At 41.5% G+C, this 57,671-nt stretch carries 46 protein-coding genes (2 of these 46 only partly in view); 21 read left to right on the forward strand and 25 right to left on the reverse strand.

Annotated features, from left to right (window positions below):
- The 9 genes from OO007_RS13520 to OO007_RS13560 all read left to right on the forward strand — a co-directional run.
- A protein-coding gene (locus tag OO007_RS13520) for an ABC transporter permease (protein ID WP_131907227.1) crosses the window boundary here: on the forward strand, window positions 1-455 show its 3' portion. Its footprint begins 529 nt before the window's first position; 455 of the gene's 984 nt are visible here — the last part of the coding sequence; its start codon lies beyond the left edge, outside the window; its stop codon occupies window positions 453-455.
- Window positions 452-1,291 carry an ABC transporter permease gene (locus OO007_RS13525; RefSeq protein WP_131907228.1) on the forward strand — a complete coding sequence of 280 codons (840 nt, stop codon included), beginning with the start codon at window positions 452-454 and terminating at the stop codon, window positions 1,289-1,291. The genes OO007_RS13520 and OO007_RS13525 overlap by 4 nt, the downstream gene beginning before the upstream one ends.
- A gap of 1 nt (window position 1,292) precedes the next feature.
- Window positions 1,293-2,945 carry an ABC transporter ATP-binding protein gene (locus tag OO007_RS13530; protein WP_131907229.1) on the forward strand — a complete coding sequence of 551 codons (1,653 nt, stop codon included), beginning with the start codon at window positions 1,293-1,295 and terminating at the stop codon, window positions 2,943-2,945.
- A complete protein-coding gene (locus tag OO007_RS13535) occupies window positions 2,945-3,883 on the forward strand; it encodes a 2-hydroxyacid dehydrogenase (protein ID WP_325809206.1) in 939 nt (312 codons plus the stop codon). Before OO007_RS13530 ends, OO007_RS13535 begins: the two co-directional genes overlap by 1 nt.
- A gap of 13 nt (window positions 3,884-3,896) precedes the next feature.
- Entirely contained in the window at window positions 3,897-5,153 is a 1,257-nt protein-coding gene (locus OO007_RS13540) for a M20 family metallo-hydrolase (RefSeq protein ID WP_325809207.1), read from the forward strand.
- A gap of 30 nt (window positions 5,154-5,183) precedes the next feature.
- Window positions 5,184-6,209, forward strand: coding sequence for a histone deacetylase family protein (locus OO007_RS13545; RefSeq protein ID WP_325809208.1), 1,026 nt, complete (start codon window positions 5,184-5,186; stop codon window positions 6,207-6,209).
- Between the two features lie 278 nt (window positions 6,210-6,487).
- Window positions 6,488-7,036, forward strand: a complete 549-nt coding sequence (locus tag OO007_RS13550) for a peroxiredoxin-like family protein (RefSeq protein WP_325809209.1) — start codon at window positions 6,488-6,490, stop codon at window positions 7,034-7,036.
- 168 nt (window positions 7,037-7,204) lie between these two features.
- Complete coding sequence (locus OO007_RS13555; RefSeq protein ID WP_325809210.1) at window positions 7,205-7,486, forward strand: DUF4389 domain-containing protein; 282 nt, start codon at window positions 7,205-7,207, stop codon at window positions 7,484-7,486.
- A 179-nt stretch (window positions 7,487-7,665) separates the two neighbouring features.
- Entirely contained in the window at window positions 7,666-8,535 is an 870-nt protein-coding gene (locus tag OO007_RS13560; RefSeq protein ID WP_325809211.1) for a DUF4010 domain-containing protein, read from the forward strand.
- Window positions 8,536-8,662: 127 nt separating this feature from the next.
- On the opposite strand, the gene OO007_RS13565 is transcribed toward OO007_RS13560, so the two are convergent.
- From OO007_RS13565 to OO007_RS13585, 5 genes are all read right to left on the reverse strand, one after another.
- The gene (locus OO007_RS13565) at window positions 8,663-10,027 is read right to left on the reverse strand and encodes a hypothetical protein (RefSeq protein WP_325809212.1); all 1,365 of its coding nucleotides are present in this window, start codon (window positions 10,025-10,027) and stop codon (window positions 8,663-8,665) included.
- A 749-nt stretch (window positions 10,028-10,776) separates the two neighbouring features.
- Window positions 10,777-11,010, reverse strand: a complete 234-nt coding sequence (locus OO007_RS13570) for a CsbD family protein (protein WP_299875548.1) — start codon at window positions 11,008-11,010, stop codon at window positions 10,777-10,779.
- A gap of 236 nt (window positions 11,011-11,246) precedes the next feature.
- Window positions 11,247-13,799 (reverse strand): ABC transporter permease, encoded by a 2,553-nt coding sequence (locus OO007_RS13575; protein ID WP_325809213.1) that lies wholly within the window; start codon window positions 13,797-13,799, stop codon window positions 11,247-11,249.
- A complete protein-coding gene (locus OO007_RS13580; RefSeq protein ID WP_325809214.1) occupies window positions 13,783-14,529 on the reverse strand; it encodes an ABC transporter ATP-binding protein in 747 nt (248 codons plus the stop codon). The genes OO007_RS13575 and OO007_RS13580 overlap by 17 nt, the downstream gene beginning before the upstream one ends.
- 241 nt (window positions 14,530-14,770) lie before the next feature.
- Window positions 14,771-17,239: a cation:proton antiporter gene (locus OO007_RS13585; protein WP_325809215.1), complete on the reverse strand. Its 2,469-nt coding sequence runs from the start codon at window positions 17,237-17,239 to the stop codon at window positions 14,771-14,773.
- 615 nt (window positions 17,240-17,854) lie between these two features.
- On the opposite strand from OO007_RS13585, the gene OO007_RS13590 reads away from it, so the two are divergent.
- A complete protein-coding gene (locus tag OO007_RS13590; protein WP_325809216.1) occupies window positions 17,855-18,685 on the forward strand; it encodes an IclR family transcriptional regulator in 831 nt (276 codons plus the stop codon).
- Window positions 18,657-19,883 carry a CaiB/BaiF CoA transferase family protein gene (locus tag OO007_RS13595; RefSeq protein WP_325809217.1) on the forward strand — a complete coding sequence of 409 codons (1,227 nt, stop codon included), beginning with the start codon at window positions 18,657-18,659 and terminating at the stop codon, window positions 19,881-19,883. Before OO007_RS13590 ends, OO007_RS13595 begins: the two co-directional genes overlap by 29 nt.
- Window positions 19,884-20,076: 193 nt before the next feature.
- Here the strand turns inward: OO007_RS13595 and OO007_RS13600 are convergent, their stop codons facing one another.
- Both OO007_RS13600 and OO007_RS13605 read right to left on the reverse strand, forming a co-directional pair.
- On the reverse strand, window positions 20,077-22,323 hold the full coding sequence (locus tag OO007_RS13600) for a VIT and vWA domain-containing protein (protein ID WP_325809218.1): 2,247 nt from the start codon (window positions 22,321-22,323) through the stop codon (window positions 20,077-20,079).
- Window positions 22,324-22,649: 326 nt separating this feature from the next.
- A complete protein-coding gene (locus OO007_RS13605; protein WP_325809219.1) occupies window positions 22,650-23,879 on the reverse strand; it encodes a glycoside hydrolase family 16 protein in 1,230 nt (409 codons plus the stop codon).
- A 647-nt stretch (window positions 23,880-24,526) separates the two neighbouring features.
- On the opposite strand from OO007_RS13605, the gene OO007_RS13610 reads away from it, so the two are divergent.
- The 3 genes from OO007_RS13610 to OO007_RS13620 all read left to right on the forward strand — a co-directional run bounded on the left by OO007_RS13610 (window position 24,527) and on the right by OO007_RS13620 (window position 28,891).
- The gene (locus tag OO007_RS13610) at window positions 24,527-26,452 is read left to right on the forward strand and encodes a DUF1800 domain-containing protein (RefSeq protein WP_325809220.1); all 1,926 of its coding nucleotides are present in this window, start codon (window positions 24,527-24,529) and stop codon (window positions 26,450-26,452) included.
- Between the two features lie 11 nt (window positions 26,453-26,463).
- Window positions 26,464-27,861, forward strand: a complete 1,398-nt coding sequence (locus tag OO007_RS13615; RefSeq protein ID WP_325809221.1) for a DUF1501 domain-containing protein — start codon at window positions 26,464-26,466, stop codon at window positions 27,859-27,861.
- Window positions 27,862-27,985: 124 nt separating this feature from the next.
- Window positions 27,986-28,891, forward strand: coding sequence for a DMT family transporter (locus OO007_RS13620; protein WP_325809222.1), 906 nt, complete (start codon window positions 27,986-27,988; stop codon window positions 28,889-28,891).
- Between the two features lie 7 nt (window positions 28,892-28,898).
- On the opposite strand, the gene OO007_RS13625 is transcribed toward OO007_RS13620, so the two are convergent.
- Complete coding sequence (locus OO007_RS13625; RefSeq protein WP_325809223.1) at window positions 28,899-30,314, reverse strand: DUF3999 family protein; 1,416 nt, start codon at window positions 30,312-30,314, stop codon at window positions 28,899-28,901.
- Window positions 30,311-33,367 carry a DUF2339 domain-containing protein gene (locus OO007_RS13630; RefSeq protein ID WP_325809224.1) on the reverse strand — a complete coding sequence of 1,019 codons (3,057 nt, stop codon included), beginning with the start codon at window positions 33,365-33,367 and terminating at the stop codon, window positions 30,311-30,313. Before OO007_RS13630 ends, OO007_RS13625 begins: the two co-directional genes overlap by 4 nt.
- 290 nt (window positions 33,368-33,657) lie before the next feature.
- Between OO007_RS13630 and OO007_RS13635 the strand changes: the two genes are divergently transcribed.
- Window positions 33,658-34,155 (forward strand): AAA family ATPase, encoded by a 498-nt coding sequence (locus OO007_RS13635; RefSeq protein ID WP_325809225.1) that lies wholly within the window; start codon window positions 33,658-33,660, stop codon window positions 34,153-34,155.
- A gap of 149 nt (window positions 34,156-34,304) precedes the next feature.
- Here OO007_RS13635 and OO007_RS13640 read toward each other — a convergent pair whose 3' ends face one another.
- The 3 genes from OO007_RS13640 to OO007_RS13650 are packed head-to-tail and all read right to left on the reverse strand — an operon-like array spanning window position 34,305 to window position 40,293.
- Window positions 34,305-37,802 carry a transglutaminase family protein gene (locus OO007_RS13640; RefSeq protein WP_325809226.1) on the reverse strand — a complete coding sequence of 1,166 codons (3,498 nt, stop codon included), beginning with the start codon at window positions 37,800-37,802 and terminating at the stop codon, window positions 34,305-34,307.
- Window positions 37,803-37,819: 17 nt separating this feature from the next.
- Entirely contained in the window at window positions 37,820-38,845 is a 1,026-nt protein-coding gene (locus tag OO007_RS13645) for an alpha-E domain-containing protein (protein ID WP_325809227.1), read from the reverse strand.
- Between the two features lie 2 nt (window positions 38,846-38,847).
- Window positions 38,848-40,293, reverse strand: a complete 1,446-nt coding sequence (locus tag OO007_RS13650; protein WP_131907253.1) for a circularly permuted type 2 ATP-grasp protein — start codon at window positions 40,291-40,293, stop codon at window positions 38,848-38,850.
- A 390-nt stretch (window positions 40,294-40,683) separates the two neighbouring features.
- Here OO007_RS13650 and OO007_RS13655 point away from each other — a divergent pair, with 390 nt between their 5' ends.
- A complete protein-coding gene (locus OO007_RS13655) occupies window positions 40,684-41,475 on the forward strand; it encodes a peptidase (protein ID WP_131907254.1) in 792 nt (263 codons plus the stop codon).
- A 69-nt stretch (window positions 41,476-41,544) separates the two neighbouring features.
- On the opposite strand, the gene OO007_RS13660 is transcribed toward OO007_RS13655, so the two are convergent.
- Entirely contained in the window at window positions 41,545-43,725 is a 2,181-nt protein-coding gene (locus OO007_RS13660) for a YgiQ family radical SAM protein (protein WP_442784344.1), read from the reverse strand.
- 184 nt (window positions 43,726-43,909) lie between these two features.
- Between OO007_RS13660 and OO007_RS13665 the strand changes: the two genes are divergently transcribed.
- The 4 genes from OO007_RS13665 to OO007_RS13680 all read left to right on the forward strand — a co-directional run bounded on the left by OO007_RS13665 (window position 43,910) and on the right by OO007_RS13680 (window position 48,411).
- Window positions 43,910-44,767: a hypothetical protein gene (locus OO007_RS13665; protein WP_325809229.1), complete on the forward strand. Its 858-nt coding sequence runs from the start codon at window positions 43,910-43,912 to the stop codon at window positions 44,765-44,767.
- Between the two features lie 98 nt (window positions 44,768-44,865).
- Window positions 44,866-45,735, forward strand: coding sequence for a DMT family transporter (locus OO007_RS13670; protein WP_325809230.1), 870 nt, complete (start codon window positions 44,866-44,868; stop codon window positions 45,733-45,735).
- A gap of 10 nt (window positions 45,736-45,745) precedes the next feature.
- On the forward strand, window positions 45,746-46,516 hold the full coding sequence (locus OO007_RS13675; RefSeq protein ID WP_325809231.1) for a sulfite exporter TauE/SafE family protein: 771 nt from the start codon (window positions 45,746-45,748) through the stop codon (window positions 46,514-46,516).
- A gap of 848 nt (window positions 46,517-47,364) precedes the next feature.
- A complete protein-coding gene (locus OO007_RS13680) occupies window positions 47,365-48,411 on the forward strand; it encodes an NAD(P)H-dependent flavin oxidoreductase (RefSeq protein ID WP_325809232.1) in 1,047 nt (348 codons plus the stop codon).
- A 205-nt stretch (window positions 48,412-48,616) separates the two neighbouring features.
- Here the strand turns inward: OO007_RS13680 and OO007_RS13685 are convergent, their stop codons facing one another.
- Window positions 48,617-48,961: a hypothetical protein gene (locus tag OO007_RS13685; RefSeq protein WP_325809233.1), complete on the reverse strand. Its 345-nt coding sequence runs from the start codon at window positions 48,959-48,961 to the stop codon at window positions 48,617-48,619.
- Between the two features lie 129 nt (window positions 48,962-49,090).
- Here OO007_RS13685 and OO007_RS13690 point away from each other — a divergent pair, with 129 nt between their 5' ends.
- Window positions 49,091-49,906, forward strand: a complete 816-nt coding sequence (locus tag OO007_RS13690; RefSeq protein ID WP_325809234.1) for a helix-turn-helix domain-containing protein — start codon at window positions 49,091-49,093, stop codon at window positions 49,904-49,906.
- A 27-nt stretch (window positions 49,907-49,933) separates the two neighbouring features.
- Here OO007_RS13690 and OO007_RS13695 read toward each other — a convergent pair whose 3' ends face one another.
- From OO007_RS13695 to secY, 11 genes are all read right to left on the reverse strand, one after another.
- Window positions 49,934-50,929 carry an aldo/keto reductase gene (locus OO007_RS13695; protein WP_325809235.1) on the reverse strand — a complete coding sequence of 332 codons (996 nt, stop codon included), beginning with the start codon at window positions 50,927-50,929 and terminating at the stop codon, window positions 49,934-49,936.
- Window positions 50,930-51,109: 180 nt separating this feature from the next.
- Window positions 51,110-51,370 (reverse strand): 30S ribosomal protein S20, encoded by a 261-nt coding sequence (gene rpsT, locus OO007_RS13700; RefSeq protein ID WP_131907263.1) that lies wholly within the window; start codon window positions 51,368-51,370, stop codon window positions 51,110-51,112.
- A 128-nt stretch (window positions 51,371-51,498) separates the two neighbouring features.
- Complete coding sequence (gene bioB, locus OO007_RS13705) at window positions 51,499-52,491, reverse strand: biotin synthase BioB (protein ID WP_325809244.1); 993 nt, start codon at window positions 52,489-52,491, stop codon at window positions 51,499-51,501.
- Window positions 52,491-52,901 carry a hypothetical protein gene (locus OO007_RS13710; RefSeq protein WP_325809236.1) on the reverse strand — a complete coding sequence of 137 codons (411 nt, stop codon included), beginning with the start codon at window positions 52,899-52,901 and terminating at the stop codon, window positions 52,491-52,493. Before OO007_RS13710 ends, bioB begins: the two co-directional genes overlap by 1 nt.
- 420 nt (window positions 52,902-53,321) lie before the next feature.
- Window positions 53,322-53,693, reverse strand: coding sequence for a 50S ribosomal protein L17 (rplQ, locus tag OO007_RS13715; RefSeq protein WP_131907265.1), 372 nt, complete (start codon window positions 53,691-53,693; stop codon window positions 53,322-53,324).
- A 54-nt stretch (window positions 53,694-53,747) separates the two neighbouring features.
- The gene (locus OO007_RS13720) at window positions 53,748-54,749 is read right to left on the reverse strand and encodes a DNA-directed RNA polymerase subunit alpha (RefSeq protein ID WP_131907266.1); all 1,002 of its coding nucleotides are present in this window, start codon (window positions 54,747-54,749) and stop codon (window positions 53,748-53,750) included.
- A gap of 36 nt (window positions 54,750-54,785) precedes the next feature.
- The gene (rpsD, locus tag OO007_RS13725; RefSeq protein WP_325809237.1) at window positions 54,786-55,406 is read right to left on the reverse strand and encodes a 30S ribosomal protein S4; all 621 of its coding nucleotides are present in this window, start codon (window positions 55,404-55,406) and stop codon (window positions 54,786-54,788) included.
- A 13-nt stretch (window positions 55,407-55,419) separates the two neighbouring features.
- Entirely contained in the window at window positions 55,420-55,806 is a 387-nt protein-coding gene (rpsK, locus tag OO007_RS13730) for a 30S ribosomal protein S11 (RefSeq protein ID WP_131907268.1), read from the reverse strand.
- Between the two features lie 57 nt (window positions 55,807-55,863).
- Entirely contained in the window at window positions 55,864-56,220 is a 357-nt protein-coding gene (rpsM, locus tag OO007_RS13735; RefSeq protein WP_131907269.1) for a 30S ribosomal protein S13, read from the reverse strand.
- A gap of 75 nt (window positions 56,221-56,295) precedes the next feature.
- Window positions 56,296-56,409, reverse strand: a complete 114-nt coding sequence (gene rpmJ / locus OO007_RS13740; protein ID WP_131907270.1) for a 50S ribosomal protein L36 — start codon at window positions 56,407-56,409, stop codon at window positions 56,296-56,298.
- Between the two features lie 38 nt (window positions 56,410-56,447).
- Window positions 56,448-57,671, reverse strand: partial view of a preprotein translocase subunit SecY gene (secY, locus tag OO007_RS13745; RefSeq protein ID WP_131907790.1) — the 3' portion only. 108 nt of this gene lie beyond the right edge of the window; 1,224 of the gene's 1,332 nt are visible here — the last part of the coding sequence; the start codon falls outside the window, past its right edge — the gene reads right to left on this strand; it ends in the stop codon at window positions 56,448-56,450.

Raw genomic sequence — 57,671 nt, forward strand, 5'->3', positions numbered from 1 at the left:
GTGAGGATTTGACTGGGTGGCAAAAAATAACAGATATAGCAATGCACCTCATTTTACCCGCAACCACACTAGGACTGTTCTTTACGGCTGTTTATGCCCGTATGACAAGAACGTCCATGATTGAAACAAGCCGTTTAGATTTTGTAAAAACAGCAAAAGCGAAAGGCATGAAACCTTCGCGAGTTACGACGCATCATGTTTTGCGTAATGCTTTGTTACCGGTAGTTACTTTAGCTGGGTTGCAAGCAGGACAATTAATAGGTGGTGCTGTCCTGACTGAGACCGTATTTGCCTGGCCAGGTATTGGCAGATTGATGTTCGAAGCCCTATTCCAACGCGACTATAACTTACTATTAGGCGTGTTCTTTATTTCATCTGCATTAGTCGTTTTATTCAATTTAATCACTGATGTTATTTACCTTATCGTTGATCCACGAATCGAGTTGTCAAAATGAATATTTTCAAGTCGTTAAAAAGAAACAAAGTAGCCATGGTTGGTTTTGGCATACTTTTTTTACTCGTTATTATCGCTATTTTTGGACCTTATCTCTATGACGGAAGTCCCTGGAAAATGGTGCAAAGACCATTTTTACCCCCTTTTCAGGACAGTAAATTCCCACTTGGTACAGATACCTTGGGAAGAGATGTCTTAGCTGGATTAATACATGGCGCAAGAATTTCGTTATTGGTGGGCCTCATATCTACCGCAATCGCGTTATTAATTGGCATTCCTTTAGGTGCTTACGCCGGTTATTACGGTGGCTGGGTTGATGAAGTATTAATGCGTTTCACTGAAATATTTCAAACCGTACCTAGTTTCGCATTAGCAGTAGTATTAGTCGCAATTTTTGAACCAACGGTATATTCAATAACAGGCGCAATTGCCATCGTAAGTTGGCCCCCTGTTGCTCGATTAGTACGAGGCGAATTCTTGTCGCTTCGCAGTCAGGAATATGTTCTGGCGGCAAAACTGAATGGTCAAACTAACCGCAATATTATTCTTAAAGAAATCTTACCCAATAGCCTTTCACCAATAATCGTGCTTGCCTCTCTAATGGTAGCGAGTGCAATTTTACTGGAGTCTTCTTTATCCTTTTTAGGCTTAGGTGACCCAGAAATAATGTCATGGGGATACATGATTGGAGCGGCAAAAACTGTGCTGCGTCAGGCGTGGTGGTTGAGTTTCATTCCTGGTGTTGCGATAGCAGTCACCGTGCTTTCTCTTAATCTACTTGGCGAAGGCTTAAATGAAGCCCTCAACCCAAAACTATCAGGTAATCGGGAGAACTAGCATGAAACCTTTACTAAAAGTTGAGAACTTGAGTATCCGTTTACCTAAAGGTGGTGATCGCGAATTCGCCATTAGAAATGTAAATTACAACCTAATGCCGGGCGAACTACTCTGTGTTGTTGGTGAGTCCGGTTCGGGCAAGTCGATGACAGCAAACGCCATTATGGGCTTATTACCCAAAGTCATTGAAGTTGATCAAGGTGCTGTGATTTTTGATGACTGTGATCTTATCTCTTTAGAGGAAAATAGAGCACGAGATTTACGTGGTAATCGAATCAGCATGATATTTCAGGAACCGATGACCGCACTGAACCCTTTGATGAGAGTAGAAGATCAGATTTCGGAAGTCTTTCTAATACATACGGATATGCCCGCCAGTGAACGTCAGAAGCGCACACTCGCTTTGTTAGAAGATGTCGGTCTTCCTGATCCGAAGAAAATGCTTCGCGCCTATCCACACCAACTTTCAGGCGGTCAACGCCAACGGGTGATGATAGCGATGGCACTGGCCCTTGAGCCTTCTATTTTAATCGCGGACGAACCAACAACCGCGTTAGATGTAACAACACAGGCTCAAATTCTTAAGCTGGTCAAAGAATTACAGAAAAAGCACAACACTGCCGTAATGTTTATCACACATGACTTTGGCGTTGTTGCAGAAATTGCAGACAGAGTTGTTGTGATGGAAAAAGGTGAAATGGTTGAGTTAGGAAAAAGCGATGATGTGCTTAATAACCCTCAACATGATTACACCAAAAAGCTGATTGCTGCTGTTCCGCCATTAGCTGCCCCGTTACGTGAAGTAAAAGAACATCTAGAGCCTCCTATTTTAAGCGTCAAAAACCTCTGTAAAACCTACAGCACAGGTGGTAGCTGGTTCAGTAAAGCACGCATCGTTAAAGCTGCTGATGATGTTAGTTTTGAACTTCATCGTGGAGAAACACTAGGTTTAGTTGGAGAATCTGGATCAGGGAAATCTACTGTAAGCCGCTGTGTTGTTCGTTTACTGGAATCAGATAGTGGCCAGATAATATTGGGAGGCAGCGAAATCCAATCTCTCGGAGCGAAAGAACTCTCCCCTTTTCGCAAGCGTATTCAAATGGTTTTCCAAGACCCTTATGCGTCACTCAACCCGAGAAAGACCATAGGTAAAATCATTGCTGATGGACCCATTGCTCAAGGTATGTCGCCTAAAGCAGCGCTGGAAAAAGCCGCTGAATTATTAGAGTTAGTTGAGTTACCTAAAGCCGCAATCGATCGATACCCACATGAATTTTCTGGCGGTCAAAGACAGCGTATAGGCATCGCACGTGCGTTAGCACATGACCCGGAAATATTGGTAGCTGATGAAGCTATCTCTGCATTAGATGTCTCTGTTCAAGCTCAGATTCTTGATCTGATTGAGACATTAAAGAAACGTCTTAACCTGGCTGTTTTATTTGTTGTTCATGATCTTAGAGTGGCAGCCCAAGTGTGTGACCGAGTTATTGTTATGCAAACAGGAAAAATCGTTGAAATAGGTGAAACAAGCCAAGTGTTTGAAGCACCTGCGCATGAATATACCAAAGGTTTGATTGCATCAATTCCCGGGGCCAACTGGCGATCTGGCAATGTCGAGGCAACGCCAACAGAACTAGCGGAGGCTTTGGCGTAATGTTGTATGGAATTGCACACAGCAGTTTTTTAGATATGTCGCCTTATATGCCACATTTTGAAAACTACGCGGATGAAGTGACTGTAGTCACAGATGATATAGCGCATGATCCATTATTAGTGACATTTGCCTTACTCTGGTTTCCAGATGATGACTTTTTTGAGCGCTATCCGAACGTTCGGGTTGTAGCTTCAATAGCTGCTGGCGTTGACAGTATTTTTGCCTGCCCCAGTATTCATGACGATGTTTTGGTTTGTCGCAATAGAGACCCTGAACAGTCTTCTATTATGAGTACTTTCGCTATCTGGAACGTGATTAACCATCAACGTAACTTTCCTTTATATCGACAGCAGCAGTTAGAAAAATGCTGGAATCGTTTACCCATGAGAGCCCCTAGTGATGTCAGCGTGGGTGTACTAGGTTTAGGCTTTCTGGGTGAAAAAATTGTCAATGATCTTTATACCTTAGGTTTTGATGTGGCGGGCTGGCGTAAAAGCAATACCCCCTTGAACAATCCAGAGATTAAAGTCTTTAGTGGCGATTCAGCATTGTCGGATTTTTTACAACGCACAGAAGTCCTCATCTGCGTTCTACCCCTTACCAGCGATACTCAGGGAATTCTGTCTAAAGCCTTGTTTGATCAATTAAAGACAAACGCCTATTTGATTCATTTAGGTCGCGGCGGACATCTCATAGAACAAGATCTTTTGGATGCCCTTGATGACAACACCTTGCAAGGCGCTTCACTCGATGTCTTTGAAGTAGAACCATTACCCCAACAACACGCGTTTTGGGAACACCCCAATATCCTTATAACACCGCACGATGCAAGTGATGTACGCCCTGAAGCCGCTGTTCTCAATTTGATTGAAGAAGTAAGACGGTACTCAACAGGTGATACACCAAAAAATAAAGTAGAAGCCTCAATTGGCTATTAAGTAGAGATTTATTATGAATGTAGAAAAATGTAATCAAGAACGCTTGTGGAACTCTATTATGGAAATTGGCCAAATTGGTCATGTCGACGTAGAAGGAAGCAAAGTAGGAGGCTGTCATCGACTTGCTCTCACCGATAAAGACAAACAAGCTAGAGATTTGTTTATTGGTTGGGCAAAAGAAATTGGCTGTACGTTGCGCGTGGATGCGGTAGGTAATATATTTTTGCGTCGCGCAGGAACGGACAATGATTTACCACCAGTAATTACCGGTAGCCATCTTGATACCCAACCTACAGGCGGAAAGTTTGATGGCATCTTTGGCTGTTTAGCCGGTTTAGAAACATTACGTTGTTTAGAAGAACAGAACATCCAAACATTACGACCTATTGAAGTTGTCGTCTGGACAAACGAAGAAGGTGCGCGTTTCAAACCTGCGATGTTGGGCTCTGGTGTTTACGCTGGCGTATTCAAACTCAATGATGTACTGACAACAAAAGACGAGTCAGGGATTACTCTGGGTGACGAATTAAGCCGATTAGGTTATCAGGAATTAATCAACAATGAGGATCCCGGTTGTTACCAGTATTACGAAATTCACATTGAGCAAGGCCCTGTATTAGAAGCACTGGAGATTGATCTAGGGATTGTTGCCGGCGTACTAGGAATGCGTTGGTACGATGTTGAGGTCACCGGTCGCTCATGCCATGCTGGTCCAAGCCCCATGAATCTAAGAAATGATGCCCTTGTTGGTGTTGCTGAAATGATTACCGAATTAACCAAGCTAGCCTCTTCATTCAGTAAAGACAGTCGTTGTACTTTTGGTGAACTTAACATTCCTAACTCGTCCACGAATGTCTCTCCGGGCAAGGTCAATTTTTCACTAGACCTTCGTGAAGGACGATTAGAAGAGTTAGACGAGCTTCAAACCAAAGCTTTTGAAATCATGCATCGTATTGCGTTTCATCACGATCTGGAACTCAGTATTAAAGAGACCTGGTCACTACCACCCTGCCCTTTTGATGAAAGCTGTTTAACAAATATCCAGCAAGCGTGTGAAGCCACATACCCAGAAATCAAACCACATACGTTGATTAGTGGAGCAGGACACGATGCCGTTTACATTAGCCGAGTTGCTCCAACCGCAATGATTTTCGTCCCATCAGAGGATGGCTTAAGCCATAACGAGCGCGAATACACGAGCCCAGAGCAATTAGAAAAAGGCTGCAACGTATTACTCAACACCATTATTTTAGCTGCAAACGCAGAATAACTGTCATTGCATAGTAAGGAGAATATTTAAATGAAAGCTTTTTACCATGAGGATCAAAGTCAGCATGATCCTAAGTTTTATATGAAAAATGGTAACCCCACTCCGGCACGTGAAACCCCGGAGCGTGGAGATATTTTTCGCAATGTGATTCATGACTTAGAGATAACACTCGATCCATCCAGTGACTTTGGGATGTCTCATATTGCCGAAATTCACTCGCCTGACTACCTTAATTTTTTACAATCGGTATACCCTAAATGGGCAGCACTGCCTGATGCGAGTAAAGAGATTATTCCAAAAAGTAATCCGGGACGATATGCATCGACTTACCCCAAAGACATTATTGGTCAAGTCGGTTGGCACATAATGGATACATCTTGTCCCTTAGGCGAAGGTACCTGGAGTGGTGTTTATGCCTCGGCACAAACGGCAATCAGTGCTGCAGATGCCGTCGCAAAAGAAGAATGCAAATCTGCTTACGCTGTATGTCGCCCTCCCGGACATCACGCATTTAGTGATGGAGGAGCAGGCTTCTGCTTTCTCAATAATTCAGGCATCGCCGCCCAACGTTTATTAAAAGATTTTGATCGCGTTGCGATTCTGGATGTGGATTTACACCATGGTAATGGGACTCAGGCGATATTCTGGAACCGTCGAGATGTTATGACGATTTCCATTCATGCTGACCCTGCTTATTGCTACCCACATTTTTGGGGATACGCACACGAAAAAGGAGAAGGTGACGGTTATGGCTATAACCTAAACTTCCCAATCGACGAAGGAACTAGCGACACTGAATACATGAAAGTGCTAGAGCAAGCCCTTGATCAGCTTAAAGCCTTTGCGCCTGATGCCATCATTCTCGCACTGGGGTTAGATGCTTCTGAAGAAGACCCATTTGCAGTACTAAACCTAACAACTGAAGGTTTTGGAGAAATCGGTAAGCGAGTAGAAGCGCTGAATAAACCAACTGTCATCATTCAGGAAGGTGGTTATATCTCACCTATCTTAGGAGACAACCTGGCAGCTGTATTAAAACCGTTTGCCTCGTCTTAATGCAGCGTTTCTATTTCTGTTAACCGTTAAAAAGGTGCGCATTTTTAAATAATCACCTACTTACGTATCAATAAATTAAGCCAGTGACTAGCGAGTTTTAAGCGCAATAGTAGTCACTGGCTTTTTAGTTTTTAAAATAAAACATCACACAATAATTTATCTAATTTGTGTTAAACCCTTCTATTCTTGAATAATCATTCAATAATTATTGTAGTATCCATTTTTTCAGATTACTATCAGCACACAATCACCTAAACATAACTAATGAGGATATCAATATGACTGTAAATGCATTAATGCCACGCGAAGCTGTACCTGCTTTAAATGTTTCTTTAACCACTGGTGGAGACTTTGATCTTACGAAATCTGATGCTGAAAACTTTACTCTTGTTGTTTTCTACAGAGGCCTACATTGCCCGATTTGTGCGGTATATCTTGCAGAGCTTGAGCGTTTAGCGGCAGATTATGCAGAGCGTGGCGTAGACGTTATTGCAGTAAGCAGTGATGTTGAAGAGCGTGCAAACGATATGGCAGAAAAGATTAAAGCGAATGGCGTAAAAGTTGGTTACGGACTCAGTTTGAAAAATGCTCGTGAGTGGGGTCTATATATCAGTACATCACGTGGCTTAACGTCTATTGGAATTGAAGAGCCAGCGTTATTCAGCGAACCAGGTGTTTTCTTGGTAAAGCCAGACGGTACTTTGTTCTACGGTTCTACACAGACGATGCCTTTTGCACGTCCTCCGTTTAAAGAACTACTTGGTGCAATCGATTTTTCACTAGCGAATGATTACCCTGCACGTGGCGAATATACTGGCGAAGTATAAGAGTTAGAAAAAAGTCCCCCCCCCTACCTTGGAGCACTTTTTTCCTAAAAAAATGCAGACAGTAGTCTGCATTTTTTATTTCTACGTAATTCAGACTTGTTTAAATTCAAATAACAACAATATTAGAAGTAAATTAATAGTAAGCAATTTATCAAACAGGTTTAAATCATGAACACAGAAACAAAAACCAATCTGCAAAGTAAGAACACCTGGGTACGAGTGCTATATATGCTGTTATTTGTTCTCGCTTATAGCGCCGCAGAATTCGTACTGGGAATCACAGTCGTCATACAGGTAATCATCAAGCTGGTAACCGGCGAGTTAAACGAGCGCTTGAAAACGTTTGGAAATCAAATCTCGCTGTATATCTTCGACGTATTGAAGTTTTTAACCTTCAATTCCGAAGACAAACCATTCCCATTTGATGAATGGCCAACAGGCGAAAAATAGTCGATTTTACGCTTTATGGCATTCTAGAAAATGCAGGCCTAGATCTGCATTTTTTACCGTAGTTGACTAATTTTATAAGGTAAACTGTTCTCATTGAGTTTTAGGTCACCCCCCCACTTTGGAGGGTATTTTCTCATTTTGCTTAGACAAGCATAACTACAGAAACATTAACCTTTCCGATGGAACATAAAACGCCCCTTAGCTATCACTTTAAAGATAAACATATATGGTTTGATATGGCCTTGCTGGCATTGCTGTATGTCGTTGCAGCCTATTTTCCCATATTGAAAATCGTACCATTGGTAGCCAGCCTTGAATTATTCAGTTTTTTTAGTTTTCACTTGCTGGCGAAACGAAGTCGTTTCCAAGTTCAGGGTTTTCTGGGTGGGTTTATTTCCAGTACCGCAGTATTTGTACAGATGCTTTTCGAGAATAAGTTTGCTTCGATCAGTGAGCGTGACATGTTACTCACACTATTTTTTGCCTTATGTGCGATGTTACTGGAATGCCTGTTTATTATATTTTTTCTCTCTGAAAACGTAGCTTTCATTTATTATCTGCCGTTTCTTACGCAGTTAATTATTATTCTCGCAGCAATTACCTATTTAAATGTAAGTTCCAGTTCGCGCATTAGCAGTAAAGGTACGACTGATTCCACAGTTGAAATTGAGCTACTGAATGATCACCCGATAATCTGGAAAAATGTTGCCAAATTATCCAGCCTAATTTTCATATTTGTTTATGCCATGCACTTTATTGGCAGTGAGTTTGGTCTTTCGCGTGGCATCAGCACATTATTAATTTCACTGTTTGAAGCGCACGCCATACTTGCATCGGTAATGACGGAATGGAATTTACAATCACAAAGCTTTGACCTGATGAAGTTGTTCTTTCTAATTCTACTTGGCAACACAATCAGTAAATCATACCTTGCCATTAAAGGCTCAAACCTTTCTCAAAAGTGGTTTTTCGTATCTGTGATGTCAGGCAGTTTAATAGCGAGTATGGGTGTTACGTATATCTGGTCTCAGACATTCGCCTACCATTAAGATTCTTCTTTAACACTCCAATGCCATTAGAAATTTGCACTACCTCTAGTGGGTTTTCCGTTTCTAATAAAGGGAAGATCGGAGCTAATCTGGATTCTCAGTTTGGTTTATTTTTAAACAATAGTGTTTAATTTGCCTTTACCTTATAGGCAAGTATCAATGGAGGTCTATCGTAGGTACCTACTTGTCCTGCGTTTGAGAGAGTCATGTAAAGCGTACTTGTTGCATCATCATAGCTTGCACCGAGTATATTGTGCTTTCCCGCATCATCGTATGGATGACTCCATTTGCCATAACTGATCGGTTGAACTAACCAAGGGTCTTCAGCGGTCAGCATATCGTTTACATCGAACAGCCAAAAATAATTATAGTTATCACCGGCTTCGTAAGTACAGGGGCCTCCACACAAATTCCCGTTATCCTGAGTTATTTTATAGCCAATACCACTATGTATGCCGCCATGAGAACCAACTGCCATGAATAGTGATGTTCCAGGGATTATAAATCCATATTTAGCTTTCGAAACTGGGCCCCAAATAGGAGAGATATCTAATTTGTATTCGTTTGAGTCAGCCACAATTTGCTTACCATCTTCAAAGGGAAACACCATTTTGGGTTCGACGGCTACGGTGTTATCAACAGCAATATCAGCATCAACGGCATCTTGAGGATCAAACAAATTCAGGCTTGGGCCTTGAGAATACCTGGAAGTTATTGAGTGATTAGATGCCCAGCCAACCAGATATTCACTGCCTAAGGTTGAGACCAAATTAGCTGGGATTTTTGACATATAGCCAGCTGATCTAGCACCACCCTGGATTTGCAACATACCTTTAAAAGTGGAAGAAGATAAGTCATTCGGGTTTGAAAAAACCTGTAAATTATCTTTATTAGTACCAGAAGCGTCGTACCAGATTTCCGACGTTACCAGTAAGTTTTGCTTATAAAATAAAATTCCGTCTATTCTATCTGTTTGTTGCCCAATATCCCTCTTATCCAGAATACTCACGTATTCTTGCAAGACGTCAGCTTTAAGGATTTCTGATGCTTCTTCTGCTAAAGAAAACTCATCAGGAATAGCGAATTCAGCTATCGAATTATGATGGCTATGGCCCACCATATAAAGGCTGTTATTGTCTGGGTTATGTCCAAGAATACCTACAGCATAGTCAGATGAGGAGTCACCGCCTGCTAATGCCCTGAACGCACCCAAATACTCGATATCTAATGTTGCTTGCAATCCGAGAGGTAAATTGATTTCAGTAGGAGTCGACTGAGTAATATCTTCCGCGATATCCTGTTCAAATAAAATTTGACCGGCTACTGGTGGCGCTGTAGGTTCAACGGGATCTGTAACCGAGTCTTCAACTACCGGAGTTATAGGCTCAACTTCAGCTAAATCTTCAGTACTATCACCAGACCCACAAGCCATCAGGAAACCACTAAAACCTAATATAAAGACTAATTTTAATAGTTTGATAAACATACTCATAATCTCAAGTCCTGATTTTATACGTTAAAAATACGGCGGTTGGCTAATAAACAAACAACTCATAAGATGGGGTATTGCCTAGATACAGTGGTCTTTTGAAAAATTTAAACCGAGTTAAAGTAAACCTTACAAGTGATACTAGATGAGTTTAGTTGAAAAGGTAAATTCATCTATTTAACAATTTAATAGCTTTTAGGTCGTTTTGGCAATTTTCGCTTGGTAAATCCGACCTATGGTTTTGAAATCATCGTGTAGGTCGGATGACACTGGCTTATTAAGACTTAAGTTCTGATATTAAGATCATAATTCTAAAAATAAGTCATAGGTATCTTTGTGAATAAAACAACATGCTTACAAGCGGGCAAAGTTTCAACGTCATTTGTTGTTACGAGTGGCTTACCGCTTTCAGGAGGTTTGGATATTTATCCCGAGTTTGACTGGAGCACTACTTAAAAATCGAGTGTTAACTCACAATACAAAATGAGCTTCCCCTCACTTTCAGATAGTTTTTAATTTTTTTGTTCAATAATATAAAAAAATTGTTATCTCATGTTGCTCGGCTAATATTTTCTCTTAAAAAAATTGATCTATTGCAGCAACTTTAGTCAACTTAGGATCACCCGGTCTAACATCTGAATAAGGGTTAATACCCAACCATTGCGGCATACTTTTTGCTAATACATGAACCTATATTGTTCTGTATTAAATCGTCTTGCTGTTTCACTATCGTTTCCAGCCGACAATGAATATCATTCTGGTGGTATTGAGGAGTCTATAATTTTGCCATCATCTGTAATTTTCATATTACTAATGAGTGCTTCAGCGCCTTCTTCGTCCAAGTTATAGCGTTGCTGGACCTTGCCGAGTAGCTTTTCGTGATCTGCTTCAATCTCTAGCATGTCATCGTCGGTGAAGTTTGCAAAATATTCTTTGATTGAGCCTTTAATCTCGTGCCATTTACCAGCGAGTTCGTTCATATGCATGTTTGTTCTCCTGTAGTAAAGTTAATGTAAGAATTGCTTATAAATTAGGTTCTGATCTCTAAATACATCTGTATTTAAGCATTCGTTAGAGTCACTAAAACATAAAAATAATGCACTTTGCAAAGAAATGTCGCTGTTATTTGTCACGACTTTCTGATTTATTGGTTTTTCTTTAAGTCAAACTATAGACTGATTAAAATATATTGGATAACTCCATATCCCTCACTCCATAACCCTCACCCCAGATTCCTCAATAACAGAGCAGGCTTTACACTCATCCGCCGATGTAAATATTGTGCTCCCACCACCAGCGTAGAAACACTCACAACCAATGCCGTCAACAAGCCCACCCAAATCAAATCCGTTGAAGGTAGTTTCATCCGCCATTCCAGTAGCGGTATGGCAATCGCCGATCCCAGTAGCACCGCAAATAACGCAGTCACCAGTGCGATTAGCAGAAATTCCAAATATAGGCTTTTACGGATTTCAGATAGGCGCACACCCAGCGCATTTAATACTGAGGCTTCATAAACCTGTCGCACGCGACTAGCTGCAATCACGCTGAATAACACCAGTAAGCTGGCAATGAAGCTAATTACCGCAACCACCAACAAACCACTTGTGGCCTGGCCGAGTAAGTCACGCGCACTGGCCAAAATACGTGCGGTGCGAACTGTCACTACATTGGGGGCAACATCGGCAATGCTTTTTTGTACTAATAAGGCTTGGCCATCATCCATCCATGCCGCGCCGACATAACGCTCCGGTGTGTCGCCAAATACACCATCCGCTACGATGCCTTCAAACCAAAAGCGCGTCTGTAAGCCTTTCTGTCGGTGAATTGCAGCAATATTAAATTCCAGAGTTTTTCCAGCGACTGCATAGCTAATACGATCACCCACATTAATGCCAATGCGACGTGCTTCGCGGTCTTCTAATGACATGTTAGGAATTGGAACCGTCTGGTCTTGGTCATCACTCCACCAGCTACCTTCAACCAGCTCAATGCCATCGATATTGCCACCGCGATAACTCAACTTGTGATCATCGTTTAAGGCGTCGCGTAAGTCATCTTCCCGTTCAGAGCCTGCCACTGCATCCGCTAACAAACTGGTGACGGTTTCTCCATTGACCGAGACGATACGCCCTTGGACTAACGGAGTGAGTTCTGCTTTTGCTTGGGGCGAGGTTACTTGTATGGCTTCTTTGACGTCTTCGACTTGATCAGGACTAATGTCGTATAGCACTAAGGCAGGAGCTTCTTCAGGAATGGTTGCCTGAATAGTGCGTTGTAGCGACACCACCACCAAAGTGCAAATCACCAGCAGCGTGAGAGCTGACCCCAATGATAATAAAGAGCTACGAAGCGGTGCAGTGGGTCGATGCAGATTAGCCAACGCTAAACGAAATGCGATACCTGTGCGTAGGCCTGGCGTGTTTTCAAGTCGATGTGCGCCATGTCTGATGAGTCGCAGTGTGACTTCTAAAAGCCCCAACATCAGCGCAACCACCAGAATAAAACCAGCACCAAACAGCAATGAAGGCACACTGATAAGTACCAAGGCAATAATAGCAATCGCACAAATAGCCGTTGCCACTGCCCAATTGCGAGGGACACTTAAAGCACTATTGCCAACATCACGAAACAGACTCGCTGGCGATACTGATAAAGCTGTCCCAATCGCGGGTAAGGCAAAACAAAATGCAGTTAACAATCCAAAGAGTATGGCGCTAATGAATGGCGCGGGTAAAGCCGAAAAGGTTGTGCCGATCGGTAACTCAGCGGCAACCGCAGCGCTGCCCATTAGCGCTAGTGACACGCCCAACAATCCGCCTAACAAGCTCGCACCGCCACCCATGATGCCGACTTGCAACAGGTAAACGGTTGCGATACGTCTATTGCGCAACCCTAGAGATCGAAAGGTGGCAATCGTTTTTAGCTTGCTCTGCAAATAAGATTGGATACTACTGAATACCCCCAAACCGCCAATAAACAACGTGCTAAAACCAATGATCAACAGGCCAGAAGCTATCTGCCCGATTCGCTCAGATATACGCTGGCTGCGGTCTTCAAAAGTACGTACTTCCCAACCGCGATCAGGAAATTTCATATAGAATTGTGTTTTCCAAGTGGCTGTGGGTATGTCGGTCGCCACGCGGTAATCGTACTCGACACGTGAGCCGGGTCTGAGTAACTTTGCATCGCTGATGGCTTGAGGAGAAATCAATACGGGTGAGCCGCGCCAATCAGCGGTGAGATTGCGGTCGGGCTGCTTCATAATCAACGTACGTACATCCATTTGCAAACTGCCGATGTTGACGGTATCGCCTACCTTTAAGTCATAACGCACTGCCAGAGAGTGATCAATGGCTAGACCCCAGCGCTCATTCTGTTTGCTGATAAGCTCGCTCAAAGGCTTCTCAGGATCGAGTTGTAGACTGCCATATAGCGGATAGAAATCGTCAACGCTCTGCAGTTCGACAAGAACAAACTCATCTTTTTGCGTTCCGAGCATGGTGCGCAATTCGATCAACTGCGAGACTTTGCCACGTGCTGATATCCACGCTACTGCTTCATCGGGTAACGGCTGTGGCCGGTTAGAACTCACTTGCAGATCACCCCCCAGTAATTGGCGAGTGTCAGCTAACAAACCATCACCGACTAGACGATACATGCTGCCACTGGCTGAAACTAAGGTGACTCCCAGTACCAGACAGGCACAGAAAATCCATAGTGAGCGACCACTGGCGCGTAGGTCACGCCACGCCAGACTAAGAAGAAACCGCATGCGGCGCGTCCTCCACTAATTTACCTTGTTGCAAGCGGAATACACGCTGACACTGTGCAGCGATGGATTCATCATGCGTCACCAGGATCATCGTCGAGCCACTTTCGCGGTTTAAACCGAACAGTAATTCAATAATTCGCTCACCTGTTGTAGCATCCAGGTTACCCGTTGGCTCATCCGCTAATAACAAGCGTGGCGTGTGAACTAAAGCACGAGCAATGGCAACTCGCTGTTGTTCACCACCGGATAATTGTGTCGGGTAATGTCCCCCACGCTCTGCCAAGCCCACTCGTTCCAGCATGGTCGTCGCGACTTCGCGGGCATTCTTTCCTTCGACATTATCTTTCTCGGCGATTTCCAGCGGTAACATTACATTCCCTAACGCCGTTAAGCTCGGCACTAAGTGGAATGACTGAAACACAATACCCAAACTATCACGACGAAGATCAGCCAAAGCGTCTGCATCAAGTTTCGCTAAGTCTTTATCATCAATCAGAATAGCACCGCTAGTGGGTTGTTCCAGACCAGCGAGCAATAATAATAAAGAGGTTTTGCCTGAACCTGACGGACCTAAAATAGCGACGGTTTCACCCTGATTAAGCGTTAGATCAACGTCAACCAGCACATCCAGCTTAGCCTCTTGCAAGTCATAGGAAAAACTTAACTGCCTTAAATCTACAACCGTCTTTGAAGTAGCGTCATGTGGCGTTTTAGCAGGTTTTGAAGTCATCGTTTTTATTTCTCTGGCAGTGGTCTGTACAATGTTCAGTGCAGTGCACATCGTATGGTTCGATTGATTTATTTTAGAATGTTACATCAAAGGCCAGAGGCAACAATAAAAGCCTTTAGTTATAAGGGAAACAACATAACATCCTATTGTAGAGAGTATTTATGCCACCCCCCTACTTTAAGAGGTTTTTTTGTATCGGAAAAATTCATGAGAATATTGAAGGTGCAATTGTTCACTCTAATCAGTGAACATTACTTGTGTCATTTACGATCTGCTGCAACTTCGGACTGCGTTCCAGTAAGCGTCGAAACTTGGTTTCATCCAGAACCAATAATGTCGATGGAACAATAGTGCGTGCCTTAATGCGGCGATGCTTACCGGATAGTAATGTCATTACACCGAATATCTCACCGCGCCCTAGTCGGGATAGCCTACCAGCAGATTCTATTTCGACCGCACCAGATGCTATGAAATAGACCTTTTTCATCACACTGTCTTTATTGATAATCACAGTATCAGCGCCGACATAACGTGATTGCAGGTTACGCGCTAACCTTTTCAAGCTTGCTTCATCAAGATCAGTAAACAAGGGGTATTGTTTAATCAGTTCCGCACGCTGTACAGATAGATCAATCGACAGTCGATGCTCTGCGATTTCACGGCGTGAAGCGATGTCTTGAACCAGAGTAATATATAGCTCTTCACCTACCAGGCTTTGCTCCCGCAACGAATCGTATTCTCTTTCTTCAAGACGCAACGCCGTTCGCTGAATGATGTTTCGTCCAAGTTCCTCTGCGTATCCGGGAAATTGCAGGCGCAAACCTTCGAGGGCGGTTTCCACCATTGTCTTGCGACGACTCAATAACTCTTGAAGCAGCCCTGCCACACGACGACCATGTAAACGCTTGATGCGCGCATTAATAAAACCTTCCAGATCACCAAAGATAACACTTTGTGATAACAGCACTTCAAAACGCTCTTCGATGATGCGGGCTAGCGGTGCTGACCATCGCAGACGGTTGTGTAGAAACAATGCCACTCGATAAACGCGACGGTAATCGACACTTTTCTTGGCGGCTCGTTGATAACCCGTGCGACCTGATGTTCGAGCACCATCAATTAAACCATCTACATCAGAGATGGCGCGTTCAGCAAGACGCAACGGAAATGTTCGTTCTCTGATTCGCTCCAGTACGGCGTTACGCTCGGCTACTGCTAACGCGACCAAGCCAAGTGTGATTCGGTCACGATCACTAATAACCTCGTCTCCCTCAGCCAGATGAACAGCATCATCCACCCTTGAAGCAAACTTCTTAGCTTCACTACGTACTATTTCGTGCGGTAGTTCGAACACCTTGGTGCGCTCGCCCATATCTTCGCGAACCGTTTGTAATGCAACTGCCACTACCTGATTGGATAATGCCTGATCAACAGGCGATAGCCGATCGAGTTTCAGTAGGCTAATCACCCAGCGAAGCGTTGTACCTTGAACCAGCAAAGTGAACAGAGTAAAACCCGTTGCCAGAATACCAACAACGCGTTTAATTTCGACCGGAACTGCCTGACTTTCTGTGACTGCCAGGGCAAGCGCCAGAGTCACAGCACCTCTTAAACCACCCCATAAAATCGCGGCGCGGTAAGGCATTTCAACTTTGGGTGAAAGCCGCAGGCTGGACATTAGAGGCATGAGACCAAACAGAATAACGGCGCGTGCCACGATAGCCGCCACGACAACGACCATTACCAGGAAGATATCATCCAGACGCACAGTTTCGAGCATTCGCGGAATCAATAATGCCGCGAGTATAAATATCAAAGCGCCAGCCCAATGTGCCAACAGGTCCCATGTTTCTCGTAAATTCGTCCATGAAAAAGGAGACACCCGACTAGGCCCGACTAGCTTCAACGTAAGCCCGGCAGTAACCACTGCAATAACGCCCGATGCGCCTATGGTTTGTTCTGCGCCGATATAAGCCATATAGGGAAGAGCAACAGATACAGAGATAATCGCCCGCTCATATTGCGCGAATAACGTCATGATCCAAAGCGCGACATAGGTAGAGACCAAACCCGTTAATACACCACCTATGATCAGAACGGGAAACTTTGAAAAGGCACTCACCATAGTGGGGTTTGGAAGATTAACCGTCACAAAGGTAAGGAAAACACCTGTCAACGCGATTGCGGCAGCATCGTTTAATAAACTCTCACCTTCGATGATACGCGCCAATCTTTTTGGCGCAGCGATCGAACGAAAAATAGTGACCACCGCTGAAGGGTCGGTAGTGGAAACAATAGCACCAATCAATAAGCAAGCCATCAATGGTAACGTGCTAACCCATGATAATGCATAGCCAACTGTGAAGGTTGCCACAACTACTGCCACTACAGCTAATACCAGAATCGGCACCCAATCATCCAGCATTCGCCTCAAATTCATCCCTAATGTAGCCTGGAACAACAATGTCGGCAGGAATACATAAAGGAATACGTTTGAACGTATTGGGAAATTCAGTATTGCCTCTGCAACCGGATTGAGGGCATCAGTAAGCTCGGTATTTAGAAAGAACGTTGCACCACCACCAATGAGGATGCCAAGTATCGCCAATATCGCACTAAAAGGTAGATTTAAGCGTGCCGCCAGAGGCTCTGCCGCTGCAATGACCAGAAACAAGGCGCTGATAATGGTGGTGATTAAAACAATATCCATAAACGATCAAAGTCTATCCGGAAAATAACAGAAACAAGGCAAATCCTACAGGGTTGATTAGATCATAAGGCACTTATTGAAAGTAGACAAAGGAACATTCACATCAACGGTTCATTTGTTAATAAGTCTCTGATTAAGTTTTTAAAATAAAATTCAGAAAAAGCATAAAAAATTTAAAAAATATCATTTCCAATGCATAAAAGCGTCAGGATTTCTTCCCAATGATTGCAATCAGATTAAATGGCACCCCCCTACTTTGGGGCACTTTTTTTAGTAAATTATTTTTTATTTAAAAAGGTTTCCTATAGCCATCTTTCTGTGAAGAAGTACCTAATTACATGATACGGCTAATTAATAGAAATATTGTGGATGCCTAATATAAACATCATAGAAGTAGCCTAGATAAGCGGAAGCGTCATCTGGGTTTCGAAAATTTACTACCAATGGTTGAGGAGTTGATTATGTGCCAATATTCATTCGTAAGATGGCGCAAGCTTATCTAACCTACGTATGCGGATTACCATGTTTTTCTCTTTTCTAGAATATCTTATTTATTCTAAAATTTTTTAAATTATTTTATTTTCTATTCCATTATATGAAACGCTATGACACTATATGAAACTTATGAAGAAAATTCAGAAGGGGAAAACATTGCAAACAGTGTCACGAGCAATAACAATTTTACGTTGCTTTAAAGGTGGAACACTGAGTTTAGGCTTAGCTGATCTAACTAATATAATGGAGTTGAACAAAGTCACGGTTTTGCGAATTGCGAAAACCTTAGTTGAAGAAGGAATGCTCAACAAGGACACTGAGTCAGGCGAATACACTATTTCTTATGGCGTTCTTGAACTAGTAAGGGAGCTTCAAAATCCAAGCAATATCATCTCGTTTGCACGGCCCATTTTGCAAAAAATGCATGAGCTTTCGGGAGAAACTGTTCTTCTAAGTTTAAGAGATGGCAATGATGCTGTTGTAGAACATGAAATCCCATCACTTAAGCCAATAAAATACTCACTCGGTATTGGGTATCGGGCTGATTTGCGAATAGGAGCTGTCGGTCAAGCGATACTATCCTGTCTTTCTAATGAGGAGATTGAAAATTTACTAAACAAGCCGGAAGTCAAAGATGCTTTGGGAGATCTATTGACAGAAGCGGATATTCGAAAGAATTTAAAATTCGTCCAGTCACAAGATTTTCTCTGTACGACTGGGCAAAGAGTAGCTGGTGCTGCAGGAGTTGCGGCTCCTTTTGCTACGCCATGCAAATCTCTTGTTGGGTCAGTTAGCATTGTTCTTCCAGAAACACGTTTTACAACTGGGGAACAGAACCATTTTGCAACTATCGTCAAAGAGGGTGCAATGAAAATTAATGCAATATTGGCAGGAAATCCACGTGCTTTAGAAGGAGGTCAAAATGAAAAACGAGTCGTCAACGACAAATAAGAGGCTAGGCCCTCTTACACACCTAAAAGTAATAGATATAGCGACTATCATCGCTGGTCCTCTATCAGCGGGGTTATTGGCTGACTTTGGTGCTGATGTTCTGAAAGTTGAGCTTCCAAAAAAAGGGGATGGGTTACGCAATCTTAGACCTATAAAAGATGGTGTATCATTGTGGTCGAAAGTTATCAATCGAAATAAACGAGGCATTACACTCGATTTACGTCAACCAGGGGGCAAGGACTTATTCTTGAAGTTAGTTGAAGAAGCTGATGTTGTTATCGAAAACTTTCGCCCAGGAACTCTTGAAAAATGGGGTTTATCACCTGAAGTCCTTCATAAATACAATCCTTCATTAACAATTTTAAGGGTTAGTGCTTTTGGTCAAGAAGGTCCATACGCAGCTAAGCCAGGCTTTGCCCGTATAGCAGATGCCATGTCTGGTTTTTTATCGCTCTGTGGAGAAAAAGATGGTCCACCGTTACATCCTGGCTACCCCATTGCAGACTCAGTCACTGGCTTATTCGGTGTTGTTGGTGTTTTAATGGCACTCGTAGAGAAGGGACAAAATCATGGAGCACCTGGACAAGTGGTGTGCGTTTCGTTATTCGAGTCTATGTTCAGAATTATGGACTTTATGCCCATAGAGTATGATCAGTTAGGTTGTATTAGAGAACGTAGTGGGAATCAGAATCCGTATGCCGCACCTGGTAATTGCTTTCTATCTAAGGATGGACATTGGTGTACTCTCGCCGCTAGCACACAGTCAATATTTGAACGATTGATGATAGCTATTGATCACCCACATTTAATAAATGACCATCGCTTTATAAAGAATAAGGAACGCTTGGAAAACAGTAAGTTTCTCGATCAAATTATTTCCAAATGGTTTAGTGTTCGTGACGCAGATAGCGCATGTTTTGATCTGGAATCACACGGTGTAAGTTGTGCCAGAGTTCGAACTATGGAAGATATTTTTTCTGATCCGCATGTAGAACAGACAGACATGTTGATTTCCTTAAAGGATAAAGAATTGGGAACGGTTCGCATGCAAGGCATCACACCTCGGTTCTCCCGTACTCCTGGAGAAATCAGGCATCCTGGACCAGAGATGGGTCAAGATAATGATCGAGTATTTAGGGATGAAATGAACTTAGACAATGAAACTATTAACCAATTATCAGAGAAGGGCGCAATTTAATTTATTAATAAATTGTCAGCCTAAGTTTTTATGGTGTTTTCCGTGCTTTTATCATAATTCTATACATAGTTTCTAATTTCACTCGACATTATCACGGATAATTATCTTCACCATATTTGGCTCTAACGAACCTAAAGACGCATAAAAATGCAGACCAAAGTCTGCATTTTTTCTCTTTAAAGTTCCTTCCAAATTATTTATCCTCAATAAACCCTCCTTTCCTTCTTCTATAAACCGCAAACACTACAAACGGTAATAACATCAGCGGATTAAACGCTCCGCCTCCACCGCCGCCATGCGATGAACGATTAGATGTAAACGCTGGCTGCGAAGTGTCTGCTCGACGCGATTGCACTGGCGCTTGTGCACGTTGTGTTTTCGCTGTTTGCTCTTTTGCTACGCGTGCTTTGTTTTTACGCTCGATGCCGTGTGCTTCGAATTGCTCGTCACGCATAACGATCATTGAAGTGTAATCGGTGACTAAGCTATTCTCTACTGCGATGTCGATGACTGCGCTTTTGAAGTCGGCATCTGATCCCAGGTAATCGATCTGCTTCTTTAGGTCTTGAATTTTGGCGTAGGCCCAAAGACGTTCGATTTCTGGATTACTAGTCTCGTTTTCAGGGAAAGCAAAGCGTGTTTTGTACGATTTGTTTTCACCGGATACTTTGGCTTTTAGCTCGACATCTGCATCGCCAGAACCCCAGTAGTGACCAAATACGACTAACTGCTGACCACGGTATAGGCTGGTAATTTTCTCTGGTGTCATGTCGCCTGTTTTAATACCACTAATATCCAGTTCAACATCGTGCATTGCCTGATGCGTTACTTTGCTGGTGAATTCTCTGATCTTGCCTGAGATGTCATCGCTATTCGATACGCTTACGGCGAATCCGTTTGAGACTTCTGTCATCGCGTTTAGTAGTGGACGATTCGCACCGTTACCCATGACTGCGGTAAATAAACGTACATCGTGACCCGTCATTAACTTGAGGAATTCCTTCTTTTCAGTCACACCGACATTCGCTTCACCATCGGTTACCAGTATGATTGCGCCGGTGCGATCAGCATCGAGATTGTTCAGTGCTTTACTTAAACCTGCATAAATATTGGTGCCACCACGCGGGCCTGTTGCGGCGAGTGCGTTGCTCCAATGAATCACGTTTTCTGGTGTTGCATTTATCCATGTTGATTGCGTTAAGTCTTCGACCGCATTATCAAACAGGATTATCTGAAAACGGTCTTGTGCGTTTAAACCACCGATTGCACGCTGCACACCATCGACCATGGTTTGGTATTTGCCACTCATTGAGCCTGACATATCGAGTACAAATGCCCAGTCACGACCTTCTTCGATTTTCGCAAGGTCATCACCTGGTGTCAGTGTCATCATAAATGTGCCGCGCTTTGCGCCTTGCTCACGATGTGTAACCAGATCAATCGACCCCGGTAGGTTCGGTGCTAAACGCCAGTACATGACGATGTCTTTATCAAGCGTCGCGGCAGCTGTGCTTGTGTTTGATGTAGTCGTTTCTCCACTTTCGAGCGCGGCGATTTCATTATTGCTGATTGGCTTGTTCTTTATTGCCTTGATGAGATCTTCAGCTAATGTGCCTGTTGATTCCTGAGTAGGCGTAACCACTTCTTCAACGTGTGTCTGTTTTAATGTTTCTACAGAGTTGTTACTACCCAAGCTCACTGACCATTCTTGCGGATTAGATTGTGTCACGACTGCTTGCGAATGTTGTGGTAAACGCACACCATTTACAGGGTAGCCAGAACGTAAATTTACATTGAATGAAAAGTCTTCTTTAACCACTGGATCGTAAGACCAAAATGCATTGGCTTGATCATCGGTCTCGCCCTCTTCTAGCGGATACACATAACGACCCATGCTGTTATCAATATCAGCGGCCTGCATATACACCAAACGAATGCGTGCATCCTGTTGCGCACGTACTGGGCTTACTTTTACTTCAAAACGGTAATGCTTAACCTTGGTGGTTAAACCTGCATCACGACCTGCGGCTTTCTCTTCTTCATAAAGCTGTTGGGCTTTTTGTTTTTCCAACACTTCACCGATTACGGGCTTGCCGTCAATCCAGATGGTGAATTCTGATACCACACCTTTTTCAGGTACGGGGAAACTATAAGTAGCTTCCAGATCCTGTTGATGTGGGTTGCTAAAGGTTTGATCAACCTCGGTAACCGCGTAGCCATCTTCAATCGTCACATTTACATGATGCGATTTGATGGACAATGCGGGCTTGCTGGAATCGACAGGTGTCATTAAACCTGCCGCCATTACTGATGTGGTTGCACCTAAAAGGACGATGCCTAAGGTAGCAACAGCTAACGTATTTTTAAGTATTTTCTTAAACGTTTTTTTAAATTTTAGTTTAAGTTTTTGTGCAAAATTATTAGTAGTTTGGGCTTTCATTTTCTTTCTCCTGAAAGTCTAAGTATGTCTCTGACGAGATTCGTAAGGACAAGCGAAGATTAAATGAAAGCTACTTAGGAGCAACTATTAGAACAATAGTTAGTTTATTGGAGACTTTAAGTATTATTTATTGATACTTAACATAACTACTGTTTAGAGAATTGATAATGCCACCCCCCTACTTATGGGCTGTTTTTATTATAAAGGCTGGATTATGAAACAACCCTTCAACGAATTAATAAACAGTTTCTTCCACCTCAATGAGATTAATAGTTTGACCAGAAACAGAGGAATAAAATATTCCTCTGTTTGGAGCTATCTAAAAACTAATTACATAAATTTGAATCGATAGAGTTCTTTTCTGAAACTTTTACCCAATCTACCTTTGCAGTAGCAGAATGATCTCTAAGGTTATTCTGAAGACTTCCTACTGGCCAACCCCACTGAGTGCCTGTTTGCCCTTCCATGGTTAGCTTTAATGAATGTTTTTTAGCTGAAGAGATTAAGCTGGAATTTTTTGTAGAAACTTTTTTTCCATCAATAAAGTATGCAATGCACTCTTTATTCCACTCAACACTAAAAGTATGATATTTGTTTTGTGTAAGATTAATGCCGTGTGTATCTAACGCTTGTATCCATTCATCTTCTTTAGCACCATCATGAATAGCAGTAACATATTGATACAATCGATTATCTGCTCGCATATACTCGACGATATCTATTTCCATTCCTGTAATTGGATTATTATCCTCAGAAGGGTGAGTTCCATTAGCGTTTCTCCCTTCCGCATATAACCATCCCGCAAACCATGCACCCTTAGCTTTTACCTGAGAAACATTAGCATTGACTTCAACTTTCAGAGTCGAGCTACTACCAGGACCAAAGTCACTTTTTTTTGAAAGTAAATAACAAGCTTGTCTTTGATTTCCCACATTTTTAATCGAAAGATTTAACTTTCCACCAGACTGCGAACAAGAATTAATATTATTTGTGGTATCACGATTTGGAATTGACCAATTTGCTAATTTAAACTTTGATGATATCGAGTTACCACTAAAATCTTCTCTGAAAATTTGACTATAATTCCCAACAACAAGCTTTGTTTTTACTCCCGTTGAATGATTGATTACAAGGTAGTTACCATCATCAAGATTTGCACACTTTCCATTTTTATTTTTGGAGCTACTACAAAGATTCCATTGGCTTTTCTCGGGCCTTTGAACTTGATACCAATCACCATTGAGAGGCCATGATATTGTGCTTCCACTTACCGTTGGTAATTGGCTTGACTGACCTGAAGGTACTTTTATGTTGTAACTTTTTTGTATCGTGTGATCAATAACAACATAGTTGCCATTTTCGACTTCACACTGTCTATCTAGATTCTTCGAACTACTACAAAGATTCCACTGATTTTTACTGGGGTTTTGTACTTGGTACCAATGGCCGTCTGCAGGCCAAGATATTGTATTTCCATTAACACTGGGCTGGGCAAAAGCAGTTTGACTTAAAACTAAAGCCGTTCCTAAAATTGCAAGTGAATGAATATTTTTCATGTTTTTATCCTTCCGTAGAAATTATAGAAACATTTCTCTAAGCAATTGATTTAAAATCAATATTCTTATCTAAGATTACAATTAATCTAAAAATCTTAAATAACATCCTTGCTAAAAAGTATATTTTTCATGATCGTATCTTTTGATAAATACTTAAAAAAATGTACGTTTGTCTCAATCCTTTGAGACGCAAATTGTGAACATGAAAAATAATTTAAGTTCAGAATAACCTTAAAAAAGCAGTAAAATAATTTATGGATATAATAGATTTTACTTATAATAATTTGATATAAAATAACAACTTAGCTGAATTAAATTTTTCGTAAAAATAATTTAATTTTTTTGCTATTTACCTTACAGAGTGTCAATCATGACAAAAATTCAGTTTATAAACTTCTTTCAAACAAAATAAATTTTTAATTAATCGTAGATACGAAATTTCATAGGCATTTTTCTTTATTATTTATTGAGTTTTGATTGTACGAAAACCCTTTTGTACAACACTCTTTGCGTAATAATTTCAAATTTATTGACTATAATAAATAGACTAATCACTCAATTGATTTTATTAATAAATAATAATTTTCAAGAACTTAAATTCATTCAATTGGTCAATAAATAATCATTTCAGGATAAAGGGCTTACTTATGCGGATTCTATCGCTGTTACTATTTTCTCTATTACTGAGTGCTTGTGGTGGAGGAAGTAGCTCTTCAAGCAATGGCGAAAGCTCTAGCCCACCAGATACAAGTAGCCCTGTAGATTCAAGCTCTGAGGATAATGCTAACGAATCGACTGACTCTTCGGACTCTTCGGACTCTTCGGACTCTTCGGACTCTTCGGACTCTTCGGACTCTTCGGACTCTTCGGACTCTTCGGGCTCTTCGGGCTCTTCGGGCTCTTCAGGCTCTTCGGACTCTTCGGACTCTTCGGACTCTTCGGATTCAACTGACAATTCTGCAGCTACAGAAACTAACGACGATCCAGATTATTCCGCAGCTGCAATTACTGTCACTGCCGAAAAAGCTGCCAAGTTTCTGACTCAAGCGACTTTTGGGCCTTCGGAAGCGGCTATTGATAACCTTGTTTCACAAAACAATCTGGAAGCCTGGATTGATCAGCAAATTGCCTTACCAATGTCACGCACGCTTCCGTATGTTGAAGCAAATTCAAATGGAAGCCTGCGTTCTACGCGCCATGATATCTGGTGGAAGAATGCGATAGAGGGTGATGATCAGCTCAGGCAACGCATGGCATTTGCCTTGAGCGAGATTTTTGTTATTTCTGATCTTGATTATGCCTTGGGTAATGCGCAATACGGCGTCAGCCATTATTACGATATGCTCGCTGAAAATGCCTTTGGTAATTATCGAGAGCTCTTAGAGAAGGTCACGTTGCATCCTACGATGGGCATTTACCTCAGCATGGTGCGCAATCAAAAAGCCAATCCTGCTTTGCAAATACGCCCTGATGAAAACTATGCACGCGAAGTACTGCAGTTATTTTCGGTGGGTTTGTATAAATTGAATGATCGTGGTGAAGCCTTACCACTAGCAAATCCAATTCCTACTTACAGCCAGAATACCGTAGAAGATTTTGCCAAGGTATTTACGGGTTGGAACTTTGCGGATTCGTCCGGCACATGGGTTTCAAACGACCTTACGCCTTACGACAAACGCTTGGCAATGGTGGCGGATTACAATACACCAGTGGCTGATTCTTATCACGACACAACCACCAAGGTGCTTCTGAATGGTGCGCAATTAATGAGTAGTGCAAGCTCTGCAACGCCTGCTGAAGATGATATGGAAGCGGCTTTAGATAACATTGCGAGCCACCCGAATGTCGCGCCGTTTTTTAGTAAGTTATTGATTCAGCGTTTTACCACCAGTAACCCAAGTCCTAATTATGTAGAGCGAGTAGCAGCCGTTTTCAACGATAACGGACAGGGTGAAAAAGGTGATCTTGGTGCAGTAGTTAAAGCTATTTTATTAGATCAGGAAGCCGTTAACGGAAAATCGGTCAACCCTGATTTTGGTAAAGTGAAAGAACCATTAATGCAGTTGGCCCAACTATGGCGAGCCTTTGATGCGCAACCGGGTTCTGGCGCAATAAATAACAGCTATCGTTTATATGCCAAGTCTAGTGACCGCTTGGAAGAGGTCTTTGGTCAGGCGGTGCTTAAATCACCTTCGGTATTTAATTTCTTCTTGCCGGATAATCTTTTAGCCAGCGATTCCAGTTTGTATGCACCTGAAATGCAGATTATGACCGAGGCAAATGTGGCTTCCATGCACAATGCGTTTCACCAGCAAATCTATACCTTAAACAGTCAGGATACTGGCGGTTGGGATGGTGCGACTCGTATCAATATTGATAAAGCGGTGCAACTCGCACCAGATGTTGATGCACTGATTGAGTATCTGAATAAATTACTACTTGCTGGTAGCTTAGGTGCGAGCCAGAAATCCATCATTACCAACCATCTTGCTACGATTTCAGACAGCAGTGAACGCGCGCAAGAGGCAATCTTCCTGATTGTTGCATCGGCTGGCTTTCAGGTTCAGGGATAAGGGGAATAGATATGAAAAACAGTAATAACATCTCAAGACGATCATTCCTTAAACGTGCTGGTGCCTCGGCATTAACCACGGGTAGTTTGAAGTACACCCCCCTACTTTCGGGCACTTTTTTAGGAACGGGTTTAACATCATCGGTGGCTGCGGCTGATTGCGATCTGCCACAATCTCTGGTTTGTGTGTTTCTATTAGGTGGCGCAGATAGCTTTAATTTTGTGGTGCCAACTGATTCAGCTTACGATCAATACGCTGCAACTCGCGGGGCGATGGCGGTCAATAAATCTGACTTGTTAGCCAGCACCGATGCGACTCAGGGTGAGTTTGGCTTTAACAACAGGCTGTCGGGGTTACACGATCTTTATGAAAATGACCGACTAGCTGTCGTCAGTAATGTCGGCAATTTAATACAACCGACAACTAAGGCTGATTTCAATGCGTCTACCACCCTGCCCCAAAGTTTGTTTGCCCACGATGCACAACAAAAGCTTTGGCAAACAGGCAGTGGAAATTTAGCAGATGCCTTCGGCTGGGGTGGTTCGATTGCAGAACGAATTGCGAACTGTAACGCTACCTCCAATGTGGCAACGTCCATTTCAATTAATGGCTCGAACTCGTGGTTAAATAATTTACAACAGAATTACGTTCAGTTGAATGCCAATGCAAACATCCAACGCATGGTCGGTTACAATGCATCGAGTAGCACCCAGGCAACATTGGAAGCGTTGATAGCAGCCAGTAAAGCTGATCAGGCAGCGCCGTTTAAACAGCAGGTTGCGCACGCCATTACACGCGCAAATGACACGGCGAATAGTCTATCCGAAGCAATTAATGATCACCCCGTGAGCAGCTTTTCACCCGCAGGAGATTTGCAACGACAGCTGCATTTAGTGGCTCGAATGATTTCAGCCCGCGAACAATTGAATATGGGTAAACAGGTATTTTTTGTTGGGCTCGGTGGCTGGGATACTCACAGCAATCAAAACGTCAGAATGATCCCATTAATGACGGAGTTAAATGCAGCACTTACTAGCTTTCAAACAGCCATTGATGACATGGGTAAGGCAGATAGCGTGACCACATTTACGGCTTCTGATTTTGGTCGAACACTCACCACCAATGGTGACGGAACTGACCACGGTTGGGGTGGGCATTCGCTGGTAATGGGCAACAAAGTTAAGGGTGGTAAGATTTATGGCGCATTCCCCAGTTTTGCATCACAGAACAATCCTGATGATGCTGGCGATGATGAGAACTTTGCAGGACGTATTATCCCGACAACGTCAGTCGCACAATATGGGGCAACACTCGCTGACTGGATGGGCGTATCAGCCGCAGAACAACAAGCGATGCTGCCAAATCTGGCTAATTTCAGTCAGAAAAACTTAGGCTTTATGAAATCTTAACATCAGACTTGTAAGTATTATCCAGGGTTCTTTTTTATTTAAGCTTTGTGCTTTAGCATCAGATGGGTGAGAATCCTCGCCTTATCTGATTTTTTATGACGTAAACTCAAAGCAGAACACTATCGTGACAAACGCTAATCCCACATCCGATCATCTAAAAGGTATTTTAATTACCACCCTTGGGGTTCTTATTTTAAGCCCGGATGCGCTTTTAATTCGTCTTTTAGACGTTGAGACTTGGACTGCAGTGCTTTGGCGTGGGATTGCCTTTGCCGCTGGCATTTCTATTCTGATGTTGTTGATGTATCGTGAAAAAACCCTCAAACAATTTAAGAATATTGGTCGTGCAGGACTTTTAATTGGTTTGATTTTTGGGGTTAGCTCGTTCTTTTTTACGGCATCCATTCAAAATACCAGTATTTCAAACACACTGGTGATCATCAGCACCTCACCTGCTTTTGCGTCTTTATTTAGCTGGCTGTTTTTAAAAGAAAAAGTGCATCTGCGCACCTGGATAGCGATGGCTGTTATCTTTGTCGCGATCATTTTAATCGTATCCAAGAGCCTTGGTTCTGGTAGCTTGCTTGGTGATTTATTTGCCCTTGGTACCTCAATATTTATGGCGGTTAGCTTTACCCTGACACGTCGTCGTAAGGACATCAATATGGTCCCAGCTATGGTCATTAGTGGGCTTGTGGCGGCAACTGGCGGCGCATTAATGCTGAGCCAGACTACCAAAGCATACGCACTGCCTGAAGCATCAATTCCTTATTTAATTATCGGTGGAATCGTCGTCACGATTGCATTTGCGTTAATAACGCTGGGGCCGCGTTACATCTCAGCCCCTGAAGTTAGTTTGATCATGCCGTTAGAAACGGTTATGGGTTCGTACCTAGGTTGGGCATTTTTAAGTGAAAGACCTTCCAATATGACGTTGATCGGTGGGTTTGTGATCTTATTGACGCTATTTATCCACGCCTGGTTATCGTTGCAGGCAGAGAAACGAAGGGTGGCAGTTCTCAGTTCGTAAGAACTAATTATTCACCTGCTTTGTCCTCACCCATCTGCTTATACAATTTGAACGCCATATAAGCCATGAGCAATGTGCCGAGTAGAAGCATTACCCAGAATATAATCAGTTTCCAGTTGGTATCTGGAGAGAAGACTTTTCCACTGTTTTTGATTTCACCCAGTTTGACATTATCCACCATAGAGCCTGAATCCCGGATGGTTGTAATCAAATTATTCAGGTCGTTTTGCTGCGAGGGTTTTATGTTTGGATTACCGAAGGCAATTTTAAACGGCTCTTTTCCCTGTGCTAAAAATAGCAGCTTTCTTGGTGACCATGCCGCTCTGATTTCAGGGAGTTGTTCATCGGTAAACTGCCCTTCTGAATCTAGCGTTACCTTCCAGTAACGGTTTTTATTAGGGTTAATTGAAAAGGCACTGCTTTGTAATTGAGTGTCTCCAATGTTTAAGCGATATTGGCTGATGTTATGCGAAAATCGCCACTCATCATTGTCATGATTTCGTGAATACAATTTACCCTTATAGAGTAATCCGTCTTGCGGTGCGACAAATTCCATTTGTGTAATTGCGGCAACCACATCGCTTTCAAAAAGCCAATTTCCGTCTTTGTCATAACCTGGTTTTCCAAGGCTTTTCCATTGTGTTTGCTGCTTGCCAGTGCTGTTGTAGATACCCTGAATTTTTTGTATATGAGCTTGAGAACTTGGATTCAACCAGGTGAGTCGCAGGTATTTTTGAGATGTACAGGAAAAGCCAATCTGGTCCTGTATCAGTTTAGAGCCTGCGTAATTGAGTTTAGAGACGGTCTGCTTTCGGCTTAAGTTCGACCAATTCTGCAAGTTGTTGCTACTCTCTAATTTGAGCGGTAGCACCATGCTCGGTTTTTCTTGTGCCCAATCGAGTTTCAGCCCGCACATATTCAATTTATGCGCTGCAGATGTGTTTTCGGGGTTTTCTATAATGTACTGGTATTCTTTATCGTCCTGATGATTATCAGGGTCACCCCCCCACTTTTGGGCGATTTTTATACTCTGTTGTCCATTTTGCTGATTGGTATTTTTATTCTGCTCAATGATTACTTTTATATTGCCAGTATCCGCCGCCTGCTCTTTGGTAAAAGGATAAAACACCAAAGGCTTTTGTTGTTGCGAATTAACTCTTTCAATCCGGCTCAGCTGATAGGGAACCAGTTGACCATCTGCGCTGAAAACACGGATATCACCATAATCTTTTCGTTGCATTTTTTCATAGACTATCAGTGGTAAATCAACCTCTCTTAATGAGGTTGTGGCATTGGTTAATTCTGCCGAATGCGCAAAGTCTTCGAGAGTAAATGGCGCGGCGTTTAGCGAAAATTGCAGTACCGCCGTTATTGCACATACTCCATATACCTTAAGTAATTGATGCTTTGCTTTCATCCTCATTTTTGATCCTCAATCGAACTTTCTTCACTGGTTTTCTCTTCGTTGATTTTCTCTTCGTTGATTTTCTCTTCTCTAGTTTTCTCTTCGCTGGCATTGTCTTCGTTTAGTTCTTCTACTTGCTTGTCAGTTCCATTTTTATCGGGCAATGGCGCAAAATAGCCGATACTGGTTAGCAACACACCCACTACGAGGAATGAGACTACTCGGCCTAAACTACCTAACGCAGCCAGATCAATCACAAACAATTTCAATACCACTAGTCCCAGTATTACCGCACCTGCAACCCACAATGGGCGAATCTGTTTTTTGCTTGAATACAAGGTGAGTATGACACCCGACAAAGCCCATAAAATAGAAACAGCGGTTTGTACCCAGTTTGAATAGAATAGGACATCAGGATCGTATGCAATGCCAAACCAGTGATGTGCCACTCTAAATAGAGTGAAGTTGAGCCATAAAAATACTAAAGAGGCAAAACCAATCATTAGCGCACGCTGATTGAATAACGTTCTGTCAGGATTGTGATTGCCAATCGATGCCGTGTCACCGATGTCGCTGGCAACGTTCCCTATGCCACTAGCACGCCACCATTTGAACAAGCTGATGAAAACGATCACCACCATGATATCCGTAGGGTTCAATAATGGAATCCACGGTAAAGGTTCTGATTGTCCTTTCGATACCAGTGCCATCAATGACCATAGCGCTAAATAGGCAGCGAACGCAAAACCAGTCTGCTGTCGATACGTTAGTTGATGCGTACTGAATGGCCAAAACTTCGCTTTAATAATCATCCAGAGCGCCAGTGTCGCTGGTATCACATACCAGATATTCAACCAGGCTGAAGAACTGGACAAGTGTTTATTCAACCACCATGTGCCTTCTAGCGTAATTAATGTCACCAGTAGAATGAGTAATAAACTGTGGAATATCGGCTGTATTTTCTGGAACACAGCGTGCTTTTGTAGCTGATATAAATGGAAATAGAACGCTGCAAAGACAATCGGCCATGCTATCCAACCATTCCATTGTGACGGATGGTAAGCGCTTTGGAAACCAGTTGCCCCGACTTGAGAAAGCCCAAGCAGTATCACCAATACAAACAAACCACTGGCTACATACCAGGCGTGCTTCCATTCTGGTTTTAACCGAGTTGCAGCAAGGGTGAAACCAATACTCACAATCGCGCTTAGAATGAGTAAATTACTCGCCATCCATTTAAGGTCGTAATAAGTGAAGAGCTGGAAACTAATGCCGCCGAACAACCAGATCAAACCCCAGCCTAGTGCGAAGGGGCTGATACCTTTTTCCCACACTCTGCGACCTTCGAATTCTTTAAAGAGTAATCGGGCTGAAATAATGCCCGCAACTGCCATCATCATACTGCTGATAAAGTGACCATTTACAAAAGGTTTTAAGTCGCCGATATGGCTGAATCGAGCGAGGAAAATGGCACCCGCTCCCACCTGTAAGATTAAACCAAAGGCTCTTACAGAAATGCGATCCTGACGAGAACCTAACCAGAGTAGTCCTGCACCTTCTAATGCCCAGGCTGCGGCCGTTTGGGTTGGAGCCAAAGCGAATGGAATCGCCATTGAAGCGAAGATTGCACCTAATGCGAGGAAAGCTTCGGATAACAGTTTTAAGCCATCTCCTTTACGCTTCCATACAAACCATGAAAGTACGATGTAGAATAAACCCATCGCAAACGATGAAATCGACACGCCGTATTCAAAGTCTTTTACCAGTGAATATTGTAGCGCTGATGCAGCAAGCGGCACGCCGAACAGTAAGGTTCCATCAACATAACCACGCAGCTTTGGTGGCTGACGTAATGCGAATAAAACAGCAATTAATACGTAGAATAGGAAGAAAATAATCAGGAATGGTTCGGTGGTTGCGAACTTGCTATCGTCATATCTCAACACACCCCAAACGGTGCCGATAATAAAGGTAAATGCAAAACCTAATAGATTCAGCGGACGCCATGCTTTAAACCATGCAATCACCACAATCGCGATATTGAGAACGGCATAGTAACTGAATAAATAAACATGGTTGTTTGAGCCGCTTGAGGCTAAAACCGGCGCGAGAAAACCACCACTAAAGCCTAAAACAGCGAGTGATTTTGAGTCTTGTAATACGGCTAATGCCGCACTTAACATGCTGACGACAAACAATAAACCGAAGGCTAACGTTGGCTCAATGAGCTTGAACATACTGAAGGCTGCGAAAATATCCAGATATAAGATACCAATACCTGCACCTTGCAATAATAAGGCGTAGGTTTCATTTTTGTGACGTAATCGCCACCCTAGACCGAGCAAGAACATCGCCCCAACGACGACGCCAATCAAACGGTATTCGATCGGGAAAAAGCCTCGATCAGACACGTATTTGAGTAGGAAGGAAACACCAAAGAATAGAATAATGATACCAATGCGAACGAATAGGTTTCCGCCCATAAAGTATTCTTTAATTTTATCCCCGACTTTTTCCAGAATATTGTCTTCGCGCGAAGCATTAGTTGATTCAATAGCGTCAGTCGCTTCTGTAACAGGCGGGATGTAAGGCGTTGAAGCGACTTGATCAATAGACTCTGGGACGGCTTGTTGATTTATTGTATTTGTCTCAAGACCTGTTTCAAGGTTTGCTTCATCAGCTGGGGCAACATTATTAGCTGCTTGCGAAATCGTATCTAGATATTCTTGTTGTTGATCATCACCACTTTCGCCATAGGTATTAGTTTGCGGGGTATTCGTCTGCGATGATGGCTGACTGATGCTTTGTTCGTCTTCCACTTGCGATTTATTAGCATTGGAAAAGTTTGCTATAGCTTGATTTGCCTGAGTCTCAGCTTGTCTTTGTTCCCAGTCTTTAGCAAGCGCATCGCGCAGTGACTTTATCTCTTTAGATAAGCCTAAAACCTGACCCAGCAAAAAACCGACGATGGTTGCAAGTCCAATAAATGCTAATTGCCACTCTCTGCTTCCCAATGAGAAAGATAACAACACAGAAACAACCAGAAATATTCCAGCGAAAAGAAACTTCATTAAAACTACCCATTTGTATTTTTTTGTATAATACTTTTTATGTTCAACCCAAGACAGCAATGCCGAAATAGTATCAAAATACTATCCCTTAAGTTCCATCAGAACATCTTATTGCCTAAAAATCTGTAAATCAGAAAATTTAGCGATACTGTCTGCGGTGAATTGTATCAGGCTTAAGCTGTTGTGACGCTTAACTAATCACAACCCCCCCCCCTACTTTCAGCACTTATTTTGGTAGATGAAGCGCTATCCTGCTATAACAAACTATCGATCATGATCAGGGAGAAAAAATGGCACGATTAATTCTAGTCTGCGGTCCTACAGGCGTTGGTAAAACCACTTATTCCGTAGCACTTGCTAAAGATGCTAAAGCTATCAGGTTCTCCATAGACCCATGGATGCAAACGCTATTCGCAGACGATATGACTGAGTTAGATTATTCCTGGATGATTGAAAGAGTTAACCGCTGTTACGAGCAAATCTGGAAAATCAGCGAACAAATCCTGGCAATAGATGGAAATGTTATTTTAGATCTGGGCTTTACTACCAAAGAACAAAGAGATTCATTTTCTCAACGAGCAGCAAAGTTAGGCATAGATGCCGAAGTGCATTATTTAGATGCACCGACAGATATTCGCAGGAAACGTGTGGAGAAACGCAACGCGGAGAAAGACCCCGACGTTTATGCTTTTGAAGTTACTGAGATGATGTTTGATTTTATGGAACCACGATTTGAGATTCCTGATGAAGACGAACTTAAGAATGGATGCGTTGTAGATAATACATAGGGTTATTGGTTATTGCTTAAGTCACCCCCCTACTTATGGGCACTTTTTTATTGATGCTTTTATAAAATATTGAATACAAAGACTAAGCTTATAACAATCAAACATTATAAGCTTAGTCCAGTATTTACCTAATCAATGTCACAAACTCATTACGATTTAAAACATCTTAGATCTAAGGTGTACGGATATTCAGCTGTCATTTCTTCTGACAATTCACTGAAATCAGAACTACTCTTCTGATGTGTAACAAAGCTCTGCTTACCACCCAATAATGGTGGAGCAACTACCGGAGCACTCGCAGGTGTATGACCAAAGTCCCAGAAACGACTGACTCTACGTGATTCAGCTTCTACCGCATTAATCGGTGAGTTCTCAGGGTTTAATCCGCCCGGATGTGCCACATGGTAAGTACAACCACCTATTGAGCGATCATTCCAGGTATCCACGACATCGATAACCAATGGCGCATGAATGCCAATCGTTGGATGCAATGCCGAAGGTGGATTCCACGCTCTGTAACGGATACCCGCTACGTACTCACCATGAGTACCCGTACTCTTTAACGGAACACGATGACCATTACACACAATGATGTAACGTGAATCAGTGAAACCGTTGACGGTTATCTGAACACGTTCTACCGAGGAGTCCACATAACGCGCTGTACCCTGACTACCAGATTCTTCACCCAGTACATGCCATGGTTCAATTGCGCCGTGCAATACGACTTGCTTATCACCTAACTGCAACGTTCCGTAACGTGGGAATCTGAATTCAATGAAAGGCGCAAGCCATTCAAATTTGAAGTCATAACCAGCATCATTGATGTCACGGATAATTTCCTTCATATCCGATGCGACATAATGACCAAGCATGAAACGATCGTGGAGCTCTGTACCCCAACGAACCAAAGGCTTCTTGTATGGATTCTTCCAGAACCAAGCTAGCAAGGTTCTAATCAACAAGGCTTGCATCAAACTCATGTGAGGATGTGGTGGCATTTCAAAACCACGGAACTCTAGAATCCCCTGACGTCCTGATGCCGAATCTGGAGAGAATAGTTTATCGATACAAAACTCTGAACGATGCGTATTACCCGTGATATCCGTCAATAAATGACGTAATAAACGATCCACTAACCAAGGCTGATCAGTCTCGCCACTTGGCATTTGAGAGAATGCGATATCCAACTCATAGAGTTTTTCATCACGACCTTCATCGACACGCGGAGCCTGACTGGTTGGACCAATAAATAATCCCGAGAACAAATAAGACAAGGCTGGATGATGTTGCCAGTACGTAACAAAACTCTGTAACAACTCAGGTCGTCTCAGGAATGGACTATCCGTAGGTTGCGCAGCGCCCAGTGTTACGTGGTTACCACCACCGGTACCGGTGTGCCTGCCATCCTGCATGAATTTCTCTGTGCCCAAGCGACAAATACGTGCTTCTTCATAGAGAATTTCAGTGTGTTTAACCAGATCTGCCCAGTTGTTCGATGGGTGTATATTAACTTCGATAACGCCCGGATCAGGAGTAATCTGGAATGAAGTAACACGATGATCACGTGGTGGCGGGTAGCCTTCAATACGCACCGGTGTTTTCAGTTTTTCTGCGGTTAACTCTATGGCACTGATCAATTCCAGATAATGCTCAAGGTAACTCAATGGCGGCATAAACACGTGCAAATAGCCATCTCGTGCTTCGATAGACAGCGCGGTATGCGGCACATCAACAATAAACTTTTCGGTTTCCTTTTTCTTTCCTTTCTTGCCTTTTTTCTTACTGCTGGTTTCTTTACCTGAGTCTTTTTCCAGCTTCATATCGGCAGTCGGCTGCTGTCTCTTTTTCGACTTACGCTTCAACCAGCCAAAGTAACTTTCAAGAATACCTACATTAGATTCATTTTCATCGTCATCTGAATTTTCATAACGATCAACAACTTCACCATAATAATCATCTAGCTCACCTAGCTCTTCCATGGTGTCGCGATCTGTTTGTATTTCGCGCTCATCTTCTGCTTGCCATGGCAATGAATCCAGTGGCAATCTAAGTCCCATCGGTGAATCACCCGGAATTAATTGCAGTCGATCATTTCTGAACTGCCAAGGCGCACTGTGCCATTTTAGTTCGTTGTAATCCCAGCTAATCGGCAGAACATAACCCACTTCACTGTCCAAACCTTGCATCAGCACTTTTGCAATTGCCTGACGTTCTAAGGAGTCTTTCAAACTCGCTTTTTGTGAGTCGAGATTTATCGGGATCGTACCCTCTTTCCAAAGGAAATATAACTGATCCTCAAACGCCGGAATAATGTACTTATCAGACAGTCCAAGATGCCTGGTTAAAATACGCGCAAACTCTTTCGCATTTTCAGGCGTCTGTTTGTAATCTTCATAATCTTTCGCTATAAGATCAGGGTTTTTCCAGATCGCTTTTCCATCATTACGCCAATAAGTACCTAGCGCCCAGCGTGGAATCTCTTCCCCTGGATACCATTTACCCTGACCATAATGTAGCAAGCTACCTGTAGAAAAACGATCCTTGAGGTTTAACAGTAACTGCCCTGCCAGAATGCGCTTATGTTCTCCAAGTGCATCGGTGTTCCATTGCGGTGCTTCCATGTCATCGATGGAGACAAAGGTTGGCTCTCCACCCATGGTAAGACGCACATCTTCAGCGATGAGTACTTCATCAACCTTCTCACCCAGAGCATTGATCGCTTGCCACTGCTTTTCTGTATAAGGTTTGGTTACACGAGGATCTTCTCTTACACGTGTTACTACATTGCTGAAATTGAAGTCGATAACTTCACATTCATCCATGCCGCCTGTTACCGGTGCAGCACTTCCAGGATCAGCAGTACATGCCAGCGGAATGTGACCTTCACTGGCGAATAAACCTGATGTTGGGTCAAGACCAATCCAGCCAGCACCTGGGATAAATACTTCACACCATGCATGTAAATCGGTGAAATCTTCTTCAGGGCCTGAAGGTCCATCCAGTGATTTTTCATCCGAAGTCAACTGCACTAAATAACCTGAAACGAAACGACTAGCTAAGCCGAGGTGACGTAAAATTTGTACCAACAACCAGGCACTGTCACGACAAGAACCCGTTGCCGTTTCGAGCGTTTCTTCACAGGTCTGAACACCTGGCTCCATACGGATGTTATAGCCGATCTCTTTTTCTAAGCGTTGATTCAACTGTACGAGGAAATCCTGTACACGTACTTCAGACTTATCAACACCTTTTAGCCACTCGTTGAGCTTGTCTCCATTTTCAGAGACATGTAAATACGGTGATAGCTCATTTTTTAGTTCGGCTTTATATTCAAAAGGATAATTTTCAGCATACTCTTCAACGAAAAAGTCAAAAGGGTTAATGACTGTCAATTCTGCCACTAAGTCGACTTCGAAAGAAAACTTGGTGGTTTTGTTAGGAAATACCAATCGTGCTTCATAGTTTCCAAAAGGGTCCTGCATCCAATTGATATAATGATCTGCTGGTTCAATTCGCAAAGAATAGGATTTGATCGGAGTACGTGAATGTGGAGCCGGCCTCAAACGAATAACATGCGGGGAAAGATTGACGGCGCGATCATACGTGTACGACGTTTTATGGTTTAAAGCTACATCTATTGTCATATTTTATTATTCCTGATTCAGGCTTGGGTTTGTTTTTGAGAAAGATCTTCGTCGATTTGAAGCGGCGACTCATCAATCTCTTCATCTGACGTTTGTTCGGTTATTACTTCTATCGACTTTGGAAACCAGGTCAGACTGATTCTGTTGTGAATTTTTATAATTCCTTTTTGAATATCATCGAAATAACGATGTAAGAATTCCGGAGAGACATCTTTGTTTTCATCGAAACTGTTCAACTGACCTAGCAATAAATCCCAGCCTTCAAAAACGTCTTGATTATCCGGTAATTTAGAGGCACTTCTCTCAATTTCAGATAAGCAGTACTTAATCGAACGAGGGAATTCTTCTCTGCATAAAATAAAGTGAAGGACTTTGGTCGGCTCAATCTTTGGACCATTCGCACTTCGATACATCTGCACGGCATTTTGCGCTTTCAGTATTTCAAGCCAGATCAGCATATCAAAAGAATTAATTTCTAAACTATCTCGACGCAAGAGGATACCCGCTGCCACATCCAATATTCTGGATGTCATATCAGCCCTCTCGAGCATGATGCCTAACTGTAAGAAATCGTAAGCCTGATTTCGACTTAATGAATTTTGTATCATGCCATTAAATTGCAATGACCTGGAGATGATTTCTGTTAAGAATTTATAACGCACTCTTTTGTGCGTCGAATCATCCACCGATTCTTTGATAAATAAATTCAAATCGTTGAGCATTTCCCACGCTGCCGTAGGTATAACATCTCTGGATGTTCTTGCGTTTTCGCGAGCGGCTTTAATGGATGAACGAATAGAACTTGGGTTTCTGATGTCGGCTAACAGAAACTTGATTACATTCTTCTCAGTAGCTTCGTCATAAAGTTTATTAAATTCATGCTCAGAAGACAGAATTCGCAATAACATATTCCAATCTAGCTTCTGAGCCTTGGGAATATCCATCATGACTTGCGAAAATGCCTTAAGCATTCTTGCGGTATCTTCAGTTCTTTCGATGTAACGGCCTAACCAGTAAACACGTTCTGCACTTGTAGATAACATAATTATTCATCCTCCTGTTCAACAATCCAGGTGTCTTTACTACCACCACCCTGCGATGAATTCACAACAAGTGACCCTTCTACCATTGCAACTCGTGTTAAACCTCCTTTAGTCACCCAACAATTTTCACCTTGTAAAATAAAAGGACGTAAATCAAGATGCCTAGGTGCAATCCCTTGATCGGTTATGACAGGAGCGGTTGATAAATCTAGCATGGGTTGTGCAACATAATTACGAGGGTTCTTCGCGATCAAACCACGAAATTCTTCGATCTCTTCTTTAGTCGCTTTCGGACCCAACAGAATGCCGTATCCACCTGACTCATTTACCGGTTTGATGACCAAATCTTCAAGGTGCTCATTCACATAAGCAAAATCATCGTCTTCGTAACACAGATAGGTTTTAACGTTAGGCAGAATTGCCTCTTCATCGAGATAATACTTAATCATCTTGGGCACGTAGGCATATACCGCTTTATCATCAGCAACACCACTACCGGGCGCATTACTAATGGCGACATTGCCTTTCTTCCATGCTCTCATGATTCCTGGCACACCCAACATTGAATGTTTATTAAATACTTCTGGGTCGATAAACACATCATCGACACGGCGATAGATAACATCAACGCGTTGTGGGCCGTTTATTGTGCGCATATAAACACAGTCATCTTTATCGACGAATAAATCCGCCCCTTCGACTAATTCTGCACCCATTTCCTGCGCCAAAAAGGAATGTTCGTAATAAGCTGAGTTGTAGATACCCGGTGTTAGTACAGCAATCACTGGGGCTACATCTTTTCTTGGAGATAATGAAGCCAGCATTTCATGTAATCGGATTGGATAATCTGTGATTGGCGAGATACATTGAGTATCAAACACTTCAGGGAATATTCTTTTGGTGATTTCTCTGTTCTCGATCATATAAGAAACACCAGAAGGAACACGTAAGTTATCTTCTAGCACTCTTAGGACACCATCACCGTCTCGCACCAAATCAGTGCCCGAAATATTCGCCCATGCACCATGAGGGGGCGTTATACCCTGGCATGCCTTTAAATAGTTTGATGAGCCTTCAATCAAATGCCTCGGGACTAGTTTATCTTTTAAGATTTTTTGATCGTTATAGACGTCATTGATAAACATGTTTAGCGCCTTGATACGTTGTATCAGGCCTTTTTCAACGATCTTCCATTCGGAAGATGGGATTGGTCTGGGTATGATATCAAATGGCCAGTGTCGGTCGATATTATTACCTTCCGAATATATGGTAAAAGATACCCCCATCTCTTCTATGCAGCGTTCCGAAGCCATTTTACGTGCCAGAACTTCATTTTTATCAAGAGATTTTAAGTAGTTATATAGTTCTTTTGCGACAGTTCGAGGTTGTGAGCTCGTTTCCATGATCTCATCAAAGAATACCCCGGAATTGTAATCATTCCATTCCATAAAATACCTATTTATTGACTTTATTATTGCTCAGACTATAAATCACAAATAGCTGAGAGTTATTCTTACCTAATTGAAGATTGATATAGAACAAAGAATATCACTGTTCCCATGTTGTACCTCTATACCCTTGTCTCTATAAGTTATAGTGCAAAAGGTGTGCCACAGTACATTTTTATTTAACATGAAACTGATAAAATACTTCTATGATTGAAATATGAAGAAATAGCTATATATAAAGGTACGAACAGGCGTATACTGTATGGCTGTGTAACGCATATACATCAGCAAAATTCAATATTCGCATTACACATTCAGAAGAATAACAACTCTAAAATCTCTGTTCACTCAAATTTATTTCGTTATAACCAAGGTTAAAACACGTTTAGTATGACTTATTGTATTGCCATTAAAACCAACAACCGCTTGGTTTTCGCCTCTGATTCCAGAACCAATGCTGGTCCTGATCATGTATCCACCTACAGCAAAATGTTTAAGTGGGGTGTACCCGGAGAGCGACAGTTTTTACTGGTAAGTGCTGGAAACCTTGCGACTACACAAGCAGTGGTTGAGACAATTGAACGAGATATGAAGGAGTCTGCTGCAGAAAATCTTCTTAATATTAAGTATATATCAGCAGTTGCTGACTACATTGGCAGAATTAGTCTAGAAGCACAAAACAAAAATAACAATCTGGGAATGATGGCTGGCTTCAATGCTGAATCGACATTCATTCTAGGCGGACAAATTGGCACAGAGCCTGCAAACATCTTCATGATTTACCCACAGGGAAATCATATCACCTGCCCAGAAACCACACCGTTTCTACAGATTGGTGAAATCAAATACGGAAAACCACTACTAGATAGAGTAATCACGGATAAAACCACAGAGCGTGATGCCGTTCGTGCAGCCATGGTATCTATGGATTCAACCATGCGAAGTAACTCTACAGTTGGACCACCGATAGAGATCCAGAGTTACCACATTAATTCTTTGCAGCCTGGCAAGTACAAAATTTTTAGTGCTAATGACCCTTACTGGCAATTGCTGAGTTCTAACTGGGCTGAAAAGCTACTGGAAGCATTCTTGAAACTTCCCGAGTTGCCAGATTTTCCTAGCGACGAACCTGAGTTAACCTCAGTGGCTACCTCAACACAAACGCAATCCAACTTTAAATAAAAAGTCACCCCCCTACTTTGGGGCACTTTTTTATTCAGCAAATCAAATAGATAAAATACAAAACGTATTTTATCTATTTGAACTACGCTTCTTTCTTGAATTTTTAACGGGTTTTGCTTTGGCAAAGCCCGTTTTTGCTTTAGCTCCAGGCTTACCCTTACTCTGCGTATTCGCTTTTGTTTTTATACGATGATGGAAATCGTTACCTTTTTTAGCCTGGCCATTCTTAGCACCTGCATTACCACCTCTTTTCTCGAGACGAGCATTAAACTCTGGAATCAGGTGTTCTTTGGTATTTCCTATTAATTCAGTACGGCCCATGCGTTTCAAAGCTGCACGTATCATTTGCCAGTTATCCGGATCGTGATAACGCAAAAATGCTTTATGCAAACGTCGTGATTTAGCATCGCGCGCCGAATCAATATGCTCGGAAGCTTCGCCCACTTTTTTAAGCGGATTGATTTCACTGTGATACATCGCCGAAGCAAGTGCCATTGGCGTAGGAATAAAACCTTGAACCTGATCTGGCTTGAAGTTATTTTCTTTTAACCAAAGCGCTAAATTAAGCATATCTTCATCCGTCGTACCCGGATGCGATGAGATAAAATACGGGATTAAGTATTGTTCTTTACCTGCTTCTTTCGAGTACTTCTCAAACAACTCTTTAAATTTGTAATAGCTACCAATGCCCGGTTTCATCATTTTAGAAAGCGTACTATGTTCTGTATGCTCTGGCGCTATCTTTAAACGTCCACCAACATGATGTGTCACTAATTCTTTTACATATTCGGGATCTGTAACCGCCAGATCGTAACGTAAACCAGAAGCGATAAAGATACGCTTTACCCCTTCAATTTTACGCGCACGACGATACAGTTTCGTCAATGGCTTGTGATTGGTATTCAGGTTTTCACAAATTCCCGGATACACGCAAGATAAGCGACGACAAGATTCTTCGATTTTATTACTCTTGCAAGAGAGGCGATACATATTGGCTGTTGGACCACCAAGGTCGGAAATATTCCCAGTAAACCCGGGAACATTATCGCGAATCGCTTCGATTTCCTTGATTACCGAGTCTTCCGAACGGCTTTGGATAATACGCCCTTCGTGCTCTGTAATTGAACAGAAAGTACAGCCACCAAAACAACCACGCATGATATTCACCGAAAAACGAATCATATCGTAAGCCGGAATTTTTAAATCACCATAGCTAGGATGCGGTCTACGCGTATATGGAAATTCAAATAAGCCATCGAATTCTTCTGCACTCAGCGGCTGCGGTGGAGGGTTTAACCATACATCGCGCTTGCCATGCATTTGCACTAACGAGCGCGCATTACCCGGATTTGTTTCCAGATGAAACACACGTGAAGCATGCGCATATAATACTTTACTATCAACCACTTGATTGTGAGACGGCAATCGAATTACCGTTGTAGTGCGATCTAATTTTTTAGGGCGTTCGTGAAAATGAATCACTTGAGCCGCCGCACTGTTTAATTTGGCTTCTGTTTCATCATCAATCGCTTGCTGACTATTCTTGTCGCAATCAGCAGTTTGCGTAGTATCGATGTATGGATTTGAATCTGGGTGTTCGATAGATCCGACTTCATCGAGGTCTGTAGAATCGATAACCGTCCAGCCTTCCGGAACTCCCTGACGCATAAACCCAGTGCCGCGAATATCGGTAATCTCGCCGATTTTTTCGCCTGCCGCTAAACGATGCGCGACTTCGACAATAGCTCTTTCTGCATTACCGAAAAGCAACATATCCGCTTTTGAATCTGGCAAGATTGAACGCCTTACTTTTTCTGTCCAGTAATCGTATTGTGCAATACGACGTAAACTCGCTTCGATACCACCAATAATTACCGGCACACCTTTGTAAGCTTCTCTGGCACGCTGCGCATAAACCACGGTTGCACGATTTGGGCGTTTACCCGCTTTTGCGCCAGCAGTATAAGCATCATCAGAACGTGGTTTTCTATCTGCAGTGTAATGATTCACCATCGAATCCATATTTCCTGCGGCAATTCCGTAGAAAAGATTCGGTTTTCCTAATTTGCAAAAATCGTCTGCTGAGCGCCAATCTGGCTGAGAAATAATCCCAACACGAAAGCCTTGAGATTCGAGTAATCGGCCGATAATAGCCATACCAAAGCTAGGGTGATCGACATAAGCATCGCCTGTTACAATAATGATGTCGCAGGAGTCCCAACCGAGATCATCCATTTCATCACGTGACATTGGCAATACAGGGGCGGCTCCGAACTTATGAGGCCAGAACTTCCTGTACGAGAATAATTTGGGGGCTGTAATTTCCATAGTGCGGGCAATTATACGCTATCATCACAAGTAGGTATAAACCTATTAACTCTGTTTAATTTTTAATGCAAAGGTATCATCAAAAACCAAGAAAAATATATTATCAATGAATATATGGAAAACAATAATATCACTCCTGCTCACACTTTCTATAAGCGTTGTTTATGGTGATTATGCGGTTGTTCCAAATGATGCCCATAAAGCATATACCCAACTCCTTAAAAACAGGTCAGCACTGGACATAACAGATTACTCTGGCTCACACACCAACAGAGATGTCGTTGAAGCTATTATCTGGCAACAGGCACTGAAAAAAGGCGGGTATAACAAGACTATAAATATCGAGGCATTAGATATTACGTATTCACGAGTCATCCTTGAAATAAAACACGGAACAATTGCGGCATTTGCCAACTCAGTCTGGCTAGATGACATTGAAGGTCATGAAAATTATAAAGAGTTGTTTTATATAACTGAGGCTGTCATACCTGAACATAAGTTTTATGCAGTTTTTTACACCACGCCTGACCGCGTTAACCAGATTAACATCAAAGACAAAGATAGCCTCAGCAACTATAAGTTTAGTTGCAATCGACACTGGAAAAAAGACAACGAATTATTAAAGCATCTTAATGTCGACTGCATGTTTTCAAACACCTGGAAAGCGATGGTAGATAAACTCAAAAACAAACATGCAGATATAGTTCTTGCCCCCTTTCAGGCTAGCAAAGATATGAGCTTGATCGCATTTGGAGAAAAATTAGTGCCCGTCCCTAATGTAAAAACCAGCTTTCCGGGCAAACGGGTATTTATCATCTCTAAAAAATCAAGAAACGGGGAAGCACTGATAAAAGCATTTAACAAAGGCATTCGGCTAATGCACAGGGAGGGGCTAATTGAAAAAGCCTATGAAGAATCAGGGTTTTATAACCATAAAACAAAAGAGTGGAAGTTAATCGACTAGTCTCACTCTTTCTAAAAATACTAAGAACATACACTGTATTCAAATTTTAAAAACAATCTGTCTATTCTGTTTTTAAACTTTACGACTATACTCCACCGATGACTCGCTTCATCCCAATAATATTTGTACTACTTTGGTCCACCGGTTTTATCGGCGCCAAGTTTGGCCTGCCGTACGCAGAACCCTTCACCATGTTGATGTGGCGCATGATAATCGTCGTACCACTATTCTTCCTCGTGGTACTTATCATGAAGCGTCCGAGTATTAGTGGCAAAGATGCCGCAATACAAGGACTGGTCGGATTGCTGATTCATGGCTTCTATCTCGGCGGTGTGTTTGCCGCTATATCTGTAGGGATGCCAACCGGACTCACTTCTCTATACGTTAGTTTAAACCCTATTCTTATCGCGATATTCTCCGGGATATTTTTACACACCATCATTACCAAGCGTGAATGGTTGAGTTTATTTCTGGGCTTCCTTGGCGTAGCCATCGTTATCTATGGCGCCTCAAAGTGGGAGGGTGTCATTAGCGCAAAGGGTATAGGCCTTCTAACTGTGGCATTAGTAAGCATTTGCGCGGGTACCTTAATACAAAAAAAATATGCACAAAATGTAGGATTAATTAGAGGTTCGATGTATCAATATGCCTCCTCCTTATTGCTCTATCTCATTCTCTCTTTCACCATAGAAACGGGAGAAGTAGAATGGAACCTGACTTTTATCGCCACACTGGCATGGTTAGTTATCGTGCTCTCATTCGCCGCTGTTTTACTCCTGATGTATATGATCCAGAATGGCGAGGCTACCAAGGTCGCGAGTTATTTTTATTTAGTACCTCCCATTACAGTTTTACAAGGTTGGCTTTTCTTCGATGAACAGTTAAGTTGGCTAACCTTTGTAGGAGGAGGTCTCGTCGTTTTTGCGCTAATGATGGGTAGACCCTTAAAAGCCAAAACAAAAAAGTGAGTTATCAAATTTGTTAGAGTATCTTTTAATTATCGCAGCTGGCTTCCTCGGTGGAATGTTAAATGCCGTCGCAGGTGGAGGAAGCTTCATTACACTCCCTGCCCTAATATTTGTTGGCGTACCACCCGTCATGGCTAATGCAACGGGCACTGCCGCCCTGCTTCCCGGGTATATCGCTAGCGCATGGCGCTTTAGAAAAGATATTAAGTTTCCTGCCAACTTAAGCTTTAAAACGCTTTCTACCATTTCAATTCTCGGTGGCTCTCTGGGTGCCACAATTTTATTATTTACCAGCGAACAGGTATTTTCGTCATTGATACCCTGGTTGATTCTTATTGCCACGTTGTTATTTATTATTGGGCCGCGTTTACTACCAAAGAAACAAGAAACTAATAATGACGCTCTAGCAAATCAAACGAACCATAATAAAAGCAAAGTAACGGTTTTTTTAGTGATGTTCTTCGTTTGCGCTTATGGCGGTTATTTTAATGGCGGGCTTGGCATAATCTTGCTCGCTGCATTAGCACTCTTAGGGCAAACAAATCTTCTGGGCATGAATGGCATCAAGAATTACGTATCCGCGCTATTAACCGCTATCGCTGTCCTTGTGTATGCCTCTGGCGGCGTTATTGAATACAAATTTTTAGTCATTATGGGCTTAGCTGCAATCGTTGGTGGTTATGCTGGCGCAGCGCTTGCCTATCGCATCCCCCAGAATATTATGCGAGGTTTCATAATTGCCATTGGTTTGATTATGTCTGTGGTGTTTTTCCTGAGATAGACATCTAATTTTTCAAAGACCAATATTTTCGCCATGCTTATTGCTAAAACGAAAGACCCTCACCTCTTTTCTTTATCAAACTAAAAACAACATTCCTGATTTTATCAAGACAACTGCATAGGCATCACTCGCAGATACGGAAGCAATTATATCAAAATAAAGATAATCGAAGATCTGTTTTGGCCCCCCACCTTCCGGGCACTTTTTTATATGCTCTTGGTTCATATAATTTAAAAAATAAAACCACATTTCTTCGATTAAAAAGCTTGACTATTTTTTCACACTAACTTGCCCACAAAACCTGTGGATAACTCTGTGCATATCCCTATGAATTAATCCTAAAAGCCTTACTCTATTTAGTTCCCTTACTAATTGATCAATTTTTGATCATATTAGCATTTCGTTTTTATATCAATATGTTACATAGATATATTAATAGATTAAAATAGAAAAAGCGTGAATGTTACACTTTTATGACCGAATTAATGCTTGCTTTTTAAATTGTGCATAAAACGGAAATCGATGTTCATATATTCAAAAAACGCTAAGTCATTGTTAAGCTTGGATTAAGGAAAATTAACAAAATAACATTCGAAAAAAACCATGAATATCAATAATTATTTCAATTAATTTTACGAAGAAAAAATCATAAGCAGTCACATAAAAAAACCAGAAAGTGAATCTGAAAAATCAATTTTTAAATGCAATTCTTTTTACTTCTACCAAATTTATACAATGGATTAATATATTTCCAACGCTTTAACTAAAAATCAATCTATGCTTTGCCTAACAAATCAATATTTCACATACTGGAATAACCCAGGGAACAATTTACTAAAGGAGATAATATGAATAAGCATGCATTTCTAGAGGTTGAATACCCTATCATCCAGGCTCCGATGGCCGGAGTTCAGGATAGTACGCTCGCATTGGCTGTCTCAGCAGCTGGTGCGTTAGGCTCCCTTCCCTGTGCAATGCTGAGCAATGAAGCATTAAAAAAAGAATTAGATATCCTGAAATCTCAAACTAATAACCCAATTAATATTAACTTTTTCTGCCACACTCCACCGACACCTAATAAAGACGCCGAAAACAATTGGCGCAAAGCACTTCAGCCCTTCTTTAGTGAATGTGGTATTGACCCTAATGACATTCCAGACGCCCCAAGTCGCGAACCATTTAGCCACGATATAGCTGATATTCTGGAAGCCTTTAAACCCACGATAATAAGCTTTCATTTTGGCTTACCCGCAAAAGATCTTTTACAACGAGTTAAAGGCTGGGGCACAAAAATCATTAGCTCTGCCACCACAATTGAAGAAGCATTATGGTTAGAGGCCAATGGGGCGGATGGTATTATTGCTCAAGGGCTAGAAGCAGGCGGACATAGAGGCATGTTCTTATCAAAAGATCTGAACACCCAAATGGGAACATTCGCGTTGCTGCCTCAAATTGTTAAACGAGTAAATGTGCCCGTAATAGCAGCTGGAGGCATTGCAGATGAACACGGTGTTGCCTCTGCTTTAGAACTTGGTGCATCAGCGGTCCAAATTGGCACGGCATATCTACTTTGCAATGAAGCAAATGTTACTCCACTACATCGAACGGCTCTTAAAAGTGACACTGCTCATCAAACAGCTATCACCAATGTATTTTCTGGCAGACCAGCTAGAGGAATAATTAATCGGATAATTTCAGAACTAGGACCGATAAGCACTCAAACACCAGAGTTTCCATTAGCATTGACAGCTATTTCGGCCCTGAGAAATAAAGCAGAAGCTCAAGGCTCATCAGATTTTTCCCCTTTATGGAGCGGCCAGAATACCAGCGGGTGTAAAGAAATCTCAGCCACCGAATTTACAAAGCAATTAGCCTCGGGAGTTAAAAGAATTTAAAAAAAGGCTTATAAGTAGAGGGGTGTCAAATTAGCTATATCTAATGGAATTGCCTATACAAGATCATAAAAAACACAAGTTTCTTTTAATAAACCTAAGTCCCTCCCCTACTTTTGGATAGTTTTTAGATTTTAATGCTTTTAAGACCCATATTAAATTCATGAAGTACTAGATATTGCTTACAAAGGATTTTCCAAACTCTTAATTACTCGCCTTCGTAATGTGAGCCCAACAATAAAGCGTTCATATTTCCTTTGGATTTATATGAGTGAAATAACAAATACGCAAAACCAAACATACCCCCCATGAAAATACTCAGAAAGCCGTATATTGAACCTTTCAGTTTGGATTCTTCCCGCCAATAAACCCAAGCACAAAGTAACAACAAATGTATCAGGAAATCAGTATTAAACTGAGAACGCCATTCATTACCAAACAGATCACCAAAGAAAACCGCAGGCCAATTGAAGCCAAGCTGAGTTACGGCATATAGAGTGATACCCATAATTAACAGCCAGGATAGCATGAGGAAACCTCTTAAAATTGTCATTACGTATTCCATTAATTTTTAAATTGATGAATACATTCTTTCATTGACAGGTAATCAAAACAATTACCTCAGAGGTAATTTTAAAAAAGTCATTTCGTCATATAATATGAATCACTAGAAGTATTCTATTTGTATAAACTAACTATGAATATCGGCGAACAATTACGTTTTTGGCGTAAACACAAAAACTTGAGTCAACTTGATTTAGCCTTAGAGTCCGGCGTAAGCAACAAACACATTAGTTTTATTGAAACTGAACGTAGTAAACCGAGTAAGCAAATGATCCTTACCCTCTGTGATGTACTCAATATACCGATAAGGAATCGCAATGAAATGCTATCTGCCGCGGGTTTTGCAGATCATTACACACGGACTCCTATTGATCATGCAGAAATGTCGAGATTAAGACAAACTTTGGAAATTATTTTAGAGAAGCAAGAACCATATCCTTTGACAGTTTTGGATTGGGAGTGGAATATCATTTTAAAAAATAATGCATTCGATCATATCACTCAAACAATAAGAGCCGAGTTCCCAGAATTTACCTCTTCAATGAATATCGCTGAATTAGTTCTCTCACCCAATGGATTTAAAACTTTCTTACAAAATTGGAAAGAAGTAGCCATCACGACATTAAGACGATTACAACAAGAACAACAAGAGTCTCCTGGACGTCATCACAAAATACTAAACAACCTTAAGAATTATCCCGGTGTTGCAGAATTAGCATTATCTGCAACACTCGAAAGAAAATCCGAGCCTTTTATTTATGTTGATTTTTGTATGGGAGAACAGACATTGAAATTTCTCACAACATTAACCTCGTTTGGCACCCCCATAGATATCACAGCCGCGGAAATTATGATCGAATCGTATTACCCTGCAGATGATGATACGCGCTCATATCTTGAAAAAGCAGCAGCAGCAGAATCAACCAGTCATTAGTTAAGTGATGCTCATACTTAACAATAATCAATCTCTTTCTGAATCTATGCTTTCCATCAATGCTTTTGAATAACGCTCACCTTTGACAGTTTTATCATTAATCAATTGATCTAACTGCTCAACGATTTCTGTAGGGAGTTGTATATCACCGGCCCCTGCATTTTCTAACATGTGATCAATGTTGCTGGTTCCTGGAATTGGAATAATGTCCTCACCTTTAGCAAGTAGCCAGGCAAGTGATAATTGCGCCATAGTACAATTGACTTGTTCAGCAATGTCAGCAAAAGGCACGAGTAATTTAGCGTTTTCAGCAAAGTTTTCAGGTTCAAAACGAGGACGCGCAATAGTCGCACGAAAATTATCATCACCCAGAGTGGAGACATCAGTACTCTTACCCGTCAAGAATTGACGACCTAAGGGAGAAAACGCAACAAAGGTCACACCTAACTCTCGACAGGTATCCAATACTTTTCTTTCAGGGGTTCGTGACCATAATGAATATTCAGACTGCAATGCAGTGATAGGGTATTCATTATGCGCACGTTGGAGACTATCAGAGCTGACTTCTGACAACCCGACACTACGAATCTTCCCTTGCTCAACTAAACGCGCTAAAGCGCCTACACTCTCTTCTACGGGGATATTAGGATCTATACGGTGCAAGTAATAAAGATCAATCACATCGGTTTTTAATCGCTTAAGACTGTCTTCACAGGTTTTATAGAGTACTTCCGGCCGACCATTTGTTTCTGTATGACCTTCTGCATTCTTATAGATGCCACATTTACTTGCCAACGTGAATTCTGAACGACGATGTGAGAGCCCTTTACCAATTTGTTCTTCACTATGACCCATTCCATACATTGCTGCTGTATCAAGGAATGTGTAGCCACTATCTAGCGCTTCGTTGAGTAGCTGGTAAGAATATTCTTCAGTCGGCCTTGGACCGTAACCCATAGAATAATTCATGCACCCCAAACCGAGTGAAGATATTGTGAACGGACCTAATTTTCTTGTATGCATTGTTATCGGCTTCTAATGTTAATTTGTTAGATGATTATGAGGCACATTATATAAGGAAATACCCTCTGAAATAGATGGTATTTAAAATACCCCGCCCCCCTACTTTAGAGACATTTCCTGTTTATTTTAGGCAAAAAAAAGCCAGCTAATAAAGCTGGCTCTTTTTAAATCTTTCAGATCTTACATTGCTTGAACTTTTGCATTCAAACGGCTTTTAGATCTTGCAGCTTTATTCTTATGAATAATGCCTTTGTTTACGCTAGAGTCGATAGCAGGCACAGCTTCTTTATAAGCTGCTACAGCCTTTTCTTTATCACCAGCTTCTATAGCGTATAGAACGTTCTTAACGGTTGTGCGCATACCAGAACGGATGTGTTTATTATGCTGACGTCTGTTTTCAGATTGACGTGCGCGCTTCTTAGCTGATGTAATATTTGGCAATGTACTTCTCCCACATGGGCATTTAAAAACAAGGGACGTATTATGCCGATTTTTATTTACAACTTCAACAGTCTTTTCGGCACAATTACATTAAAAATGAAAATAAATTTACTTAGTGATTCTGTACCCTAAGCTAATTGTTTTTCTGGCATGTTTTCTTGCTCTGCATTAAGTCCTTTTTCAGGGTTAATATCTAAGCGAGTAAACAATTTTTGATCGTGACTTTCTTCTGGATTATCAGTGGTTAACAGCCTATCACCATAGAACATGGAGTTAGCTCCAGCGAAGAAACACCAGGCCTGCATTTCGTCATTCATCTCTGTTCGACCCGCAGATAAACGAACATATGATTTTGGCATAATAACACGAGCTACAGCGATGGTACGTATAAATTCAAACGGGTCAAGCTTATCAATTCCATCTAAAGGAGTACCTTTGACTTGAACCAGATCATTGATAGGTACAGATTCAGGATGCTGAGGTAGGTTAGCAAGTTCTTGCAAAAGTCTTGCACGATCTCTGCGTGTCTCGCCCATACCTAAAATACCACCAGAACAAACGTTGATGCCTGCATTTCGTACATGCTCAAGCGTATCTAAACGATCCTGATATGTACGCGTTGAAATAACAGTGCCGTAGAACTCAGGAGAAGTATCAAGATTGTGGTTGTAATAATCCAAACCAACCTCTTTTAACTTTTGTGCTTGCTGCTCTTTTAACATTCCAAGCGTTACACAAGTTTCCATCCCCATGTCTTTAACTGTCTTAATCATCTCAATGACATGATCAAGACTTTTGTCTGTAGGATTACGCCACGCTGCACCCATACAAAAACGAGTTGCACCATTGTTTTTAGCTTCAGTAGCTGCTTCAACAACTTCAGATATAGGCAATAATCTTTCTCGCTCTAGACCAGTATCATTTTTTGAACTTTGTGAGCAATAAGAACAATCTTCAGGACAAGCGCCTGTTTTAATACTTAACAAAGTACTTATCTGAACCTCATTGGGATTGAAATATTCTCTGTGTATCGAGTGTGACTTAAACATTAAGTCATTAAACGGTAAATCGAATAATGCTTCAATTTCTTCAGTGTTCCAGTTGTTACGTACTTTGACCATCATGTATTACCTGTATTCCTTGTATTATCCTTGTACTCTGTATCTTTCCAATCTTCACGATTGATCTGCATTATCTCTTTAATAGACAGAGGAATCAAAACTAATGCACATAATCCCCACAATAAAAGCGCATAACGAATATCTTCAAATAATACTCTCGGTGCAAAAGTAAGAATAACAACCAAAAAACCAGCTAGAGAATAAAAATAGTAAGCACCCTTCTGGGTGTAGTAACCGACTCTAGGATTAGGATGATGACGATATAATGCGTAAACAAACATAGATGCGCCAAACCAGAATATAAATAACGGGAAAGGGATAGCTATTGATAGAATATTTCCATAATGAAATAAACGCGCATTTTTCTTTGCCTGTTCTGCGGTAACAGTTTTATTGCTTCCTAGTGACATTATCTTGTACTTGTTAAATAAGAGGCAAACAGTGTAGCCCCAAATCATTTTCAGTCAATGACGAAAATCAAACGCACTGAAGTAATATCATTTGTAACTTTAAACCGCATTAAATAACAAAGAGAATAACCAAGACCAACCAAAAGATATCTTATTCCTATGCAATGAGTACTGAGTACTGAGTACTGAGTACTGAGTACAAGAGTTAGATAGATATAATTAAATAACCTTTTGAAGTAATACGAATATATTCGCAATTATCACAAGGTCACATTCTTAAATTTAAACTATTCAACTCTTACAAATTCCTTTCAAGAATAAGTTAATGAGTATCTATGTAATTTTAGATACGAATAAACTTTATAAAATTCATAAAAAAAGCCGAGATAAACTCGGCTTCTTTTATTTCTTAGTTACAGATTACTCTGCAGCTTCAGGACGATCTACAAACTCAATGTAAGCCATTGGAGCATTATCACCAGCACGGTAACCGCACTTAATGATTCTTGTGTATCCACCCGGACGCTCTTTGTAACGAGGACCTAATTCATTGAATAAGATACCTACACACTCATCGTCACGCAATCTTGCAAATGCAGTACGACGGTTATGAACTGAATCTTCTTTAGCTCGTGTAACTAATGGCTCAGCCACACGACGCAATTCTTTTGCTTTAGCAACAGTTGTTTTGATAGCTCCATGCTTAATTAAAGCTGTAGATAAGCTCTGCAATGTTGCTTTACGGTGACTACTGTTACGGCTAAGTTGTCTGCCTATTTTATGATGACGCATGTTGTAAACCTTAAATTTTTGTTTCTAATTAGTTAATTATTCGATTATATCGAATTAACCAACTCTTACATCCTTAGTCTCAATTGATGCAGGAGGCCAGTTCTCTAAACGAGCGCCAAGCGTCAAACCATGAGATGCAAGGATATCTTTGATTTCTGTTAAAGACTTCTTACCTAAATTAGGTGTTTTAAGTAGCTCTACTTCAGTTTTCTGTACTAGATCGCCAATGTAGTAAACTTGCTCTGCTTTAAGACAGTTAGCTGATCTTACAGTTAGCTCTAAATCGTCGACTGGACGAAGAAGAACTGGATCTATTTCAGGCTCTGGTTCAACTTCTGGCTCAGGCTCGATAATAGTAAGATCGAAGAATACCGCTAATTGCTCATGCAATATAGTTGCAGCATCACTGATCGTTTCTTCTGCGTCTATTGATCCATCAGACTGAAGCTCAATAATTAATTTATCAAGATCAGTTCTGTTTTCTACACGAGCACTATCAACATCATAAGACACACGCACGACTGGACTAAAAGATGCATCCAAAACCAAAGTTCCCAAAGGAAGCTCTGGAGAATCTGGACCACGGCGAACAGGAGCTGGTTGATACCCTCTTCCCTTTTCTACCTTAATCGTCATCTCTAACTCTCTATCAGTAGTTAGAGTAGCGATAACAGCATCAGGATCAACAATTTCAACGTCGTGATCCAATTGAATATCACCAGCAGTAATAACACCCGGACCTTGTTTTCTAAGGTCAAGTGATACTTCTTCTTTAGTATTCAAACGGAATGCTAGCTTCTTCATATTAAGAAGAATATCTACTACATCTTCCTGAACACCATCAAGAGCTGTGTATTCATGATCAACACCAGTGATCTTAACTTCTGTTACAGCACAACCAGGCACAGACGACAAAAGAATTCTACGTAGGGCATTACCTAACGTGTGACCAAACCCTCTTTCAAGTGGTTCTAGTACAATCTTCGACGTATGATTACCCAGATCTTTGACCTGGATATTACGTGGCTTCAATAAATCTGTTGTTTTAGACAAAATATAAACCTCAATATTACTGAGACAAACTTAAGAAGTTTACTTAGAGTAAAGTTCCACAATTAGAGATTCATTAATCTCTGCGGGCAATTCTTCACGTTCTGGGTTTGCCTTATAAGTACCTTCAAGTTTTTTAACATCAACTTCAAGCCACTCTGGAATTCCAATCTGATCAGCAACTGATACGGAATCCTGTATTCTTGTCTGCTTTTTAGATTTCTCTCTAACAGAAACAACATCACCAGCTTTAACTTGGTAAGATGGTATGTTTACAGCTTTACCGTTAACTAGTATTGATTTATGACTTACTAATTGACGAGCTTCTGCACGAGTTGATCCGTAACCCATTCTGTAGGTAACGTTATCTAATCTACTTTCTAAAAGCTGAAGCAGATTTTCACCAGTTGAACCTTTAAGGCGAACTGCTTCTTTAAAATAGTTTCTGAATTGCTTTTCAAGAACACCGTAAATACGACGTACTTTTTGCTTTTCACGTAACTGTAATCCGTAGTCTGATAAACGCGTACGTCTTTCACCGTGAACACCTGGAACTTTTTCTAAGTTACATTTGTTCTCTAGTGCACGTCCACGTCCTTTCAAGTAAAGATCTGTACCTTCACGACGCATTAACTTACATTTAGGTCCGATATATCTGGCCATTACTTTTCTCCGACTACACTCTACGCTTTTTAGGTGGACGACAACCATTATGTGGAATAGGTGTCACATCAATAATATTTGTAATTTTATAACCGATGTTATTAAGGGCACGAACAGCAGACTCTCGTCCTGGACCTGGTCCTTTGACATGAACATCTAAGTTTTTCAAACCAAATTGCTTAGCAGTTTCACCTGCTGTTTCAGCAGCAACCTGAGCCGCAAAAGGTGTACTTTTACGAGACCCACGGAATCCTGAACCACCAGCAGTAGCCCATGCTAAAGCGTTGCCTTGACGATCGGTTATAGTAATGATCGTGTTATTGAAAGAAGCATGCACATGTGCAATTCCATCGCTAACCGACTTTTTAACTTTTTTACGTGATTTGGTGGCTGTTGCCATCTTTAATTACCCACTAAAATAAATGTTTTATATAGATTAATAATCTATATCGATTAATTACTTACGAATTGGTTTTCTTGGACCTTTTCGTGTTCTAGCATTTGTTTTAGTACGTTGTCCACGTAGTGGTAATCCACGACGATGACGAACACCTCTAAAACAACCTAGATCCATAAGACTTTTGATATTCATAGAAACTTCACGTCTCAAATCACCTTCAACAGTGAATTTACCGACAGCGCTTCTAATGCGTTCAATTTCATCTTCAGAAAGTGCACTAATCTTAGTTGCTGGAGCTACATTAGCTTCAACACAAATATTAGCTGCACGTGTTCTACCTATACCGTAAATAGAAGTTAATGCTATTACAGTATGCTTATTAACAGGGATATTAATACCCGCGATACGAGCCATCAAAACTCTCCTGACTGCTTGGAAAAGCGGGCAACAATACCCGAATTCACAGTGTTAATCAATAAAAAAAACATATTAACCCTGACGTTGTTTATGACGTGGATCAGTACATATAACACGCACAATACCTTTACGCTTTACAGTACGACAATTACGGCACATTTTTTTAACAGATGCACGAACCTTCATGAGTTAAACCTCTAATTAAATCTTATACCAAGAAACAATTAACGTGTTTTCTTGGGCTTTTTACCACCAGCTTTAAAGTTTGCTTTTTTCATCAAACCTTCATACTGATGAGACATCATATGCGATTGAACCTGGGCAATGAAGTCCATAACAACAACCACAATAATTAATAGTGAAGTGCCACCAAAGTAAAATGGGACATTCCAACCTAAAATCAAAAACTCTGGCAACAAACATACTAAAGTAATGTAGATTGCTCCAACAGTAGTAAGACGAGTCATCACACCGTCAATATATTTTGCTGTTTCTCTTCCTGGTCTAATACCCGGAATAAAAGCACCTGCCTTCTTCAAATTATCAGCAGTTTCTCTAGAATTAAAAACTAGAGCTGTATAGAAGAATGTAAAGAATATGATGGCTAAGGCATAAAACAGAACATATAAAGGTTGCCCTGGCTGTACCATAGTTACAAAATCCTGCAGCCATTCAGCACCATTCGCATCAGATATCCAACGCCCTAAACTAGAAGGGAACAAGATAATACTTGATGCAAATATTGGAGGTATAACACCTGCCATATTTAATTTAAGAGGTAAATGACTTGATTGACCCATAGCCATCTTTCTACCTTGTTGCCTATTCGCATAGTTAACAGTAATACGTCTTTGCCCTCTTTCAACAAAAACAATAAATGCTGTAACCAGTACTGCTAATGCTAATAATATAATAACGAAAGCTGGAGACAACTCACCGTTACGAGCAAGTTCTAGTGTCCCGCCAATAGCAGTAGGTAGACCTGCAACAATACCAGCAAATATTATAAGTGATATACCATTACCAATACCACGTTCTGTAATCTGTTCACCTAACCACATTAAAAACAAGGTACCTGTAACAAGAGACACTACAGTTGTAATAGTGAATCCTAGCCCAGGATTAAGTGCGATAGTTTGACCACCACCCAAGTCCTGACCACCCAGGGCCATAGATATACCAATACTTTGGAAAAGAGCTAACGCAACCGTTCCGTATCTTGTGTACTGAGTAATCTTACGTTTCCCAGACTCACCTTCATTTTTTAATTGCTTTAATGTTGGTACTACATGCGTCATTAACTGCACAATAATAGAGGCTGATATGTACGGCATGATACCAAGAGCGAAAATACTCAATCGCTGCAATGCACCACCAGAAAACATATTAAAAACACCTAATATGGTTCCTGAGTTTTGGTCAAAGAATGACTGTAACGCAGCTGGATT

Source organism: Cocleimonas sp. KMM 6892 (assembly GCF_035798195.1).
GTDB lineage: Bacteria > Pseudomonadota > Gammaproteobacteria > Thiotrichales > Thiotrichaceae > Cocleimonas > Cocleimonas flava.

Excerpts from the sequence above, each read along its gene's own strand:
- rplQ (WP_131907265.1), bottom strand. The coding sequence starts at position 53,693 with ATGCGTCATCATAAAATAGGCAGACAACTTAGCCGTAACAGTAGTCAC.
- bioB (WP_325809244.1), bottom strand. The coding sequence starts at position 52,491 with ATGGTCAAAGTACGTAACAACTGGAACACTGAAGAAATTGAAGCATTA.
- OO007_RS13625 (WP_325809223.1), bottom strand. The coding sequence starts at position 30,314 with ATGAGGATGAAAGCAAAGCATCAATTACTTAAGGTATATGGAGTATGT.
- OO007_RS13710 (WP_325809236.1), bottom strand. The coding sequence starts at position 52,901 with ATGTCACTAGGAAGCAATAAAACTGTTACCGCAGAACAGGCAAAGAAA.
- OO007_RS13550 (WP_325809209.1), top strand. The coding sequence starts at position 6,488 with ATGACTGTAAATGCATTAATGCCACGCGAAGCTGTACCTGCTTTAAAT.
- OO007_RS13610 (WP_325809220.1), top strand. The coding sequence starts at position 24,527 with ATGCGGATTCTATCGCTGTTACTATTTTCTCTATTACTGAGTGCTTGT.
- rpsD (WP_325809237.1), bottom strand. The coding sequence starts at position 55,406 with ATGGCCAGATATATCGGACCTAAATGTAAGTTAATGCGTCGTGAAGGT.
- OO007_RS13605 (WP_325809219.1), bottom strand. The coding sequence starts at position 23,879 with ATGAAAAATATTCATTCACTTGCAATTTTAGGAACGGCTTTAGTTTTA.
- OO007_RS13525 (WP_131907228.1), top strand. The coding sequence starts at position 452 with ATGAATATTTTCAAGTCGTTAAAAAGAAACAAAGTAGCCATGGTTGGT.
- OO007_RS13645 (WP_325809227.1), bottom strand. The coding sequence starts at position 38,845 with ATGTTATCTACAAGTGCAGAACGTGTTTACTGGTTAGGCCGTTACATC.
- OO007_RS13595 (WP_325809217.1), top strand. The coding sequence starts at position 18,657 with ATGAAAAACGAGTCGTCAACGACAAATAAGAGGCTAGGCCCTCTTACA.
- OO007_RS13590 (WP_325809216.1), top strand. The coding sequence starts at position 17,855 with ATGAAACTTATGAAGAAAATTCAGAAGGGGAAAACATTGCAAACAGTG.
- OO007_RS13660 (WP_442784344.1), bottom strand. The coding sequence starts at position 43,725 with ATGTCACGTGATGAAATGGATGATCTCGGTTGGGACTCCTGCGACATC.
- OO007_RS13640 (WP_325809226.1), bottom strand. The coding sequence starts at position 37,802 with ATGACAATAGATGTAGCTTTAAACCATAAAACGTCGTACACGTATGAT.
- OO007_RS13540 (WP_325809207.1), top strand. The coding sequence starts at position 3,897 with ATGAATGTAGAAAAATGTAATCAAGAACGCTTGTGGAACTCTATTATG.
- rpmJ (WP_131907270.1), bottom strand. The coding sequence starts at position 56,409 with ATGAAGGTTCGTGCATCTGTTAAAAAAATGTGCCGTAATTGTCGTACT.
- OO007_RS13535 (WP_325809206.1), top strand. The coding sequence starts at position 2,945 with ATGTTGTATGGAATTGCACACAGCAGTTTTTTAGATATGTCGCCTTAT.
- OO007_RS13565 (WP_325809212.1), bottom strand. The coding sequence starts at position 10,027 with ATGAGTATGTTTATCAAACTATTAAAATTAGTCTTTATATTAGGTTTT.
- OO007_RS13635 (WP_325809225.1), top strand. The coding sequence starts at position 33,658 with ATGGCACGATTAATTCTAGTCTGCGGTCCTACAGGCGTTGGTAAAACC.
- OO007_RS13600 (WP_325809218.1), bottom strand. The coding sequence starts at position 22,323 with ATGAAAGCCCAAACTACTAATAATTTTGCACAAAAACTTAAACTAAAA.
- OO007_RS13575 (WP_325809213.1), bottom strand. The coding sequence starts at position 13,799 with ATGCGGTTTCTTCTTAGTCTGGCGTGGCGTGACCTACGCGCCAGTGGT.
- OO007_RS13560 (WP_325809211.1), top strand. The coding sequence starts at position 7,666 with ATGGAACATAAAACGCCCCTTAGCTATCACTTTAAAGATAAACATATA.
- OO007_RS13530 (WP_131907229.1), top strand. The coding sequence starts at position 1,293 with ATGAAACCTTTACTAAAAGTTGAGAACTTGAGTATCCGTTTACCTAAA.
- OO007_RS13685 (WP_325809233.1), bottom strand. The coding sequence starts at position 48,961 with ATGACAATTTTAAGAGGTTTCCTCATGCTATCCTGGCTGTTAATTATG.
- OO007_RS13555 (WP_325809210.1), top strand. The coding sequence starts at position 7,205 with ATGAACACAGAAACAAAAACCAATCTGCAAAGTAAGAACACCTGGGTA.
- OO007_RS13680 (WP_325809232.1), top strand. The coding sequence starts at position 47,365 with ATGAATAAGCATGCATTTCTAGAGGTTGAATACCCTATCATCCAGGCT.
- OO007_RS13580 (WP_325809214.1), bottom strand. The coding sequence starts at position 14,529 with ATGACTTCAAAACCTGCTAAAACGCCACATGACGCTACTTCAAAGACG.
- OO007_RS13695 (WP_325809235.1), bottom strand. The coding sequence starts at position 50,929 with ATGCATACAAGAAAATTAGGTCCGTTCACAATATCTTCACTCGGTTTG.
- OO007_RS13545 (WP_325809208.1), top strand. The coding sequence starts at position 5,184 with ATGAAAGCTTTTTACCATGAGGATCAAAGTCAGCATGATCCTAAGTTT.
- OO007_RS13615 (WP_325809221.1), top strand. The coding sequence starts at position 26,464 with ATGAAAAACAGTAATAACATCTCAAGACGATCATTCCTTAAACGTGCT.
- OO007_RS13655 (WP_131907254.1), top strand. The coding sequence starts at position 40,684 with ATGACTTATTGTATTGCCATTAAAACCAACAACCGCTTGGTTTTCGCC.
- OO007_RS13670 (WP_325809230.1), top strand. The coding sequence starts at position 44,866 with ATGACTCGCTTCATCCCAATAATATTTGTACTACTTTGGTCCACCGGT.
- OO007_RS13585 (WP_325809215.1), bottom strand. The coding sequence starts at position 17,239 with ATGGATATTGTTTTAATCACCACCATTATCAGCGCCTTGTTTCTGGTC.
- OO007_RS13570 (WP_299875548.1), bottom strand. The coding sequence starts at position 11,010 with ATGCATATGAACGAACTCGCTGGTAAATGGCACGAGATTAAAGGCTCA.
- rpsM (WP_131907269.1), bottom strand. The coding sequence starts at position 56,220 with ATGGCTCGTATCGCGGGTATTAATATCCCTGTTAATAAGCATACTGTA.
- rpsK (WP_131907268.1), bottom strand. The coding sequence starts at position 55,806 with ATGGCAACAGCCACCAAATCACGTAAAAAAGTTAAAAAGTCGGTTAGC.
- OO007_RS13630 (WP_325809224.1), bottom strand. The coding sequence starts at position 33,367 with ATGAAGTTTCTTTTCGCTGGAATATTTCTGGTTGTTTCTGTGTTGTTA.
- OO007_RS13665 (WP_325809229.1), top strand. The coding sequence starts at position 43,910 with ATGAATATATGGAAAACAATAATATCACTCCTGCTCACACTTTCTATA.
- OO007_RS13650 (WP_131907253.1), bottom strand. The coding sequence starts at position 40,293 with ATGGAATGGAATGATTACAATTCCGGGGTATTCTTTGATGAGATCATG.